This window comes from Anoxybacteroides tepidamans (assembly GCF_014201465.1).
Lineage (GTDB): Bacteria > Bacillota > Bacilli > Bacillales > Anoxybacillaceae > Anoxybacteroides > Anoxybacteroides tepidamans.
In genome coordinates, this window is the sequence record NZ_JACHEP010000006.1 from 57,672 (window position 1) to 115,342 (window position 57,671).

58 protein-coding genes, 1 pseudogene and 1 other annotated feature (2 of these 60 cut by a window edge) are annotated in these 57,671 nt (G+C 43.4%); of the genes and pseudogenes, 51 read left to right on the forward strand and 8 right to left on the reverse strand.

The window, feature by feature from the left end:
- The 5 genes from ezrA to mbcS all read left to right on the forward strand — a co-directional run.
- Positions 1 to 954 carry the 3' portion of a septation ring formation regulator EzrA gene (gene ezrA / locus HNQ34_RS07675; protein WP_183253241.1) on the forward strand. The gene continues 750 nt to the left of window position 1, outside the view, so only the last 954 of its 1,704 coding nucleotides appear in the window; the start codon falls outside the window, past its left edge; the stop codon is at positions 952 to 954.
- A 145-nt stretch (positions 955 to 1,099) separates the two neighbouring features.
- Entirely contained in the window at positions 1,100 to 2,242 is a 1,143-nt protein-coding gene (locus HNQ34_RS07680) for a cysteine desulfurase family protein (protein WP_183253243.1), read from the forward strand.
- Between the two features lie 5 nt (positions 2,243 to 2,247).
- Entirely contained in the window at positions 2,248 to 3,453 is a 1,206-nt protein-coding gene (thiI, locus tag HNQ34_RS07685) for a tRNA uracil 4-sulfurtransferase ThiI (RefSeq protein WP_183253246.1), read from the forward strand.
- Positions 3,454 to 3,533: 80 nt separating this feature from the next.
- Positions 3,534 to 3,746 (forward strand): alpha/beta-type small acid-soluble spore protein, encoded by a 213-nt coding sequence (locus HNQ34_RS07690; protein WP_183253248.1) that lies wholly within the window; start codon positions 3,534 to 3,536, stop codon positions 3,744 to 3,746.
- Between the two features lie 123 nt (positions 3,747 to 3,869).
- Positions 3,870 to 5,465 carry an acyl-CoA synthetase MbcS gene (gene mbcS / locus HNQ34_RS07695; RefSeq protein ID WP_183253250.1) on the forward strand — a complete coding sequence of 532 codons (1,596 nt, stop codon included), beginning with the start codon at positions 3,870 to 3,872 and terminating at the stop codon, positions 5,463 to 5,465.
- A 42-nt stretch (positions 5,466 to 5,507) separates the two neighbouring features.
- Here mbcS and HNQ34_RS07700 read toward each other — a convergent pair whose 3' ends face one another.
- Positions 5,508 to 6,311: an NAD kinase gene (locus HNQ34_RS07700; RefSeq protein ID WP_183253252.1), complete on the reverse strand. Its 804-nt coding sequence runs from the start codon at positions 6,309 to 6,311 to the stop codon at positions 5,508 to 5,510.
- Positions 6,312 to 6,433: 122 nt separating this feature from the next.
- Between HNQ34_RS07700 and sppA the strand changes: the two genes are divergently transcribed.
- The 8 genes from sppA (at position 6,434) to HNQ34_RS07740 (ending at position 13,130) form a co-directional block, all read left to right on the forward strand.
- Positions 6,434 to 7,444, forward strand: a complete 1,011-nt coding sequence (sppA, locus tag HNQ34_RS07705) for a signal peptide peptidase SppA (RefSeq protein WP_183253253.1) — start codon at positions 6,434 to 6,436, stop codon at positions 7,442 to 7,444.
- 12 nt (positions 7,445 to 7,456) lie between these two features.
- Positions 7,457 to 7,927, forward strand: a complete 471-nt coding sequence (locus HNQ34_RS07710; protein ID WP_183253255.1) for an RDD family protein — start codon at positions 7,457 to 7,459, stop codon at positions 7,925 to 7,927.
- Between the two features lie 74 nt (positions 7,928 to 8,001).
- The gene (locus HNQ34_RS07715) at positions 8,002 to 8,667 is read left to right on the forward strand and encodes a DUF2953 domain-containing protein (RefSeq protein WP_312856108.1); all 666 of its coding nucleotides are present in this window, start codon (positions 8,002 to 8,004) and stop codon (positions 8,665 to 8,667) included.
- 12 nt (positions 8,668 to 8,679) lie between these two features.
- Positions 8,680 to 9,147 (forward strand): GerW family sporulation protein, encoded by a 468-nt coding sequence (gene ytfJ, locus HNQ34_RS07720; protein WP_183253257.1) that lies wholly within the window; start codon positions 8,680 to 8,682, stop codon positions 9,145 to 9,147.
- Between the two features lie 74 nt (positions 9,148 to 9,221).
- Positions 9,222 to 9,722 (forward strand): thiol peroxidase, encoded by a 501-nt coding sequence (gene tpx / locus HNQ34_RS07725; RefSeq protein ID WP_183253260.1) that lies wholly within the window; start codon positions 9,222 to 9,224, stop codon positions 9,720 to 9,722.
- Between the two features lie 193 nt (positions 9,723 to 9,915).
- Positions 9,916 to 10,905, forward strand: a complete 990-nt coding sequence (locus HNQ34_RS07730; protein WP_183253262.1) for a class I SAM-dependent methyltransferase — start codon at positions 9,916 to 9,918, stop codon at positions 10,903 to 10,905.
- 201 nt (positions 10,906 to 11,106) lie between these two features.
- Entirely contained in the window at positions 11,107 to 12,300 is a 1,194-nt protein-coding gene (locus HNQ34_RS07735; RefSeq protein WP_183253264.1) for an acetate kinase, read from the forward strand.
- 317 nt (positions 12,301 to 12,617) lie between these two features.
- Positions 12,618 to 13,130 carry a MogA/MoaB family molybdenum cofactor biosynthesis protein gene (locus HNQ34_RS07740; protein WP_183253266.1) on the forward strand — a complete coding sequence of 171 codons (513 nt, stop codon included), beginning with the start codon at positions 12,618 to 12,620 and terminating at the stop codon, positions 13,128 to 13,130.
- A 26-nt stretch (positions 13,131 to 13,156) separates the two neighbouring features.
- On the opposite strand, the gene HNQ34_RS07745 is transcribed toward HNQ34_RS07740, so the two are convergent.
- A complete protein-coding gene (locus HNQ34_RS07745) occupies positions 13,157 to 13,471 on the reverse strand; it encodes a hypothetical protein (RefSeq protein ID WP_183253268.1) in 315 nt (104 codons plus the stop codon).
- Between the two features lie 194 nt (positions 13,472 to 13,665).
- Here HNQ34_RS07745 and HNQ34_RS07750 point away from each other — a divergent pair, with 194 nt between their 5' ends.
- Together HNQ34_RS07750 and argH are read left to right on the forward strand one after the other, a co-directional pair.
- A complete protein-coding gene (locus HNQ34_RS07750; protein ID WP_183253270.1) occupies positions 13,666 to 14,874 on the forward strand; it encodes an argininosuccinate synthase in 1,209 nt (402 codons plus the stop codon).
- The gene (argH, locus tag HNQ34_RS07755) at positions 14,871 to 16,250 is read left to right on the forward strand and encodes an argininosuccinate lyase (RefSeq protein WP_183253273.1); all 1,380 of its coding nucleotides are present in this window, start codon (positions 14,871 to 14,873) and stop codon (positions 16,248 to 16,250) included. The genes HNQ34_RS07750 and argH overlap by 4 nt, the downstream gene beginning before the upstream one ends.
- A 65-nt stretch (positions 16,251 to 16,315) precedes the next feature.
- Here argH and HNQ34_RS07760 read toward each other — a convergent pair whose 3' ends face one another.
- Entirely contained in the window at positions 16,316 to 16,771 is a 456-nt protein-coding gene (locus HNQ34_RS07760; RefSeq protein WP_183253275.1) for a universal stress protein, read from the reverse strand.
- Positions 16,772 to 16,885: 114 nt separating this feature from the next.
- On the opposite strand from HNQ34_RS07760, the gene HNQ34_RS07765 reads away from it, so the two are divergent.
- Positions 16,886 to 17,035, forward strand: coding sequence for a hypothetical protein (locus HNQ34_RS07765; protein WP_183253277.1), 150 nt, complete (start codon positions 16,886 to 16,888; stop codon positions 17,033 to 17,035).
- Between the two features lie 124 nt (positions 17,036 to 17,159).
- Positions 17,160 to 17,918, forward strand: coding sequence for an SDR family oxidoreductase (locus HNQ34_RS07770; protein WP_183253279.1), 759 nt, complete (start codon positions 17,160 to 17,162; stop codon positions 17,916 to 17,918).
- A gap of 34 nt (positions 17,919 to 17,952) precedes the next feature.
- Here HNQ34_RS07770 and HNQ34_RS07775 read toward each other — a convergent pair.
- Positions 17,953 to 19,047 (reverse strand): annotated as a pseudogene (locus HNQ34_RS07775) (M24 family metallopeptidase).
- Between the two features lie 148 nt (positions 19,048 to 19,195).
- Here HNQ34_RS07775 and HNQ34_RS07780 point away from each other — a divergent pair.
- Positions 19,196 to 19,876: a metal-dependent hydrolase gene (locus HNQ34_RS07780; protein ID WP_183253280.1), complete on the forward strand. Its 681-nt coding sequence runs from the start codon at positions 19,196 to 19,198 to the stop codon at positions 19,874 to 19,876.
- 490 nt (positions 19,877 to 20,366) lie between these two features.
- Positions 20,367 to 21,683 (forward strand): CBS domain-containing protein, encoded by a 1,317-nt coding sequence (locus HNQ34_RS07785; protein ID WP_183253283.1) that lies wholly within the window; start codon positions 20,367 to 20,369, stop codon positions 21,681 to 21,683.
- Positions 21,684 to 21,697: 14 nt separating this feature from the next.
- Here HNQ34_RS07785 and HNQ34_RS07790 read toward each other — a convergent pair whose 3' ends face one another.
- Positions 21,698 to 22,009 (reverse strand): YtpI family protein, encoded by a 312-nt coding sequence (locus HNQ34_RS07790; protein ID WP_183253285.1) that lies wholly within the window; start codon positions 22,007 to 22,009, stop codon positions 21,698 to 21,700.
- A 90-nt stretch (positions 22,010 to 22,099) separates the two neighbouring features.
- On the opposite strand from HNQ34_RS07790, the gene HNQ34_RS07795 reads away from it, so the two are divergent.
- Positions 22,100 to 23,047 (forward strand): DHH family phosphoesterase, encoded by a 948-nt coding sequence (locus HNQ34_RS07795; RefSeq protein WP_183253287.1) that lies wholly within the window; start codon positions 22,100 to 22,102, stop codon positions 23,045 to 23,047.
- A gap of 109 nt (positions 23,048 to 23,156) precedes the next feature.
- On the opposite strand, the gene ytrI is transcribed toward HNQ34_RS07795, so the two are convergent.
- Both ytrI and HNQ34_RS07805 read right to left on the reverse strand, forming a co-directional pair.
- Positions 23,157 to 23,663 carry a sporulation membrane protein YtrI gene (ytrI, locus tag HNQ34_RS07800; RefSeq protein ID WP_183253289.1) on the reverse strand — a complete coding sequence of 169 codons (507 nt, stop codon included), beginning with the start codon at positions 23,661 to 23,663 and terminating at the stop codon, positions 23,157 to 23,159.
- On the reverse strand, positions 23,660 to 24,001 hold the full coding sequence (locus tag HNQ34_RS07805) for a YtrH family sporulation protein (protein ID WP_312856109.1): 342 nt from the start codon (positions 23,999 to 24,001) through the stop codon (positions 23,660 to 23,662). Before HNQ34_RS07805 ends, ytrI begins: the two co-directional genes overlap by 4 nt.
- Before the next feature lie 112 nt (positions 24,002 to 24,113).
- Here HNQ34_RS07805 and HNQ34_RS07810 point away from each other — a divergent pair, with 112 nt between their 5' ends.
- From HNQ34_RS07810 to HNQ34_RS07840, 7 genes are all read left to right on the forward strand, one after another.
- Positions 24,114 to 27,449 carry a DNA polymerase III subunit alpha gene (locus tag HNQ34_RS07810; protein ID WP_183253293.1) on the forward strand — a complete coding sequence of 1,112 codons (3,336 nt, stop codon included), beginning with the start codon at positions 24,114 to 24,116 and terminating at the stop codon, positions 27,447 to 27,449.
- A 200-nt stretch (positions 27,450 to 27,649) separates the two neighbouring features.
- Positions 27,650 to 28,252, forward strand: coding sequence for a FadR/GntR family transcriptional regulator (locus tag HNQ34_RS07815; protein WP_246363943.1), 603 nt, complete (start codon positions 27,650 to 27,652; stop codon positions 28,250 to 28,252).
- Between the two features lie 30 nt (positions 28,253 to 28,282).
- Entirely contained in the window at positions 28,283 to 29,155 is an 873-nt protein-coding gene (accD, locus tag HNQ34_RS07820; RefSeq protein WP_183253296.1) for an acetyl-CoA carboxylase, carboxyltransferase subunit beta, read from the forward strand.
- The gene (gene accA / locus HNQ34_RS07825) at positions 29,140 to 30,117 is read left to right on the forward strand and encodes an acetyl-CoA carboxylase carboxyl transferase subunit alpha (protein ID WP_183253298.1); all 978 of its coding nucleotides are present in this window, start codon (positions 29,140 to 29,142) and stop codon (positions 30,115 to 30,117) included. Before accD ends, accA begins: the two co-directional genes overlap by 16 nt.
- Before the next feature lie 183 nt (positions 30,118 to 30,300).
- A complete protein-coding gene (pfkA, locus tag HNQ34_RS07830; protein WP_183253300.1) occupies positions 30,301 to 31,260 on the forward strand; it encodes a 6-phosphofructokinase in 960 nt (319 codons plus the stop codon).
- 50 nt (positions 31,261 to 31,310) lie between these two features.
- Positions 31,311 to 33,071, forward strand: coding sequence for a pyruvate kinase (gene pyk / locus HNQ34_RS07835; protein WP_183253302.1), 1,761 nt, complete (start codon positions 31,311 to 31,313; stop codon positions 33,069 to 33,071).
- 61 nt (positions 33,072 to 33,132) lie between these two features.
- Positions 33,133 to 33,519: an FxsA family protein gene (locus HNQ34_RS07840; protein WP_183253304.1), complete on the forward strand. Its 387-nt coding sequence runs from the start codon at positions 33,133 to 33,135 to the stop codon at positions 33,517 to 33,519.
- Between the two features lie 229 nt (positions 33,520 to 33,748).
- On the opposite strand, the gene ytvI is transcribed toward HNQ34_RS07840, so the two are convergent.
- Positions 33,749 to 34,864 carry a sporulation integral membrane protein YtvI gene (ytvI, locus tag HNQ34_RS07845; RefSeq protein WP_183253306.1) on the reverse strand — a complete coding sequence of 372 codons (1,116 nt, stop codon included), beginning with the start codon at positions 34,862 to 34,864 and terminating at the stop codon, positions 33,749 to 33,751.
- A 100-nt stretch (positions 34,865 to 34,964) separates the two neighbouring features.
- Between ytvI and HNQ34_RS07850 the strand changes: the two genes are divergently transcribed.
- From HNQ34_RS07850 to HNQ34_RS07965, 24 genes are all read left to right on the forward strand, one after another.
- Complete coding sequence (locus HNQ34_RS07850) at positions 34,965 to 35,420, forward strand: DUF441 domain-containing protein (protein WP_183253308.1); 456 nt, start codon at positions 34,965 to 34,967, stop codon at positions 35,418 to 35,420.
- Positions 35,421 to 35,706: 286 nt separating this feature from the next.
- A complete protein-coding gene (citZ, locus tag HNQ34_RS07855; protein WP_183253309.1) occupies positions 35,707 to 36,825 on the forward strand; it encodes a citrate synthase in 1,119 nt (372 codons plus the stop codon).
- Between the two features lie 123 nt (positions 36,826 to 36,948).
- Positions 36,949 to 38,223, forward strand: coding sequence for an NADP-dependent isocitrate dehydrogenase (icd, locus tag HNQ34_RS07860; protein ID WP_183253311.1), 1,275 nt, complete (start codon positions 36,949 to 36,951; stop codon positions 38,221 to 38,223).
- A gap of 22 nt (positions 38,224 to 38,245) precedes the next feature.
- A complete protein-coding gene (mdh, locus tag HNQ34_RS07865; RefSeq protein ID WP_183253313.1) occupies positions 38,246 to 39,184 on the forward strand; it encodes a malate dehydrogenase in 939 nt (312 codons plus the stop codon).
- Between the two features lie 83 nt (positions 39,185 to 39,267).
- Positions 39,268 to 39,738 (forward strand): MaoC family dehydratase, encoded by a 471-nt coding sequence (locus HNQ34_RS07870; protein ID WP_183253315.1) that lies wholly within the window; start codon positions 39,268 to 39,270, stop codon positions 39,736 to 39,738.
- 86 nt (positions 39,739 to 39,824) lie between these two features.
- A complete protein-coding gene (locus tag HNQ34_RS07875) occupies positions 39,825 to 40,538 on the forward strand; it encodes a response regulator transcription factor (protein WP_183253317.1) in 714 nt (237 codons plus the stop codon).
- Entirely contained in the window at positions 40,531 to 42,279 is a 1,749-nt protein-coding gene (gene pnpS, locus HNQ34_RS07880) for a two-component system histidine kinase PnpS (RefSeq protein WP_183253319.1), read from the forward strand. Before HNQ34_RS07875 ends, pnpS begins: the two co-directional genes overlap by 8 nt.
- A 190-nt stretch (positions 42,280 to 42,469) precedes the next feature.
- Entirely contained in the window at positions 42,470 to 45,103 is a 2,634-nt protein-coding gene (gene polA / locus HNQ34_RS07885) for a DNA polymerase I (RefSeq protein WP_183253321.1), read from the forward strand.
- 15 nt (positions 45,104 to 45,118) lie between these two features.
- Positions 45,119 to 45,943, forward strand: a complete 825-nt coding sequence (gene mutM, locus HNQ34_RS07890) for a DNA-formamidopyrimidine glycosylase (RefSeq protein WP_183253322.1) — start codon at positions 45,119 to 45,121, stop codon at positions 45,941 to 45,943.
- Positions 45,944 to 45,962: 19 nt separating this feature from the next.
- Positions 45,963 to 46,562, forward strand: a complete 600-nt coding sequence (gene coaE / locus HNQ34_RS07895) for a dephospho-CoA kinase (RefSeq protein WP_183253324.1) — start codon at positions 45,963 to 45,965, stop codon at positions 46,560 to 46,562.
- A 121-nt stretch (positions 46,563 to 46,683) separates the two neighbouring features.
- On the forward strand, positions 46,684 to 47,712 hold the full coding sequence (locus HNQ34_RS07900; RefSeq protein ID WP_183253326.1) for a glyceraldehyde-3-phosphate dehydrogenase: 1,029 nt from the start codon (positions 46,684 to 46,686) through the stop codon (positions 47,710 to 47,712).
- A 247-nt stretch (positions 47,713 to 47,959) separates the two neighbouring features.
- Complete coding sequence (gene speD, locus HNQ34_RS07905; RefSeq protein WP_183253328.1) at positions 47,960 to 48,334, forward strand: adenosylmethionine decarboxylase; 375 nt, start codon at positions 47,960 to 47,962, stop codon at positions 48,332 to 48,334.
- A 111-nt stretch (positions 48,335 to 48,445) separates the two neighbouring features.
- A complete protein-coding gene (locus HNQ34_RS07910) occupies positions 48,446 to 48,844 on the forward strand; it encodes a cytosolic protein (protein ID WP_183253330.1) in 399 nt (132 codons plus the stop codon).
- Between the two features lie 32 nt (positions 48,845 to 48,876).
- Positions 48,877 to 49,338 carry a transcriptional regulator NrdR gene (gene nrdR / locus HNQ34_RS07915; RefSeq protein WP_183253332.1) on the forward strand — a complete coding sequence of 154 codons (462 nt, stop codon included), beginning with the start codon at positions 48,877 to 48,879 and terminating at the stop codon, positions 49,336 to 49,338.
- A 60-nt stretch (positions 49,339 to 49,398) separates the two neighbouring features.
- Positions 49,399 to 50,787 carry a replication initiation and membrane attachment family protein gene (locus tag HNQ34_RS07920; RefSeq protein WP_183253334.1) on the forward strand — a complete coding sequence of 463 codons (1,389 nt, stop codon included), beginning with the start codon at positions 49,399 to 49,401 and terminating at the stop codon, positions 50,785 to 50,787.
- 19 nt (positions 50,788 to 50,806) lie between these two features.
- Positions 50,807 to 51,745 carry a primosomal protein DnaI gene (dnaI, locus tag HNQ34_RS07925; RefSeq protein ID WP_183253336.1) on the forward strand — a complete coding sequence of 313 codons (939 nt, stop codon included), beginning with the start codon at positions 50,807 to 50,809 and terminating at the stop codon, positions 51,743 to 51,745.
- A gap of 120 nt (positions 51,746 to 51,865) precedes the next feature.
- Positions 51,866 to 52,732 (forward strand): putative sporulation protein YtxC, encoded by an 867-nt coding sequence (gene ytxC / locus HNQ34_RS07930; protein WP_183253338.1) that lies wholly within the window; start codon positions 51,866 to 51,868, stop codon positions 52,730 to 52,732.
- A 350-nt stretch (positions 52,733 to 53,082) separates the two neighbouring features.
- Positions 53,083 to 55,014: a threonine--tRNA ligase gene (gene thrS / locus HNQ34_RS07935; protein ID WP_183253340.1), complete on the forward strand. Its 1,932-nt coding sequence runs from the start codon at positions 53,083 to 53,085 to the stop codon at positions 55,012 to 55,014.
- Positions 55,015 to 55,180: 166 nt separating this feature from the next.
- Positions 55,181 to 55,322 (forward strand) — a sequence feature (ribosomal protein L20 leader region).
- 28 nt (positions 55,323 to 55,350) lie between these two features.
- The gene (gene infC / locus HNQ34_RS07940; RefSeq protein WP_183253375.1) at positions 55,351 to 55,896 is read left to right on the forward strand and encodes a translation initiation factor IF-3; all 546 of its coding nucleotides are present in this window, start codon (positions 55,351 to 55,353) and stop codon (positions 55,894 to 55,896) included.
- Positions 55,897 to 55,918: 22 nt separating this feature from the next.
- Entirely contained in the window at positions 55,919 to 56,119 is a 201-nt protein-coding gene (rpmI, locus tag HNQ34_RS07945; RefSeq protein WP_066327566.1) for a 50S ribosomal protein L35, read from the forward strand.
- A 25-nt stretch (positions 56,120 to 56,144) separates the two neighbouring features.
- Positions 56,145 to 56,504, forward strand: coding sequence for a 50S ribosomal protein L20 (gene rplT / locus HNQ34_RS07950; protein WP_183253342.1), 360 nt, complete (start codon positions 56,145 to 56,147; stop codon positions 56,502 to 56,504).
- 56 nt (positions 56,505 to 56,560) lie between these two features.
- Positions 56,561 to 56,824, forward strand: a complete 264-nt coding sequence (locus tag HNQ34_RS07955) for a DUF1294 domain-containing protein (protein WP_183253344.1) — start codon at positions 56,561 to 56,563, stop codon at positions 56,822 to 56,824.
- Positions 56,821 to 57,309: a dUTP diphosphatase gene (locus HNQ34_RS07960; RefSeq protein WP_183253346.1), complete on the forward strand. Its 489-nt coding sequence runs from the start codon at positions 56,821 to 56,823 to the stop codon at positions 57,307 to 57,309. The genes HNQ34_RS07955 and HNQ34_RS07960 overlap by 4 nt, the downstream gene beginning before the upstream one ends.
- Before the next feature lie 69 nt (positions 57,310 to 57,378).
- Positions 57,379 to 57,671, forward strand: partial view of a M42 family metallopeptidase gene (locus HNQ34_RS07965; protein WP_183253347.1) — the start only. Its footprint extends 790 nt past the window's final position; 293 of the gene's 1,083 nt are visible here — the first part of the coding sequence; its start codon is at positions 57,379 to 57,381; the stop codon falls past the right edge of the window.

Genomic DNA, 57,671 nt, shown 5'->3' on the forward strand with positions numbered 1-57,671 from the left:
CAAATAGAACGAGAGATGGCGGAAAAACAAGAAAAACTGCGACAATCCGTTGAGATGATTCGCCACCTTCGTGTCGAAGAAGCGAAACAAGCGATCGAAGAGATAAAAGAAGAGGTTGACGCGCTCTATGATTTGTTGGAAAAAGAAGTGATGGCCCATCGATACGTGAAGACGGAAATCGATCAAATCGAAGAGCAGCTATATCGTTTAAGCGAAGAAGCGAAGCAAACGAGTGTAGAAACGTCATTTGTGCAACAAAGCTATCGTTTGTCTGCTCAGGATCTTGAAAAATACCGCAGCATTGAAAAACAAATTCAGCACCTAGTAAAGCGTTTTTCACTCGTTCAAGCTCGCGTAATGGAAGAACAAACGGCTCATTCGATTATTAAAGAAGAGTTAGAGCAACTCCTTGTACAAATGCAAATGATGAAAGAAGAGCATGAGCAATTTCGCGAGATGCTGCAAACGTTGCGAAAAGATGAGCTGGCCGCTCGCGAAAAACTTCATGACATGCGGAGAAAGCTGTCTGAAGCAATTCGTTCAGTGAAAAAAAGCCGGTTGCCAGGCCTGCCGGAAGCGTATAAGCTACAATTAGACGAAGCGAAAGAGCTTCTGACAAAGGTTGCATTGCGCCTTGATGATAAGCCGCTCAATATGGAGGCGGTCAATCAAACGCTAGCGGAAGCGGCGATGTTAGTCGAACGCGTCTGTGAACGGACGATCAATATGATCGAACAAGCCGATCTTGTCGAAAAAGTGATCCAATACGGAAACCGCTATCGCCGCCGCTATCCGTCTGTAAAAGAAGGATTGGAAGAAGCAGAAATGTTGTTTCGCCATTACGATTACGAACAAGCGCTTGAACAAGCGGTGGCCACTGTTGAAAAAGTCGAACCGGGTGCGTTTGAGCGCATTCAGCAACTTTTAGAAAAAGAAGAAGTAAAGCAAACTTAACGAAACTAAACCGATAAATACCTACATGAGTAGATATTTATCGGTTTTTTCGTGAATAATGTAAGTAATGTGTTTTCTGTTGCGGTCGAACGAATTTATTTTTATTATTTTGTTTGTGTGAGTATTTACTCGGAGGATGAATGTTATGATTTATTTAGATAATAGCGCCACGACCAAGCCGTTTCCTGAAGTCATCGATTCGTTTGTGACGGTCGCAACGAAATATTTTGGCAATCCTTCTTCGCTACATGAGTTGGGGAGGAAGGCGGAACGATTGTTGATTCAGTCGAGGGAGCAAGTAGCGGCGCTTCTCGATGTAAAGCCGAATGAAATTATTTTTACATCCGGGGGAACGGAAGCGAACAACTTTGCCATCAAAGGAGTAGCTTTTCAGTACCGGCAGCGGGGCAATCATATTATTACAACCGCAATCGAGCACCCGTCGGTTGCAGAGCCGTGTAGACAGCTTGAAGAGCTAGGATTTGAGGTTACATACTTGCCTGTAAATGAAAATGGGGTAATCGATGTAGAAGAACTTGCCCGAGCGCTTCGGAATGATACGATTCTCGTTTCGGTCATGCATGTCAATAACGAAGTTGGCTCGATTCAACCGATTGAACAAATCGGTCGGCTATTGCAGCAGTATCCAAAAACCTTCTTTCATGTCGATCATGTGCAAGGGATCGGGAAAGTTCCGCTTGATTTAAAAAAAGCGCATGTCGATTTATGCACGATGTCGGCTCATAAATTTCACGGTTTGCGGGGAGCAGGCATTTTATATGTCCGGAACGGAATTCGGCTATCGCCGCTGTTAGCGGGAGGAGGCCAAGAACTGCAGCTTCGTTCAGGAACTGAAAATGTAGCAGCGATTGTAGCGATGACGAAGGCGCTCCGCATGTCGCTTGAAGCATATGAACGTCAATCATCACGCTTATTGGCGATAAAAGAACAATGGTTGAACGAGCTGAAAAACATCGCGGACATTCACATTAATACGCCGCTTGACCATTCAGCGCCTCATATTATTAATTTTTCGTTAAACGGCTTAAAATCGGAAGTATTTGTTCATGAACTAGCGAAACAGCAAATTTTTGTTTCCACCACATCGGCTTGCTCATCGAAAAAACGGGCTCCGAGCAAAACGCTGGTGGCGATGGGAGTGGAGCAAAAACAGGCGGAAAGCTCTATTCGCATTAGCTTATCGTATGAAAATACGCTTGAAGAAATCCCTGTTGCGATTCGGGCCATCAAAGCAGCGATAAAAAAATTACAAGAAGTGACGAGGTAGAGAACATGCAATATGATCGTATTTTAATTCGCTACGGAGAAATGTCGACAAAAGGAAAAAACCGCAACCGATTTGTCGTGCGGTTGAAGCGGAACATTCAAAAAAAATTAAAGGCATTTCCAAACATAAAAATTGAATATATGCGCGATCGAATGTACATTTTATTGAATGGTGAGCCGCACGAAGAGATCATGGAACAGTTAAAAACGGTGTTTGGGATTCAGTCGTTTAGCTTAGCGATGAAATGTGAAAATGATATCGAAAAAATTAAAGCAACGGCGTTAGCAGCGGTTCAGCAATTTTCTTACGAGGGTAAAACGTTTAAAGTAAGCGCCAAACGAATTGATAAACAATTCCCGATCGGAAGCAATGATCTTAATTATGAAATCGGCAGCCACATTTTGCGAAACACAAAAAATTTAACGGTCAACGTTCATGAACCCGATATTCATGTGCGGGTGGAAGTTCGCAAAGACGGGACATACGTGACGTGCCACGACATTCCGGGCGCAGGAGGGCTTCCGGTTGGGACGAGCGGAAAAGCAATGCTCATGCTATCAGGCGGAATTGACAGCCCAGTTGCCGGATATTTAGCGATGAAGCGAGGATTGGAAATTGAGGCGGTTCACTTTTTCAGCCCGCCATTTACAAGCGAACGGGCGAAGCAAAAAGTGATTGATTTAGTGAAAAAGCTGACAAAATTCGGCGGAAAAATCAAACTTCATATCGTTCCGTTTACAAATATTCAACAGACGATTCATCGGCAAGTACCTGATGGATATTCGCTCATTTCATCAAGACGAATGATGCTGAAAATTACGGATTTATTGCGGAAAAAATATAACGGTTTGGCGATTGTGACGGGTGAAAGTCTTGGACAAGTTGCCAGCCAAACGCTTGAAAGCATGTTCGTCATCAATGATGTGACAACAACGCCGATTCTTCGTCCGCTCGTTTCGATGGATAAAACAGAAATTATTGAGATGGCTAGAAAAATTGATACGCACGATATTTCGATTCTTCCATATGAAGACTGTTGTACCATTTTTACTCCAAGCGCGCCAAAAACGAGGCCAAAGCGGGAAAAAGTGGTTCATTATGAAAGTTTTATTGATTTAGAACCGCTGATTGAAGAAGCAGTTGCAAACACGGAAACGATCGTTATTGATGAGGAGTTTGCGGCAGAAGATGAGTTTGAACAGTTGTTTTAAATCTCAAAATTTACCAAAATCATAAATGAATGATCCCATGCGTTTTCACACACTCTATAGGTACAAGGAGGTGAAAACACATGGCACGCAATAACAACTCTAATCAATTGTTAGTTGCTGGAGCACAACAAGCTCTTGAGCAAATGAAATACGAAATCGCGCAAGAATTTGGCGTCACATTAGGTGCTGATACGACTGCACGCGCAAACGGTTCTGTCGGTGGAGAAATTACGAAACGTCTTGTTGCTATGGCGCAACAACAATTAGGTGGTTCATTTCCTAACCAATTCTAATTGAATATTTATGGCTACAAGGGCGGGAATGGTCCCGCCTTTATTATTTTAAAAAATTATTCAAAAAATTCTTATTATTTTGTATAATTTATAACAACAAAGAAAAAACGGGGGATGAAGATCATGAAACGGGAAGATTTAATTGCACCTGCCCAGTACAATTTAACCTCTGAAATTGAAAAATACGCACAACAAACTCCAGAAAGAATAGCTTTAAAATGGGAGAGTGAAGACGGTCGTACGAAAGAAATTACATACGGAGAGCTGATGAAAAAAGCGAATCAAATTGGAAGCGCTTTACGTTCTCATGGGCTGCAAAAAGGCGATAAAGTGCTCATTATGGTGCCGCGCTTAATTGAAGCGTATGAAGTATATTTAGCTTCTTTAAAAGCAGGTTTTGTAGTTATTCCGAGTTCAGAGATGTTGCGGACAAAAGATTTGCAGTACCGCATTTCTCACGGGGAAGTAAGGGCAGTTATTGTGTATGAGCCATATGTTGAACAGTTTGTTCCGATCGAAAACATGGAGGCTGTTTTAAAGTTTGTCATTGGTGACCGTGAAGTCGAAGGGTGGATGAATCTATTAAAAGCGAGCGAATCAGAAAGTGAGGAGTTGGCGGCAGCTGATACTTCACGCGACGATATGGCGTTTTTATCGTATACGTCAGGAACGACCGGCAACCCAAAAGGGGTTGTGCATACGCACGGATGGGCATATGCTCATTTGCGCACAGCAGCGAAAAACTGGCTCTGCATCGAAGAAGGGGATATCGTGTGGGCAACCGCAGGGCCTGGCTGGCAAAAATGGATTTGGAGTCCGTTCTTATCAACGTTAGGCTCAGGAGCGACAGGATTCGTTTATTATGGGCGATTTGAGCCGGAAAAATATTTGCAGCTTTTAAGCAAATACGAAATCAATGTTCTTTGCTGCACGCCGACAGAATATCGATTGATGGCAAAAGTGCCGACGATCGGTCAATATCAGTTGCCGCATCTGCATAGTGCCGTATCAGCAGGAGAACCGTTAAACCGAGAAGTGATTGATACGTTTGAAAAATATTTTAACGTACAAGTTCGCGACGGATATGGGCAAACGGAAAATACATTGCTTGTCGGTGTCATGAAAGGAATGAAAATCAAGCCTGGTTCGATGGGAAAACCGACGCCTGGAAATCGCGTCGAGATCATCAATGAAAACGGGGAACCTTGTGCTGTCGGAGAGGTCGGTGATATTGCGGTCCATATTGAAACCCCGGCGTTGTTTAAACATTATTACAAAGATCCTGAACGGACAGCGATGCAATTCCGCGGCGATTACTACATTACGGGCGACAAAGCGAAAAAAGATGAGGACGGCTATTTCTGGTTTGAAGGGCGTGGGGACGATATCATCATCAGTTCCGGTTATACGATCGGGCCGTTTGAAGTCGAAGACGCGCTTGTGAAGCATCCAGCTGTGAAAGAATGCGCGGTTGTTGCAAGCCCGGATGAAGTGCGCGGCCACGTCGTGAAAGCGTTTATCGTGCTTCGCGAAGGAGTTGATCCGAACGATCCGTCGCTCATTCCGACATTGCAGGAGCACGTGAAACAGCTAACGGCCCCGTATAAATATCCGCGCAAAATTGAATTTGTCGAAGAACTGCCGAAAACGACATCCGGAAAAATTCGCCGCGTCGAATTGCGCGAGCGGGAAATGCGCCTTGCACAGCAAAAACAATGAAAATCAAACAGGCTGCTCCTTTGATGGAACAGCCTCTTTTCTTTATAAAAACGTCCGTTTCACTTTTTCCCAGAATGAGTTGTCTTTCAAACGCACCGTTTTAATGACGCGCTCGCTTAAGGAGATGTCGATTTTTTCGATATGTCGAATGCTCAATGCTTCATTGTCCATTCCGATGAGCGGGTAATGGTTGCCTTCCGGCGAAATTTTTAATGTCAGTTTTCGTTTTCCGCTTAAAATAAATGAAGAACCTAACGTCCGATAGCGATTGTTGTTTAACGAAGCAAGTTCGCTCACTTGAATGCAAGGTAGAAGCGGATCGACAACCGCCCCGTTGACCGATTTATTGTAAGCCGTGCTTCCTGTCGGTGTGGCGACAATCATTCCATCGCCGCGGAACGTTTCAAAATGAAGATCGTCAATAAATACATCCATCACAAATGTTTTAATAATCCCTGAGCGAATGGAACATTCATTTAAGCAAAAAAACGAAGCCGTATCATCAATTGTTACTTGAATAATCGGATATCGTCGCACTTCAATTTGTTCATTCGTCGCCGCTTGCACCATACGATCGGGGTCATCGATTTGGAAATCGCAATAAAAACCGCGCGATGGCAACGTAGAAATGCCAGCATATAGGCAATCATCTCGAAACCCTGTTTGCCGTACGGCTTGAAGGAACGAGCCGTCATCTCCAATGCTTACAATAACGTTTGCGTTTCGATAATCGTCGACGACGACAAAAGCATTTTGTTGGGCGAGTTCGATCAGCGGTTGAACTTGCGGGGTGAGCTGTTCATCGTGCTTGTAAAAGAAATAGATGCGATTTCGACGCTCTGTCATGATGAAACCTCCATTTTGTTATATTTTAGTGAGCAGCATATTTATGGTAAAATAAATAAATCATACATATAGTTTACCACTTATTGTTATGAAACTGAAATCATTGACGAGGGGGAGTGGACATGAATCGCAAACGTTGGGTTGCGCTAGCTGTTGCTGCTGTGTTGTTTATTATTTCAGCGTTGGTTAGTGTCATCACGTCTTTCATGACGCAGGATATGGGGAAATGGTCGGAAGAGTGGCTGTCGTTAGTGAACAAAAAATTCAATGAAGAGGTGATCGAAGACGGAAATGAATTGAAAAAAATTGTGGTTCTTGAAGTGAATGGTGTCATTCAAGAAGTAGATGACACAAGTTCCTTATTTTCTGGGGGCGGCTATAATCATCGCCTGTTTTTACAAATGATTGAGCAAGCGAAAAATGACGACGCTGTCAAAGCGATTGTATTGCGCGTCAATTCACCAGGCGGAGGCGTCGTGGAAAGCGCGGAAATTCACGATCAATTGTTGAAGCTCAAAAAAGAAACGAAAAAGCCGATTTATGTATCGATGGGATCTATGGCGGCCTCCGGCGGATATTACATCTCTACGGCGGCGGACAAAATTTTTGCAAGCCCTGAAACGATTACCGGTTCTCTAGGAGTGATTATGCAAAGCATCAATTATGAAGGACTGGCGAAAAAATATGGGGTCGAACTGGTGACGATCAAAAGCGGCCCTTATAAGGACATTATGAATCCGGCACGAAAGATGACCGAAGAAGAGCGGAAAATTTTAGAGTCGCTCATTAAAAATTCGTATGACGGATTTGTCAAAGTCATTTCAGAAGGAAGACACCTTCCAGAAAGCGAAGTCCGCAAAATCGCCGACGGGCGCATTTATGACGGACGGCAGGCGAAACAATTAAAGCTAATCGATGAATTTGGCTATTTAGACGATACGATTGCTGCAATGAAAAAGGACCATCGTTTGCAAGGAGCACAAGTGGTGAAATATACGAGCGACTTCGGCTTCGGCTCCTTCTTTCGAATGAAGGCCCCAACTTTTACAACTAACCAAACCAATGAACTAGAGATAGTGAAATTATTTTCAAAACCGTCATCACCGCGTCTGATGTATTTATATGCTGAATGAGGGGGAAAAGCGATGATAGAGGGAAACGCCTATACTTACGAAGATCGAACGATCGTTGAAACGGTGCAGCCGGTTCGTTATGCAGGGTTTTGGATGCGGTTTTGGGCGTATTTATTAGATTTGCTTGTCGTTGGCAGCATTAACCGTCTTATTATTCATCCCATTTTTCGTCTGTTTGACCTTTCAATGGATGAAACGAATATGTTTTCCCCGATTGCCGTTGTTACGGCAGTGACGTTTTATTTATATTTTGTGCTCATGACAAAATGTTTTCAACAAACGTTAGGAAAGATGGTATTCGGCTTAAAAGTAATCGATATGAACGGTCGACCGCTGACTTGGCTAACCGTATTATTCCGCGAAGTGATCGGAAAGTTTATTTCGAAATTCATTTTGTTGATCGGTTTTCTTTTTGTCGCGTTCTCTGAAAAAAAGCAAGGGCTGCATGATCAAATTGCCGATACGACTGTTATCCATGAATAAACCTGCTTTAGGCAGGTTTATTTTTTTGGAATATGGCGACAATGATATGTTGAAAGGAAGTGCTGACATTGAAAGTGATCGTTGCCATGATTCCAGTTTTGTTTATTTTTTTTATGTGTATGAAACTGTCGATCACAATTTTCTTTCAACATGCGCAAGATGATGATGAATGCCGCATTACGACCAAAGCGCTATTCGGTCTCGTTCGTTACACTGTTCGAATTCCTTTAATTAAAATTGATAAACAATCGCCAGGGATCGTCGTGGCTCATAAAGAAACAGTCAAAAATGTTTCGGAAAGTTCACTAAAAAGAACAAAATATAACCCGCGGGAAATCATTCATAGTTTCAAAGAAGCGAAAGAATTTGCGCAGCATGTCGTTCATTTGCACGTCATTGTCCGGAAATTTTTGTCTCATGTGTCGGTGACAAAGCTCGAATGGCAGTCAAAGATCGGCACCGGTGATGCCGCTGAAACTGGGATGATTGTCGGAATCGGATGGTCATTGAAGTACGGATTGGCGGCTCTTATAAGCAAATATATGAGCTTAAAAACGGTTCCGTTTCTTTCGATTACTCCTTCTTTTCAACAGGCTGTTTCGGAGACGAAATTTATATGTATGATTCATTTTCGAATCGGGCATGCTATGATAGCAGGAATGCGAATTGTGAAATATTGGCGCGGGAACCGATTAAAAATGAAATCATTCGTCAATCGTCAAACAAATGAAAGTTACTAGGAGGCGTTTATTATGAGCAATCACCCGATCGAAGGATTAATGACAGCAGCGATGGAAAACTTAAAACAAATGATTGATGTCAACACGATTATCGGCGATCCTGTGGAAACGCCAGATGGAAGCGTGATTTTAACGGTTTCAAAGGTAGGGTTTGGCTTTGCTGCAGGCGGAAGCGAATTTATGTTAGAAGGAAAGCAAAATGGTTCGACTACCCAATCGTCAAATGGACACCAAAATGGTGAACACCCGTTTGGAGGCGGAAGCGGCGGCGGAGTGTCGATTACTCCGATTGCCTTTTTAGTTGTGAATGCTTCAGGTGTAAAGCTTCTTCACCTCGATGAGAGCACGCATTTGTACGAAAAAATTTTGGATTTTGCACCACAAGTGATCGAAAAGATTCAAAATATGTTAAAGAAAAACAAAAATGAGGCAGACCAACAGCAAGGGGAGCGGAAAGATAATTTAGGCAACTTAATCTAAGGAAAAATAATTGAAAATTTTTTTCATTCCCGGTATCATTGTACTATACATAAACTTTATGGGAGGAATTTTTGATGGCCAATGTAACATTTAAAGGGAATCCAGTAACGTTAATCGGGAATGAAGTAAAAGTAGGCGACAAAGCTCCAGACTTTAAAGTGTTAGCCAACGATTTATCGGAAGTGACGCTTGCCGATACGAAAGGTTTTGTCCGTTTGATTAGCGTGGTCCCGTCCATTGATACAGGGGTATGCGATGCGCAAACGCGCCGCTTTAATGAAGAAGCGGCGAAGCTTGACAACGTGAAAGTATTAACGATTAGCGTCGATTTGCCGTTTGCGCAAAAGCGTTGGTGCGGGGCAGCCGGCATTGAAAACGTGCAAGTGCTTTCCGACCATCGCGATGTTTCATTCGGTCAGGCGTACGGAGTATTAATAAAAGAATTGCGTTTGCTTGCTCGTGCTGTTTTTGTCATCGACAGCAATGACACAGTTACTTATGTTGAATACGTTCCGGAAGTAACCAACCATCCGAATTATGAAGCAGCGGTTGAAGCAGCAAAAGCAGCGAAATAAGTAAAAGGCCTCGAGTTGTTCGAGGTCTTTTTCAATTGATGAAGAACTTGCTCTCTAGGATCGAACTGTTCTTGTCGATCAGCGGCGGAAGCGTTTTGAATTGACGGGCACTTTGCATTTTCTTCATTGCAAATACAAACGATAACCCATACAATAAAACATTGGACACCCATAAGAAAGGGGAAGAAAGACGATGACGCCCATTGAACGATTGTTTACGTTGTTTGATCAAACAGCTCTGATTTTACAGGAAGAATTACAATGTACATATTTGGAAGCCGTCGCAGAGACTGGCGAGAACGTTTTTCACGGTGACGTGTTGCAAGAAGAAGTGAGCGAACTGAATAAGAAACGATTGAAAAACGAGTATAAACAAATTCAGTTGGACCGTTTTACAAATGAAGAAGTTCGCAAAGCGTTTCAGCTAGCAGTGTTGAAAGGAATGAAAGAACATACGCAGCCGCACCATCAAATGACACCGGATGCCGTCAGCTTGTTTATGAGCTATTTAGTCGGCCAATTTACAGCGAATCACTTTGCTTTAACGATTCTCGATCCGGCTGTCGGCACCGCGAACTTATTGACCGCCGTGCTGAACCATTTACCTAGGAAACAAGTGAAAAGCTATGGGATCGATGTCGACGATTTGTTAATGAAAGTAGCATATGTCAATGCGAATTTGCAAAAACATCCGGTTCATTTTTTTAACCAAGATAGTTTGCAGCCGCTGTTTGTTGATCATGCTGACGTCGTGATTTGCGATTTGCCGGTCGGCTATTATCCGAACGACGACAATGCGTCACGCTTTATATTGAAGGGAGAGAGCGGACATTCGTATGCGCACCATTTGTTCATCGAACAAAGCGTACACTATACAAAAGAAGGCGGCTACTTATTTTTTTTAATTCCGAATTCGTTATTTACAAGCGACCAAGCACCGCAGCTGCATGCATTTTTAAAAGAGCATACGGTCATTCAAGGATTGCTACAGCTTCCGCTTTCGATGTTTAAAAATGAGCAGGCGGCTAAAAGTATTTTTATTTTGCAGAAAAAAGGCATTCATGTCAAAGCGCCGAAAAAGGCGTTGCTCATTGAGCTTCCTAAGTTTTCAAACAAACAAGCAATGAAAGCAATGATGCATAAAATTGACGAATGGTTGGCAACGGAAAAGAAAGGGCTCTGAGAAAGGGCTCTTTTTGCTATTTGTTAGCTCCGAATTTTGTGAATATAAAAACATATTATGTGCAATCGGTTACAAATTGGTGAAGTGCTTGAAAACACGATAAAATCATGCGTAAAATGAAAAAGGATTACGGAAATTTGGCTAATAATATAGTAATGATTGAAAATTGTGAGAAGTGTCTTAAAGGAGTTGTTTTTAAATATGTCAAAAATTATGGCGATTAACGCAGGCAGTTCGTCGCTGAAGTTTCAGCTGTTTGACATGCCTAGCGAAACGGTATTAACTAAAGGATTAGTAGAGCGAATTGGCTTTGAAGATGCGATTTTTACCATCACGGTTAATAATGAGAAAGTTCAAGAAGTAACAGCGATTCCGGACCATGCGGTTGCGGTGAAAATGCTCTTAGATAAATTAATTCGTTTCGGCATTATTCAATCGTTTGCAGAAATTGACGGAATCGGCCACCGCGTTGTTCATGGCGGCGAGAAATTTAGCGATTCCATTCTGATTACGGATGAAGTGTTAAAAGAGATTGAGGAGTTATCGGAACTTGCTCCTTTGCACAATCCAGCTAATATTGTCGGTGTTAAAGCGTTTAAAGAAGTTTTGCCGAATGTGCCGGCGGTCGCTGTATTCGATACGGCGTTCCATCAAACGATGCCGGAACAATCGTTTTTATACAGCCTTCCATATGAATATTATACAAAATTCGGAATTCGTAAATACGGATTCCACGGCACATCACATAAATACGTGACTCAACGCGCAGCTGAATTGCTCGGTCGTCCGATTGAGCAATTGCGCCTCATTTCTTGCCATCTTGGCAACGGGGCGAGCATTGCAGCGGTAGAAGGTGGAAAATCGATCGATACGTCAATGGGCTTTACACCGCTGGCGGGGGTTGCGATGGGAACTCGTTCAGGCAACATTGACCCTGCGTTAATTCCATACATTATGGAAAAAACAGGGAAGACAGCAGAAGAAGTTGTTGAAGTCCTCAACAAAAAAAGCGGAATGCTTGGCATTTCCGGTTTTTCAAGCGATTTGCGCGATATTGAAAAAGCAGCTTCTGAAGGAAATGAGCGGGCGGAACTGGCGCTTGAAGTGTTCGCGAATCGCATTCATAAATATATCGGTTCGTATGCGGCGCGCATGTGCGGTGTCGATGCGATTATTTTCACGGCTGGAATTGGCGAAAACAGTGATGTCGTGCGGTCGAAAGTATTGCGCGGCCTCGAGTTTATGGGCGTCTACTGGGACCCTGCATTAAACAAAGTGCGCGGCAAAGAAGCGTTCATCAGTTACCCGCATTCGCCGGTCAAAGTATTAGTCATTCCGACGAATGAAGAAGTCATGATCGCCCGTGATACGGTACGATTAGCGGGGTTAGCCTAAAGAAAAAAGCTAGGCATGGATCCATGTCTAGCTTTTTGTATACTATATAAATACAACTGGAACGTTTAACTTATGACTGACGAAAAAGCAGACTCCCTATTTTTTCGACTGACGGAGGCAAGTCTGTGACTTGCCTTCGCGTGACAGAGGACCGAACAACCAACCGCTTCACAGACAAATACATTTGTCTGGAAGCGGTGTTGTTCCGTCACTCGACAGTCGAAAAATACCGATTACTCTATACAAAGATGAAAACGTTAAAGTTCCCAATTGCATCTATAATAATATTAAGGAAAAAATATGAAAGGTGGATACAGATGAGCGTGAACGAGCATAAAAAGGAAGCGCCGCGCGTAATTCGCTGCAAAGTGATTACAGTAAGCGATACAAGAACGAAAGAAACAGATAAAAGCGGCAAATTGATGATGCAGCTGTTGCAAGAAGCAGGGCATGAAATCGTGGATTATGAAATTGTGAAAGATGAAAAAGACGACATTCGTGCGGCGATCGTCCGCGGCTGCGATCATCCGGAAATTGATGTTGTGCTGACAAATGGAGGAACCGGAATCGCGAAGCGGGATGTGACGATTGAAACGGTTCAAGCAATGATCGAAAAAGAAATCGTCGGGTTTGGCGAGCTATTTCGCATGTTAAGCTATACGGAAGACATCGGATCAGCGGCGATGCTATCGCGGGCGATTGCGGGAGTGGCGAACGACACGGCCATTTTTTCGACTCCAGGTTCTACCGGAGCCGTTCGTCTAGCGATGACGAAATTAATTTTGCCGGAATTGCGCCATGTTGTTCGTGAAATCCGCAAAGATTTATAAGGGGCGGCTATGTTGTCCAAGCCGCCTTATTGATGCATTTTTACCGAAGCGGTTTGATTGAGTCGGTACCAAATCCATAAATCATTAATGATCGAAGCAAGTTCAGCTATTTCCAAATTTAATCGGCATGAGCGGGCAAAATCGCTTTCGTCGCTCAGTTCAGCCTGTTTTCGATTAATCGTTTGCTCGAGCTCGGCAATCCGGTCCGGAATCGCCCCGCGAATTTTCTCCCATTCTAACAAAATATCATATTGCTCTTTCTCGCTATACTCTTCCCAGTCTTTGTCAAGTGCTGGCAACCGAATCCCGAGCCGTTCATCATACGTAAAATGGTTTTTCATGTTTCCCCCTCGCTTTCCTGATGTTTATTTTACAAAAAATATGGCAAAGAACCAACAGATAAGAATAGTATTTTTATACTTTTTCGTGAATAAGTATTGAAAAATGCAATAAAAGCTGGTAAAGTGATACTGTAATGAATGAATAATTATTTAGTTTAAAGTATATTTATGTGAAAAAAGGAAGGGGAATAAACATGGCCAATCCAAAAATTGTGCTAGCCTATTCAGGCGGTTTAGATACATCTGTTGCGATTAAGTGGTTGCAAGAACGAGGATATGATGTGGTGGCGTGTTGCTTGGATGTTGGAGAAGGAAAAGATCTTGATTTTGTGAAAGAAAAAGCGTTAAAAGTCGGTGCGATTAAATCGTATGTGATCGATGCGAAAGAAGAATTTGCGAATGAATACGCGCTTGTTGCATTGCAGGCGCATACGCTTTATGAAGGGAAATATCCGCTCGTATCGGCGCTTTCTCGTCCGCTCATTGCGAAAAAACTAGTGGAAATTGCCGAATTGGAAGGAGCTGTGGCTGTCGCGCACGGCTGCACCGGAAAAGGAAACGACCAAGTTCGTTTTGAAGTATCGATTAACGCGTTAAATCCGAATCTGGAAGTAGTAGCGCCAGTGCGGGAGTGGAGCTGGTCACGTGAAGAAGAAATCGAATATGCGAAAAAGCACAATATCCCGATTCCAATTGACTTGGACAGCCCGTTCTCGATTGACCAAAACTTATGGGGAAGAAGCAACGAGTGCGGCATTTTAGAAGATCCATGGGCAGCTCCTCCGGAAGAGGCGTACGAATTAACAGCGGCGCTTGAACATACGCCGGATGTGCCGGACATCATTGAAATCGGCTTTGAGCAAGGCGTGCCAAAAACGTTAAACGGCAAAGAATATTCGTTGGCGTCGCTCATTCTTGAGCTTAATGCGCTTGCCGGCAAACACGGGGTTGGCCGCATCGACCACGTCGAAAACCGCCTCGTTGGCATTAAATCGCGCGAAGTGTACGAATGCCCGGGCGCGATTACGCTCATTAAAGCGCATAAAGAACTGGAAGATTTAACGCTTGTGAAAGAAGTCGCTCACTTCAAGCCGCTCATCGAGCAAAAATTGGCGGAAGTCATTTATAACGGCTTATGGTTCTCGCCGTTAAAAGATGCGCTTCTCGCTTTCTTAAAAGAAACGCAAAAAAATGTCACGGGTGTGGTGCGCGTGAAATTATTCAAAGGCCATGCGATCATTGAAGGACGGAAATCCGAATTTTCATTATATGACGAAAAACTTGCCACATACACAACAGAAGACGAGTTCGATCATCAAGCAGCCGTCGGCTTTATTTCTTTATTCGGCTTGCCGACAAAAGTATACAGCATCGTGAACAATCAAAAGAAGGTGACGGTGTGAAAAAGCTTTGGGGCGGACGGTTTACAAAAACAGCGGAAGAATGGGTCGATGAGTTTGGCGCATCGATCCCATTCGACCAAGAATTGGTAGAAGAAGACATCGAAGGAAGTATCGCCCATGTGACGATGCTCGGAAAATGCGGCATTTTGCCAAGCGAAGATGCCGAAAAAATTAGAGCTGGTTTGCTCGCGCTTTTGGAAAAAGCAAAGCAAGGGAAACTCGAATTTTCTGTTGCTTATGAAGATATTCATTTGAACATTGAAAAAACGTTGATCGACGAAATTGGCCCCGTTGGAGGAAAACTGCATACCGGACGAAGCCGCAACGATCAAGTGGCGACCGATATGCACTTATATTTGCGCAAGCGCGTTCATGAAATTATTGAATTGATTCGGGAATTGCAACAAGTGTTGGTGGAAAAAGCAGAAGCGCACGTCGAAACGCTCATTCCGGGATATACACATTTGCAACGGGCGCAGCCCGTGTCATTTGCCCATCATTTGCTCGCTTATTTTTGGATGCTTGAGCGCGACCGTGAACGCTTTACTGAATCGCTTAAGCGCATTAACAAATCGCCGCTCGGCGCTGGGGCGCTCGCTGGTACGACGTTTCCGATCGACCGCCAATATACCGCTGACTTGCTTGGTTTTGACAGCATCTACGAAAATAGCATCGATGCGGTTAGCGATCGTGATTTTATTCTCGAATTTTTAAGTAACAGCTCACTTTTAATGATGCATTTGTCGCGTTTTTGCGAAGAGCTAATTCTTTGGTCAAGTCAAGAATTTCAATTCATTGAAATCGACGATGCGTTTGCGACAGGTAGCAGCATTATGCCGCAAAAGAAAAATCCGGACATGGCCGAGCTTATTCGCGGAAAAACCGGGCGGGTGTACGGAAACTTAGTTGGCTTGTTAACGGTTATGAAAGGGACTCCGCTTGCCTACAATAAAGATATGCAGGAAGATAAAGAAGGCATGTTTGATACAGTGAAAACGGTGACCGGTTCGTTAAAAATTTTTGCGGGCATGATCGCGACAATGGGAGTTCGTACCGAAGTGATGAAAAAGGCGGTCAAACAAGACTTTTCGAACGCGACGGAATTAGCGGACTATTTAGCGAAAAAAGGTGTTCCGTTCCGCGAAGCGCATGAAATCGTCGGTAAACTTGTGTTAACATGCATTGAAAAAGGCATCTTTTTAGCGGATTTGCCGCTTTCTGAATACAAGCGAGCTTCCGCCTTATTTGAGGAAGACATTTACGAAGTGCTCGACCCGTATACTGCAGTGAACCGCCGCAATAGCGCTGGTGGAACCGGCTTTGCCGAAGTGCGGAAGGCGATCAAAAAGGCGAAGAAAACAATGAACACTCCGTAAACGTGTTACGGAGTGTTTTATTATTTTATTTGGCTTTGAGAGCTAATCAGTTGCCTCCGCTTTTCTTAAATTTCTAATTCTTTTTCTGTTCGAACGACTAAAACATCGCATTTTGCATAGCGGGTAATATGTTCGGAAACGCTTCCAATTAAAAGCCGTTCTACTGCATTTAATCCGGTAGCGCCGCAAACGATTAAATCGGCATGATGTTTTGGAGCGATATCTTTGGCAATTTTGACTTTTGGCGAACCGAACTCGATCTCCACATTAACTTCTTTTACTCCTGCTTCTACTGCTTGTTTTTGATAGTTTTCTAGCAATTCTTTTGCATACTGCTCCGAGCGTTCGATGACGGCTCGATCGTGCATTTCTACAGCTGCGAGTGCGCGTACATCAATGATATGGGCTAAAATGAGAGCAGCGTCATTTCGTTTCGCGATTTCAATCGCTTTTTTAAACGCCCACTCTGCTTCTTTTGAGCCATCGACGGCTACTACAATCGTTTTGTACGTCATTGCCATCTTTCCCACTCCCCTTTTGGATAGAAATGCTAACTTTAACATAAGTATATCATACGAAAGACAAGGAAGACTATCGATATCCTAACATTTTTATGAAAAAGGAGTGACTATTTGATGAAGAAAGAGCGCGATGTTAGAGAGGCGTTATATTACGATGAAGAAGCTACGCAAGCAATCAGTGAGCAAATCACTAATGCATATCAAAGCGGTGTGATCGAGCAGGAAGCGGGTTACTATCAGCCGAGAAGAGAAGCAGGGGAATAACAAAAGACCATCATGGCGCATCGACGTCATGGTGGTTTTTACTGGATCAAACACTCTGTACGTGCCTTTTCCCTCTCATTTGTAGTAAAGTAAAAATAGAGATTGTGTATGGGGAGGAGTTTTTGTGCGGCATGCCCTCATAACAGCAGGAGCGAAAGGATTAGGCCGAAAAGTGACAGAAATGTTGCTTGAAAAAGGATATTCAATAACTGTAAACTACCGGAGCGATGAGACGGCTGTCCGGTCGCTGCAAGAAAAATATGCCCATCTTTCCACAAGGCTGCAATTTGTTAAAGGAGATGTCACGAAAAAGGAAGATTTGCATCATCTTGTCGATCAAGCGTTGGAACGGTTCGGCCGCATTGATTTTTTAATTAATAATGCAGGACCGTACATTTTCGAACGAAAAAAATTAGCCGACTACGATGAAGTGGAATGGTATGAAATGATTGAAGGAAATTTAAGTGCGGTGTTTCATCTGTTTAAAAAAACGATTCCAATCATGAGAAAACAGCGATTCGGCCGCATTATTACATATGGATTTCAAGGGGCGGCAAGCGCGCCGGGCTGGCTGCATCGCGCAGCATTCAGCGCCGCAAAAGTCGGGCTTGTGTCATTAACGAAGACGATCGCTGTAGAAGAAGCGGAATATGGGATTACGGCCAATATGATTTGCCCTGGCAATATTTTAGGGGAGATGAAAGAAGCGACGATTGCGGAATCAAGAAAAAAGAAAGACGATATGACGCCGATCGGCCGCTCCGGAACGGGAGAAGATATCGCGAGGGTCATCGCGTTTTTATGCGAAGAAAATTCGGATATGATCACAGGCTCCGTCATTGAAATCACCGGCGGGCTAGACGTCATTCACCGGTATCGGTAAGGAAAAGCAAGCAGCATTCCGCCGCTTGCTTTTCCTACAACGTCATCAGTTCTTTTGGATAGCTTGTTAAAATCTCGACGCCATTATCGGTAATTAGCACATCGTCTTCAATGCGCACGCCGCCGACAGAAGGCACATAAATGCCAGGTTCGATCGTAAACACCATTCCTCGCTCAAGCGTCATCGTATTAGCCGCATTCATCGATGGGTATTCGTGAATTTCAATGCCTAGTCCGTGCCCGACACGGTGGGTAAAATACGGTCCGTATCCCGCTTGTTCAATGACTTGTCTTGCTGCTTGGTCTACCGAACCGATTTTGGCGTTCGGTTTTGAGGCGTCAATTGCTGCAAGCTGAGCTTTTAAAACCGTTTCATAAATTTATTTTTGCTCGTCTGTTGGTTTCCCAACGACGACTGTTCTCGTAATGTCCGAACAATAGCCGTCGAGGACGACGCCTAAGTCGAATAAGACGAAATCTCCTTGTTGAATCGTGGCTAAACCCGGCACGCCGTGAGGGTCGGCTGTTTTTTGGCCCGTTAATACCATCGTCGCAAACGACATTTCGCGAACGCCTTTTTTCTTCAATTCATGTTCGATCGTCGCGATGATGTCTAATTCCGTTTTTCCTTCGGCAATTGTTTGCACGCCGACTTCTACACCAAAATCAGCGAGCGCGGCCGCTTGGCGCAAAATGGCGATTTCTTTTTCATCTTTGACCATGCGGAGCTGGCGCAACTTTTCTTCCGCATTCAAAACAGCGCGGGTTGGAAAATATGTATAGAGTTGTTCATATCGTTCGAGCGAAAGATGGCTTTTTTCGACGGCTATTGTTTCTACAGGTATTTGTCGCTTTGCAATATGTTCGTAAATAAATTCCCATGGATTGTCGATATCGCTATAACCGATGATCGAATATCCCCACCCAGAGCGCTTTGCTTGCGGTACTTCCATTTGCGGGCAAACTAATATCGGCTCTTCGTTCGGAAAGACAAGCAACGCTAGCAACCGTTCGTGGGGGTCGCTATAAAATCCGCTTAAATAAAAGACATTCGGTGTTGACGTAATAAGAGCAAATGAAATATGTTGTTGTTGAAGCCATTGTGAAAAAGCTTGCAGTCGTTGATGCATAGAATCCCCTTCTTTTTGATTAAATTCTATTTTGAGGGTACCAATAATTCAACGAGCTGTAAACGCTTAGTTGAAGAAAAAAGGAAATCGAAAATGAATTGCGAAATACATACTGAGAAATACGTTCAAAGGAAAGGAGAAGATTGCAGTGAAACTCACATACCACGGACATTCCGTTGTCAAAATTGAAACGAATGGAAAAACGATTTTTATTGACCCGTTTATTACAGGGAACGGAGCGACTGACTTAAAAGCAGATGAAGTTCAAGTCGACGTCATTTTACTAACGCACGGGCACGGCGATCATGTCGGGGACACGGTTCCGCTTGCATTGCGCAACAATGCCCTCGTGGTTGCGCCGTTTGAACTGGCGACGTATTTAAGTTGGCAAGGAGTCAACGTACATCCGATGCACATTGGCGGGGCGCATCAGTTTGAATTCGGGAAGGTGAAATTAACTCAGGCGTTCCACGGTTCAAGCTATATCGATGAAAACAAACAAATCATTTATACAGGCATGCCGTGTGGAATTTTATTCTCCGCAGAAGGAAAAACGATTTACCATGCAGGAGATACAGCGCTATTTTCCGATATGAAGCTGATCGGGGAGCGAAATGTGATCGATGTCGCCTTTTTACCAATTGGTGACAACTTTACGATGGGACCGGAAGATGCGGCTCTAGCGGCAGAATGGCTGCGGGCGAAAACAGTCGTTCCGATTCACTATAATACGTTCCCAGTCATTGAACAAGATCCGGGACAGTTCATTTCGATGTTGAAAGCTGGCGTCGGAAAAGTATTGCGTCCGGGCGAAAGCATCGAACTGTAGCAAAAGGGAGCCTCGATGGGGCTCTCTTTTTCGATTTTGGAAACGAATAAGGCTCATTGAATCGCGAACGCTTCCCTCGTATAATAGAAAATAGACATTTGGCAAAGGGTCAACAACCCAACGACTCGAGTCGTGGGCTTGAATGCCCCATGTTGACCAGACCGAGGTTTGAAACAGAACGCGCGTTTAGATGTCATGACACATCAGGGTGCTTCTCCAGCCCTGTTCCCTGTCGCACAAGATGAAACAAGCGTGGTGGGTCGCGCTAGTGTCTTGCATCTAACAAGCATCGATCACATGATCGAGGAGAACATCACTTGCTTTGTGCAGACGATGGTCTTTATATTAGACATAAATTACAAATATATTCGTCTCATTCAACGATTGGATGGGTACACGTATCGAAAGGAGGGAATGAAACTTGCGTAAGACGCAATTCCTCCCCGTGCCTAAAGGCAGGGGTTTCCTTGCGCAAGTTTCGTGAAGAAATTTGGCGACAAAACATGAACAAATTTTGCAATATATTGACAGTCTGCCTGTCGGTGAAAAAATTTCCGTTCGGCAAATTGCGAAAGAAATGGGTGTAAGCGAAGGAACGGCGTATCGGGCGATTAAAGATGCAGAAAATAAAGGATATGTCAGCACGATTGAGCGCGTCGGAACGATTCGCATTGAACGGAAAAAGAAAGAAAATATTGAAAAGCTGACATATGCAGAAGTTGTTAATATCGTTGATGGACAAGTGTTAGGAGGACGTGAAGGACTGTATAAAACACTCAACCGCTTTGTCATTGGAGCGATGCAACTGGAGGCGATGATGCGTTATACAGGAGCAGGGGATTTACTGATTGTCGGCAACCGGACGAAAGCGCATCAGCTTGCTTTAGAAGCGGGGGCAGCCGTATTGATTACCGGCGGTTTTGATACGGCGGATCATGTAAAAAAACTAGCGGATGAATTACAATTACCGATTATTTCAACGAGCTACGATACGTTTACTGTCGCCACGATGATTAATCGCGCCATTTACGACCAGCTCATTAAAAAAGAAATCGTTCTCGTCGAGGACATTTTAATTCCGTTAGAAAAGACAGTGTATTTACAAACGACAGATGTAGTGGAAAAGTGGTATCAGTTGAATCGCGAAACGAAACATAGCCGCTTCCCAGTGGTCGATCACCAATTCAAAGTGCAAGGAATAGTTACATCGAAAGACGTACTAGACTGCGACCGAATGCTACCGATTGAAAAAGTGATGACAAAGCATCCGATCATGGTGAATGGCAAAACATCGGTTGCTTCTGCATCGCATATGATGGTATGGGAAGGAATTGAGCTGTTGCCGGTCGTCGATGAACATAATCGGTTGCAAGGGATTATTAGCCGTCAAGACGTATTAAAGGCGCTGCAAATGATTCAGCGGCAGCCGCAAGTAGGAGAAACGATTGACGATATTATCACAAGCCAATTTCGCGAAGTCGATCCTCATTCTAAAACTGAAAACGTGTTTCGCTGCACGGTCACACCGCAAATGACGAATTATTTAGGAACGCTATCGTATGGCGTGTTCACGACAATTGTGACCGAAGCGGCGACGCGAGCACTGCGGCTATATAAACGCGGTGATCTAGTCATTGAAAATATAACGATTTATTTTATTAAACCGGTACAAATTGACAGCACGATCGATGTGAAAGCGAAGTTGCTTGAAATTGGAAGGAAGTTCGGGAAAGTTGATGTTGAAGTATATCATGAAGGCGTTGTCGTCGGTAAAGCATTGATGATGTGTCAATTAATGGACCGGTAAAAGAAAACGGGGGGTTATCCCCCGTTTTTTGCCATTTGTTCTGCTTCTTCGATCGCAAGCGGCAAATAATGTTTATAGGCACGGTAACCGGCCCATATGCTTCCGCCGCCGACCAATAAAAAAATCGTTCCGACGAGATACGTAACTGTTGACGAATAGAGGAAAAACTGATTCATGCCAAAGAAAAAGACGAACGAGCCAAGCGCCATGCTTGATTTTGCGGAAATCCAGCGCCGTTCGACAGGACGATGGCTTCGGAAATATTTGATTTTATAATATGCATAAAAAGAAAGCGAAAAAATAATAAGAATAACCAATACCGGCACAATAACACCCCCATCTTTTCTCTCTCTACCATTGTACATATTTTTCCTTTATAATGAAAGAAAACTATCGTAAAAAGAGGAGAAGTTGTGATGAAAGAAAAAGCGTTTGCCATTTTAAAGATGATCCGACAATTTGATACGATCATTATTCATCGCCATGTGCGTCCCGATCCGGACGCATACGGTTCGCAAGGGGGATTAGCAGAAATTTTAAAAGCATCTTTCCCGGAAAAAAAGATTTATACGGTAGGAAAAGAAGAAGAATCATTAAATTTTTTAAGACGATTGGATCAAATCGATGATGCCGTTTATGAACAGGCGCTTGTCATCGTGTGCGATACAGCCAACCAAGAACGGATTTGCGATGAGCGTTATCGGCTTGGCAAAAAATTGATTAAAATCGATCATCATCCAAACGAAGATCCATATGGTGATTTATTATGGGTCGATACGAATGCAAGCTCCACGAGTGAAATGATTTACGAGTTTTATTTAACTGTAAAAGAAGAAGGGCTCGTGATGACAAAAGAAGCGGCGCGCCTTATTTATGCAGGCATTGTCGGCGATACCGGACGCTTTCTTTTCTCGAGAACGAGCGCCAAAACGTTTCAATACGCAAGCGAACTCATTCAATACGGATTCTCGATTACGGAACTATATGATAACTTATATCGGACCCCCGTTAATGTCGCCCATTTAAGCGGATATGTGCTACAAAACTTCGAATTTTCTGCATCAGGGGTGGCGTTTGTGAAAATGCCAAAAGCGTTGCTCGCTGAGTATGATGTGACGCCTTCAGAAGCGTCGCAACTTGTCAGTCTTTTAGGCAACATTGAAGGCATTCGGGCGTGGGCGTTTTTTATTGAAGAAGAAAAAGAAATTCGCGTTCGCCTTCGCTCAAAAGGTGTGATTGTCAATGAAGTGGCAAAAAAATACCGCGGCGGTGGCCATCCATTTGCCGCTGGCGCTACGATCCATTCATGGGAGGAAGCGGAACTTGTAATCACTGATTTAGAGGCGGCGTGTTGCGTGAAATAATGAAAAAGTGACGCGCTCAAAAGGTCTGGAGTACAGATTTTTCGTTGTTATTTCGCGCATATATTATGGTGATAGAAAATGGTGTCCCGTCACTTTTGGGACACCTTCTCTATTTATTGACCGGCTTTAATTTCAGTTCGACCGATAAAGTCGTAAATAAAAAAAGCTCCGTAATTTCAAGTTTGTACGTCTGTTCATTAATCGTATACGTTTTATTTTCGATCGCTTTTTTTAACAACTCTTTGCTTTTATAGACAGTTTCAATATCTTTGGCGATCAAATGAGACACATCTGCTTTAACGCTTTCTTCGATATGAAACGTCATGTACGAATCAAGCTTATATTGATCCGCATTGGCAAGGTGAATGCGAATTTCTTGCACCGTGAGCTTTTTTTTGTTCGCCTTATTCAATTTGACGTAATCTTCTTGCCAAATGCGAATATCATTTTCTAAATCTACAATTTTGTCTTGTAACTCGGCGATGTGACGGACTTGTTTTTCTTGCAATGTGCCAAATAAATACAAAAACACAAACCAGCTCATAACCGCACCGATCGCAGCACCGGCAAAAAAACGCTGCCATGTTTTATCACGGTAATAAGGCGGAATTCTCATGAAGAAATATGCTCCTGCGTTAGCCAAGTGATGATCGTCACACCTGTCTGCGCGCCGCCGATCGCCGAAAGAATGAGAAAAAATTGTTTAACAATATCGCGCGTTTCTCCTAAAAATAAGCCGCGCTCTACCGTATAAAACGTATCAAATGTCCCGCCGATGGCCGAAACGACCGCCCAAATTTTTAAATCGAGCGCAAATCGGTACATCGATGTGAGTGGAGGCTGTCCTATTAAAAATGCTCCGATTCCCCCGATGATTGCTCCCCCCAATAGCACGCCTAGGGCGATAAAATAACTTTGAACGAATGCAAGTAAAAATGCCAGTTTCATGCTTATATTATTCACCTCATTTCCTACTCTTTTCATATATATGAACCCACGAAGACAAGTATGTTTTGCGTTACAAAACTTTTGTCGACTATAATAAGGAAAAAGGAGGGAAAGGGTATTGGCGTTTGTTCACCTTCATGTACGGAGCGGCTATAGTTTGTTAAACAGTACGGCGAAAATAAGCGATTTGGTGAGAAAAGCAAGCGAGTTAGGTTTCCATTCGCTCGCTTTAACGGACGAAAACGTGTTATACGGGGCGGTTCCGTTTTATCAAGAATGTAAAAAATATGGAATCAAGCCGATTATCGGCATGATCGCCCTCGTCCGGCTGGAAGGAGAAGAAGCATATCCGCTCGTGTTGCTGGCAAAAAACAATACGGGATACCGCCATTTAATCAAAATAAGTAGCGCAATTCAGACAAAAGCCCCGGACGGGATCCCGGAAAAATGGCTAAGGCATTATTGTGATGGATTGATTGCGCTGACGCTAGGACGAAACGGTCATATTGAAACATTGATTCAGCAGCAACAATTAACGAAAGCGCTTGAAACGATCGCCACATATAAGCAGTTATTTGGCGATGATGCTTTTTATATCGCTATTCAAAGACATGGAATTGAAGGAGAGTGGCAGCGTGAACTTGTACGCTTAAGCGAAGAAACGAAGACGCCGCTTGTCGCTACAAATGATGTGCATTATATCGAAAAAGAAGATGCGTTTGTGCACGATTGCCTTCTTGCGATTCAACAAGGTATGAAACTTCATGACGAAGGAAGGATAAAGTTACCGAATGACGAATACTATTTAAAATCAACAAATGAAATGTCAGCCTTGTTTGCCGATTTGCCGGAGGCGATCGCAAACACAGAAAAAATCGCTGCTCAATGTCATGTCGATATCGAATTAGGAAACATGAAACTACCTAAATATCCCGTACCATCAAATGAAAATGCCCATGATTATTTGCGGCACCTTTGCGTGAAAGGGTTGTACGAACGGATTTCATCTCCGTCATCTATGTATTTTGAACGCCTTCATTATGAATTAAAAATGATTCAGGAGATGAATTTTAGCGATTATTTTTTAATCGTCTGGGATTTTATGAATTTTGCGCGAAATCAAGGAATTGTGACAGGCCCAGGGCGCGGTTCGGCGGCAGGTTCTCTTGTGGCGTATGTTCTTTATATTACAAACGTAGACCCGATCAAGTATGAGTTGTTGTTTGAGAGGTTTTTAAATCCTGAACGCATTTCGATGCCGGATATTGATATTGATTTTCCTGATGAGCGCCGCGATGAAGTGATTCAGTACGTCGTTCATAAGTATGGGCTACAGCACGTTGCGCAAATTATTACATTCGGTACGTTTGGAGCACGAGCGGCACTTCGTGATGTTGGAAGGGCTATGGGGCTTGCGGCAGGAGAAATCGAACAAATTACGAAACATATTCCTAACAAACTGGGAATTACGCTTCAAGAAGCGTACGAGCAGTCGCTGTCTTTTCAAGAAGCGGTTCATGCATCAGAGCGATTACGAAAAATATTTGACACCGCCTTGCGGTTAGAAGGACTTCCACGCCATACATCGACACATGCGGCAGGAGTGGTCATAAGCGAACAGCCGCTTTCAGATATCGTTCCACTGCAGCAAGGCCATGGAACTACTTATTTAACCCAATATCCGATGGATGTGTTAGAACAACTTGGATTATTAAAAATGGATTTTCTCGGGCTGCGCACGTTGACATTCATCGGGAACATATGCAAACTTATTCAGCAAAAAACAGGAAAAGTTTTAGATTTACAAAAAATACCATTTGATGATGTACAGACATACGCGTTGTTAAGCAAGGGAGATACAAACGGTATTTTTCAGCTAGAGTCGGAAGGAATGAAAAACGTATTAAAACAGCTACAGCCGTCACAATTTGAAGATATAGTGGCGGTGAACGCTTTATACAGGCCGGGCCCGATGGATTTTATTCCGATATACATTAAGCGGAAGCACGGAGAGGAAGCGGTAACGTATCTTCATCAAGATCTTGAACCGATTTTAAAACCGACTTACGGCGTGCTCATTTATCAAGAGCAAATTATGCAAATCGCCGCAAAAATGGCAGGATTTTCATTAGGGCAGGCCGATTTATTGCGGCGGGCCGTCGGGAAAAAGAAAAAAGACGTTCTCGACCAAGAACGCATTCACTTTGTAAAAGGATGTATTGAAAAAGGATACGATGAAATGCTCGCTCACGAGCTATACGATTTAATTGTTCGGTTTGCCAATTACGGATTCAACCGGAGCCATGCAGTCGCTTACAGCATGATCGCTTATCAATTGGCGTATTTAAAAGCGCATTATCCATTCTATTTTTATGCCGCATTGTTAACGAGCGTCATTGGAGATGAAGAAAAATTGTCCGATTACATTCAAGAGATGCGGCAAAAACACATACGGCTTCTTCCTCCTTCTATTAATCAAAGCTATTATTCGTTTTCGATTGAAAACGGCCATATTCGCTACAGTCTTGCAGCGATCAAACATGTCGGCGCCGCGGCGGTCAAAGCAATCGTTCAAGAAAGAAAGAAGCGTCCATTTTCCGATTTGTTTGATTTTTGCACTCGTTTATCGAAAAAAGCAGTAAACCGAAAAACGATCGAATCATTGATTTTAGCAGGATGTTTCGATGAATTTGGCATCGAGCGGTCCACTTTATTGGCCAGTGTGGATATAGCACTTGAACATGCGGAACTGATGGGTCCATATATCGGAGAAGACGGCGATCTATTTGCGAGCGAACTATCTTTTAAACCGAAATATGCAGAGGCTCCCCCATTTTCGCTTGAAGAAACGCTGGCATACGAAAAAGAACTGCTCGGCATTTATCTCTCGCCGCACCCTGTTTCTTCAGAGGCGAATCGCTTTCAGGCGGCTGGAGCGATTGATATTGCTTGTGTAACGAAAGAAAAAAGCGAGCGGAACGTTCGGATTGGTGCTTATATTTTTCGTGAGCGAAAAACAAGAACGAAAAAAGGGGAAGAAATGGCGTTTTTCACCGTGAGCGATGAAAGCGGTGAAATCGAAGTGGTTGCCTTTCCAGCTGTGTATCGCCGTTATCAATCTTTTTTAAAAAAGGGGGAAGTTGTGCTGCTAGAAGGAAAAATAGAAGCCCGCAACAAGAACGTGCAGTTTACGATTAAAAAAGTACTGGCTTCTGACGAACTTCATGAACAAGTGCTTTATGTGAAAATTGTCCCTGATCACATGCGAACCGGAAAACTAGCAACTCTTAAACAAACATTGCAAAACTATCATGGACATATTCCGGTCGTTCTTTACTACGAACAAGAACGAAAAACAGTCAAACTTTCAGAAGAATATCACGTGAATGCCTCGAATGAATGCCTATCGGAATTAAAGGAATTATTAGGGGATTCATATGTTGTGTTGAAATAATATTCGCTTTACTATTCATCCATTTTATTATATTGTATAAACGTTAGGTGGTCAGACCAGTTTGGTTTGACAGTACTTAAAGGAGTGGATTTCTTTGTCTTTGCGTGAAGAAGTGGCCCGCATTCACGCAGATCCAGAAGAAATTGCAAAGAAGAGCGACAATTAGCCGCTATTATGTAAAGCAGGTGGAAACGAACGCGATGACGTCAAAAATGTATGTTGAAATTTTACAGAAAATTTATCGTATTATTGAAGAAGATGGGCTTAGTGCTGGAGATAAAATCCCTTCTGAGCGGGAATTATCCGAGCGGTTGAAAGCGGGACGCTCCTCTGTAAGAGAGGCGCTCCGTTCCCTTGAATTTCTCGGAATTATTGAAACGAGGAGAGGAGAGGGAACATATTTAAAGGAGTTTGGCGAACATCAACTGATTGACTTGCTTGGCATGTTTATTTTGCAGGACAAGAAAGCGAAAGCGGATTTAGTCGAAACGAAATGGCTCATTGAGCAACTTTGCCTTTTGCTTGCTTGCGAGCGCCGAACAGAAGCGCAGCTCGATGAATTAAAAGGTTTCATTCAGCAAAAAACGATCGATTATGAAACGTTTTTTAAATGGGTGCTGAAAGCTGGGCATAATTATTTATTAGAGCGCATTTGGCGAGTGTTAAACGATTTTTTTCGGCTGCAACATGAAGACGTATCATTGCCGCTTACTTTTTATGAATATACGTGGACGGCATTGAAAGAGCGACACATTGCGAATGTTCTTGCATTGTTTACGGAATATGTAACGAAACGATCATGACATATAAATTGGCGAAGGAGGGGAAACCTCTTGCTCAAAGAGCTGTTTACCAAAAAGAAAAAGTATGCTTCCATTCCTTCCGAACAAGTAAAACAAGATGTTCCAGAAGGAATTATGACGAAGTGCCCAAAATGCAAAAAAATTATGTACACAAAAGAACTCGTGAAAAATTTGCGTGTTTGCATGAGCTGCCATTACCACCATCCGATGCCGTCACGCGAACGAATCGTAAGCTTGTTGGATGAAGGCAGTTTTCGAGAATATGATGCCGATATGATTTCTGAAAATCCGTTGCAGTTTCCTGATTATCTTGAAAAGCTCGAAGCAGACCGCCGCAAATCTAAGTTGAACGAAGCGGTTATTACAGGTGAGGGAACGATGAATGGGTATCCGCTTGTCATCGCTGTGATGGATTCTGCCTTTCGCATGGGCAGCATGGGATCGGTCGTCGGCGAAAAAATTACACGCGCTGTTGAAAAAGCAAAAGAGCTTCGTATCCCGTTCCTCATTTTTACCGCTTCCGGAGGGGCGCGTATGCAAGAAGGAGTACTAAGTCTTATGCAAATGGCAAAAACGAGCGCTGCGTTGAAATTGTTCAGCGATGAAGGAGGGCTCATCATTTCTGTTATGACGCATCCAACGACTGGAGGAGTATCGGCGAGTTTCGCTTCTCTTGGTGACTATAATTTTGCGGAACCGGGTGCGTTAATTGGTTTTGCTGGCCGTCGTGTCATTGAGCAAACAGTGCGTGAAGAGCTTCCTGAAGATTTTCAAACAGCTGAATTTTTATTGAAGCATGGACAGCTAGATGCGGTCATTCACCGGCATGAGCTGAAGGAAGCGTTAACAAATGTACTCGATATCCATCAGACAGGGGGCGACGGCAAATGGTGGGGGAATTAGAATTTGAAAAACCGCTTATAGAACTGCGAAAAAAAATTAGTGAACTAAAAGAATTTACAAAAACAGCAGAAGTCGATTTATCTCCTGAAATTGAAAAGCTAGAAGCGAGATTAGAAAAATTAGAGAACGAAACATATGCGAACTTGACGCCATGGGATCGCGTGCAGATTGCGAGACATCCGAACCGACCGACAACGCTTGATTACATTCAGCGACTATTTACGAATTTTTTAGAATGCCACGGTGATCGCTTATTTGGAGATGACGAAGCAATCGTAGGAGGTATTGCAAAATATCACGGACTTCCTGTGACGGTCATCGGGCATCAGCGCGGAAAAGATACGAAAGAAAACATTCGCCGCAATTTCGGAATGCCGCATCCTGAAGGGTATCGAAAAGCGTTGCGCCTTATGAAGCAAGCGGAAAAATTTAACCGTCCGATTATTTGTTTTATTGATACGAAAGGAGCGTATCCTGGGAAGGCGGCGGAAGAACGAGGCCAAAGTGAAGCGATTGCGCGGAACTTGTTCGAAATGGCAGGACTCACCGTACCGATCGTCTGCATTGTTATCGGTGAAGGGGGAAGCGGTGGTGCGTTAGCGCTTGGCGTTGGCAACCATATTCACATGCTTGAAAATTCAACGTATTCTGTCATTTCTCCGGAAGGAGCGGCAGCGATTTTATGGAAAGATGCTTCGCTTGCACGGCGAGCAGCCGAAACGATGAAAATTACTGCCCCTGATTTAAAAGCGTTTGGCGTCATCGATGAAATTATTCCAGAAGTTCGCGGCGGAGCACATCGCAATGTCGATGAACAGGCAAAAGCGATTGACAACGTGCTGAAACAGTCGTTAAAACAACTGCTTCAACTAGACGGCTCGGCTCTTGTCGAACAGCGGTATCAAAAATTCAAGCAAATCGGTCGATTTACGTTTTCTCGAAACGATCTCGGAGTAAAATAATAAAAAGCTGTCTCGTGAAATGAGACAGCTTTTTACCTACTGAAATTTGAAAGAAAAATAAACATTTTGAAAAACAGCTGTTTCTCTATTGTGTTCGATATATTCTTCATGGTATTTTATACAATGTATGAGGTCGGACTTCTTAGGGGTATGAAAAAGACTGATGAACACGAGGTGAGCGAAATGAAGAGAATAGGTGTGTTGACAAGCGGTGGCGATTCGCCAGGAATGAATGCGGCAATTCGGGCGGTTGTACGCAAAGCGATTTACCACGGAGTAGAAGTGTTCGGAATTTATCACGGCTATGCGGGGCTTATTGAAGGCCAAATTAAAAAATTAGAGATTGGCGATGTCGGTGACATTATTCATCGCGGGGGAACGATGCTATATACGGCTCGCTGTCCAGAATTTAAAACGCTGGAAGGACAATTAAAGGGAATTGAGCAATTGAAAAAACATGGAATCGAAGGATTAGTCGTCATCGGCGGAGACGGTTCGTATCAAGGCGCGAAAAAACTGACAGAACATGGCTATCCTTGTGTTGGCGTGCCGGGAACGATTGATAATGACATCCCTGGAACAGATTTTACGATTGGCTTTGATACAGCTTTAAATACAGTTATTGATGCGATTGACAAAATTCGGGATACAGCGACTTCCCATGAACGAACATACGTCATTGAAGTAATGGGTCGGCATGCTGGCGATATCGCTCTTTGGGCAGGACTTGCCGGCGGAGCGGAATCAATTTTAATTCCAGAGGCAGACTACGATATGGATGATATTATCGCTCGCTTAAAACGGGGGCATGAGCGCGGGAAAAAGCACAGCATTATCATTGTCGCAGAAGGAGTCGGAAGCGGGGTAGAATTCGGGAAGAAAATTCAAGAAGCAACAGGATTCGAAACGCGTGTCACGGTATTAGGACACGTGCAGCGCGGTGGTTCTCCAACAGCGTTTGATCGCGTCTTAGCAAGCCGCTTAGGGGCACGTGCAGTTGAATTATTGCTTGAAGGGAAAGGCGGACGTTGCGTCGGCATTCAAAACAATCAACTTGTTGACCACGACATTATCGAGGCATTATCGCAACAACACACAGTCGATCCGAAAATGTACCAACTATCAAAAGAACTTTCAATTTAAAAAAATGGTATCGTTACCATAGTAATGAGCGGAAAGGAAGAAGGGAGAATATGCGAAAAACGAAAATTGTTTGTACGATTGGTCCCGCAAGCGAAAGCGTCGAAAAGCTCGTGGAGCTAATCGAAGCGGGCATGAATGTAGCGCGCTTAAACTTCTCGCACGGCGATTATGCTGAGCACGGTCAACGCATAAAAAACATTCGTGAGGCAGCGAAGCGGACAAGGAAAACGGTTGCGATCCTTCTTGATACGAAAGGACCGGAAATTCGTACACATAATATGGAAAATGGAGCGATTGAATTAAAAGAAGGATCGCAAGTAGTGATCTCCATGGATGAAATGCTCGGTACGCCAGAAAAATTTTCGGTTACGTACGAAGGTTTGATTGACGATGTTACACCAGGTGCGAAAATTCTTCTCGACGACGGCTTAATTGGACTAGAAGTATTATCTGTGAATAAACAAACGAGAGAAATTGTGACGAAAGTTTTAAACAGCGGTGTGTTAAAAAATAAAAAAGGAGTAAACGTGCCAGGTGTGCGTGTTAACTTGCCGGGCATTACTGAGAAAGACCGTCAAGATATTTTATTTGGTATTGAACAAGGAGTAGATTTTATCGCTGCTTCTTTTGTTCGCCGTGCATCCGATGTGCTCGAAATTCGCGAGTTGCTAGAAGCGAATGATGCGCTCGATATTAAAATTATTCCGAAAATTGAAAACCAAGAAGGTGTCGACAATATCAATGAAATTTTGGAAGTAGCGGACGGATTGATGGTGGCACGCGGCGATTTAGGTGTTGAAATTCCGGCGGAAGAAGTGCCTCTCGTACAAAAAGAGCTCATTAAAAAGTGCAATGCGCTCGGGAAACCGGTCATTACAGCGACGCAAATGTTAGATTCAATGCAGCGTAACCCGCGTCCGACGAGAGCGGAAGCAAGCGATGTAGCGAACGCAATTTTCGACGGAACCGATGCGATTATGCTGTCAGGGGAAACGGCAGCAGGTCTTTATCCGGTCGAAGCAGTAAAAACGATGCATCGCATTGCGTTGCGCACAGAACAAGCGCTACAATATCGCGATTTGCTAGCACAACGTACAAAGCAAAGTAGAACAACGATTACGGATGCGATCGGTCAATCGGTTGCTCATACAGCTTTAAATCTCGATGTCGCGGCGATTGTCACACCGACTGTAAGCGGACAAACGGCGCGCATGATTTCAAAATATCGGCCAAAAGCACCAATTGTCGCTGTAACATCGAGCGACGCTGTATCGCGGAAGTTAGTGCTCGTATGGGGGGTATATCCGCAAGTTGCTCTGCAAGTAAACTCAACAGACGAAATGCTTGACATTGCAGTAGAAGCAGCCGTGAAATCAGGCATTGTCAAACATGGTGACTTAGTGGTCATCACAGCGGGTGTTCCAGTTGGTGAAACAGGATCGACAAACTTAATGAAGGTTCATGTCGTTGGTGATATTATTGCCAAAGGACAAGGAATCGGTCGCAAATCAGCTTTTGGTAAAGTAGTCATTGCGAAAACGGTAGAAGAAGCGCTTAACAAAATGACAGAAGGCGGCATTCTCGTCACATATAGCACAGATGCGGATATGATGAAAGCGCTAGAAAAAGCGGCAGCGATCATTACGGAAGAAGGCGGATTGACGAGCCATGCCGCTGTTGTCGGTTTAAGCCTTGGCATTCCGGTTATTGTTGGAGTGCCAAATGCGACATCCGTTTTAAAAGACGGACAAGAAATTACGGTTGATGCGGGATTTGGCGCGATTTATCAAGGACATGCAAGCGTGTTATAAGATATAATAAAACAGGGAAGATCCTTCTCTGTTTTATTTTTTTGAGGAAGGGTGAAGCAATATGCGAATCATTGTAGCACTTTTTATCATTATTCCAGTGATTGAAATCGTTTTATTTGTTCTGTCCGGTCAATTGATCGGTGTTTGGCCGACGGTTGCTCTCATCGTTGCAACGGGAGTTTTAGGAGCGTGGCTTTCAAAGCGGCAAGGGCTAGCCGTCATACAAGAAGCAAAGCGTGAGTTCATGTATGGTCGACTTCCGAGCGGTGCGATATTGGATGGGATTTGTGTGTTAGTCGGCGGCGTTCTTTTATTAACGCCGGGGTTTCTCACTGATATTATGGGGCTTTTTTTACTTCTTCCAACGACAAGGACTCTTATCAAACCAATTCTTGCCCGATGGTTGAAATCTTTGTTTGAAACAAAAACATTTTTCTATAAAAGATAGAACCCTTCTTAATGATGAAAGAAGGGCTTGTTTATTAATGATTCAGTAAATTTTGAATCGCCATCCAGCCTATCTAGCTTATAGGCGGCATCGGCACGAATCGCTCCACCCTGCATTGCGGATGGGACTTGTACGATCTTCGCGGAGCTAGGATGGCGACATTTTGCCGCTTTCCGCAGGACGTGGGCTGCCTGTAGGTGAAATTGGGGAGTTGAGCTTTTCGCTTTTCTTACGTCGACGGTTTTCCGGTAATAAAATTCCAGAGATCATGAAAGACGTTGGCGCTATGCAATGCCCGAATGATGACGAGAAGCACCGGACCGGCAATTAAACCGAGAAAACCGAGGAGTTTGAACCCGACAAATAGAGAGATTAATGTAGCGAGCGGATCAAGACCGATCGAGGACGAAAGAACTTTAGGTTCCATAATTTGCCTCTGAACGAGCACCACGATGTATAAAATCCCTAATCCAATCGCAAACGGTACGTCTCCGCTAACAGCGGCGTATATAATCCAAGGAACAAAGACAATTCCTGTTCCTAAATACGGCAAAATATCAACGATGCCAATAATGAGCGCGATCGTAATCGCATAGTCGACGCGCAAAATCAACAGTCCAATCAACACAATGACGGTCGTAATGGAAATGAGCGTTGCTTGCGCTTTTATAAAACCGAACAGCGCTCGTTTTAAATTGATAAATACGGTGCGTCCGCTTTTTTGCACTTTGTTTGGCAAAAAATGTTGAATCGCACTACTTAATCGGTACCAGTCTTTGCTGATGAAAAAAGTAGCTAGCAGTGAAAAGATGATGACAGTTGCTGCGTTTGGTAGCCAACTAAGCAACTTCGGGATGTTTTGCAGCAACCCTTGAATAAATTGCCCGACCGTTGTAGCTATTTTCGTTCCGACTGCTTGAATGTTGCTCATAATCGTATCTTGTTGGCTCACATCTAAATTTTTAAATAAAGCAGCCCAATCGTTGTAAAGCGGAATGATTTGGCTAGCAAAAAAGTCTTCGATATAAACAATGAGATTTTGAAAATGGCTCGGTACCACTTCCGCTAAATATTGCGTGCCTGAAACAATTTCAGCGATCAGCAACGTGACCAAGCCTGCCAAAATTGCAAATAATAAAACTAACACAATGATAACGGCTAATGGTCTTGGTATTTTTTTCTTTTCTAAGTAGTTCACAAAAGGATTGATAAAAAAAGCAGTAAAAAGCGCGATAATAAACGGATATGTAACCGTTGCGGTATAATAAATGGCGATAGCGCCGAGCGTGACGGCTGCGATAACGAAAAGAAAACGAAGCGTGCTATGTAAATATTGATGGGACAAAATTTCACCTCCAAATTTTATCCATAGTATAATACTACATTATTATATACGTTTATGAAAAGAAGAAGGTTTCAATTTTTATTGGAAAGGAAGACAAAACTTGAATGAACCCATTTTATTTTTGCTTATTTTGCTGGTGACGGGTATAATCGCGAAAAACCAATCGCTAATTATTGCTGTTTCGATTTTGTTATCCATTAAAATAATCGGTTTAGAAGAAAAGTGGCTTCCAGCGATTCAAGCTAAAGGAATTCATTGGGGGGTCACGATTATCACGATCGCTGTACTGACGCCAATTGCTACAGGTGAGATCGGCTTTAAGCAGCTCGTGGCATCACTGCAGTCGTTTTCGGCTTGGGTCGCGCTTCTATCAGGGGTGCTCGTCGCTTTGGTAGCAAGAGGGGGAATAACGTTATTATCGGCGGATCCCCATATAACGGCTGCTCTTGTGCTTGGAACAATTATTGCCGTTTCATTGTTCCATGGCGTTGCGGTCGGTCCGCTCATTGGGGCGGGAATTGCGTATATGGTTATAAAAATGATAGAATATTTATGAAAATCATTTTTTTATGATAATATTGACAAAGAATGAGCGGTTTTGATTCACAAAAGTCAGATAATTGTTTATAATATAGACAAGCGCCCTTTTCTTTGTCTACGCCATATTTGGATGATATTCGTATTGTCGCGCATCAATGAACGGGTGACAATACGAATACAATATAAAATGTAAGCATTTTCTTTTTTGGTTTTTATTCTATCATTTCGAGCAAGCGCTCGCTCTCACATCATGAAGCACATAATGGGAGAAGGGGAATTTTTAGAGAAAAGGAGAGATGTCTATGACAGTAACACGCGGTCTTGAAGGGGTTGTTGCAACGACTTCCAGCATTAGTTCCATCATCGATGACACATTAACGTACGTTGGCTATGATATTGACGATTTAGCCGAAAATGCTACATTTGAAGAGGTTGTTTACCTGCTTTGGCATCGCGCGCTTCCAACGAAAGAGCAGCTGGAAGAATTGAAAAAGCAGCTAGCCGAAAATGCAGCGATTCCAAACGAAATTATTGAACATTTCAAATTGTATCCGATCGACAAAGTGCATCCGATGGCGGCATTGCGCACGGCGATTTCTTTGTTAGGATTGTACGATGAAGAAGCCGACGTCATGGATTCGGAAGCAAACTATCGCAAGGCGATTCGCTTGCAGGCAAAAATTCCGACGATCGTCACAGCGTTCTCACGCATTCGAAAAGGATTGGAGCCGATTACACCGCGCCAAGATTTGAGCTTTGCCGCTAACTTCTTGTATATGCTAACAGGAAACGAACCGAATGAAATTGCTGTTGAAGCGTTTGATAAAGCACTCGTATTGCATGCAGATCATGAGCTGAACGCATCGACATTTACAGCGCGTGTCTGTGTGGCGACATTGTCTGATATTTATTCCGGCATTACAGCGGCAATCGGTGCCCTAAAAGGTCCGCTTCATGGCGGTGCAAACGAAGCAGTTATGAAAATGCTTACAGAAATCGGCACTGTTGAGAACGCCGAGCCGTATGTTCGCAAAAAGCTTGAAAACAAAGAGAAAATTATGGGATTTGGCCACCGTGTTTACCGCAAAGGCGATCCGCGTGCAAAACATTTGAAAAAAATGTCAGAAAAATTAACGAAACTTGTTGGTGAGCCGCATTGGTATGAAATGTCAACGAAAATTGAAGACATCGTCACTTCGACGAAAGCATTGCCGCCAAACGTTGATTTTTATTCTGCGTCTGTGTATCATTGTTTAGGAATTGACCATGATTTGTTTACGCCGATTTTTGCTGTGAGCCGCATGTCAGGATGGCTTGCGCACATTTTAGAACAATATGAGAACAACCGTCTCATCCGCCCGCGCGCTGAGTACACAGGACCAGCGAAACGGGCTTATGTGCCGATTGAACAAAGAGGATAGAAAAAGGGAGAATCGTTGGTCCTAGGGGTCGGGGACCGAAGCTACGCAGCGATGGGAACAAAGGGCGGGAGGATGCTCGCATTTTCTCGCCCTTCACATTAAATACATTGGAGGTTGTTACAAGTGGTTCAAGGTGAAAAAATTACAGTCACAAACGGCGTGCTAAACGTGCCAAACAATCCGATTATTCCTTTCATTGAAGGGGATGGGACAGGCCCTGATATTTGGGCGGCAGCATCCCGTGTGCTAGAAGCAGCGGTTGAAAAAGCGTACAAAGGCGAAAAGAAAATTGTGTGGAAAGAAGTTCTTGCCGGCGAAAAAGCATACAAGCTGACAGGAGAATGGTTGCCACAAGAAACGCTTGATGTCATTCGTGAATACATAATTGCGATTAAAGGCCCGCTTACAACGCCGGTAGGTGGTGGAATTCGCTCGTTAAACGTAGCGCTTCGCCAAGAATTAGATTTATTCGTTTGTTTGCGTCCCGTTCGTTATTTTAAAGGCGTACCTTCTCCAGTAAAGCGTCCTGAAGATACAGATATGGTCATTTTCCGCGAAAACACGGAAGACATTTATGCCGGCATCGAATATGCAAAGGGGACACCAGAAGTCAAAAAAGTGATTGATTTCTTGCAAAACGAAATGGGCGTCCGCAAAATCCGCTTCCCAGAAACGTCGGGAATCGGCATTAAACCTATTTCGGAGGAGGGGACGAAACGCCTCGTGCGGGCAGCGATTAATTATGCGATCGAGCATGGCCGCAAATCGGTAACGCTCGTACATAAAGGAAATATTATGAAGTTTACGGAAGGCGCGTTCAAAAACTGGGGCTATGAGTTAGCAGAACAAGAGTTTGGCGATAAAGTGTTCACTTGGGCGGAATATGACCGCATTGTTGAAGCGGAAGGAAAAGAAGCGGCAAACAAAGCGCAAGCGGAAGCGGAAGCTGCAGGAAAAATCATCATTAAAGATGCGATTGCCGATATTTTCTTGCAGCAAATTTTGACGCGTCCGCGCGAGTTTGATGTTGTCGCAACGATGAACTTGAACGGTGACTACATCTCGGATGCTTTAGCAGCACAAGTAGGCGGCATTGGCATCGCTCCTGGTGCGAACATTAACTACGAAACAGGGCATGCGATTTTTGAAGCGACTCACGGTACGGCGCCGAAGTATGCGGGACTGGATAAAGTGAACCCGTCATCGGTCATTTTATCGGGCGTGATGATGTTTGAACATCTTGGTTGGAACGAAGCAGCGAAATTGATCATCGATTCAATGGAAAAAACGATTGCGTCGAAAGTGGTTACGTATGACTTTGCTCGTCTCATGGAAGGCGCAACAGAAGTGAAATGTTCGGAGTTTGCTGATGCGTTAATTCGCAATATGGGGGAATGAAACAAAAAAGGGGATGGGAAAAATGACGATGAAACGAAAAAAAATATCAGTGATTGGTGCTGGCTTTACCGGTGCGACAACAGCGTTCATTTTAGCACAAAAAGAGCTCGGAGATGTCGTGCTCGTTGATATTCCGCAATTAGAGAACCCGACAAAAGGAAAAGCGTTGGATATGCTTGAATCAAGCCCTGTATTGGGATTTGATGCAAACATTATCGGCACATCCGACTATGCGGATACGGCTGATTCCGACATCGTTGTCATCACGGCAGGGATTGCGCGCAAACCGGGAATGAGCCGCGATGACCTTGTGACAACGAACCAAAAGATTATGAAGGCCGTCACAAAAGAAATCGTTAAATATTCGCCGAATTGCTATATTATCGTGTTGACAAACCCGGTCGATGCGATGACGTATACCGTTTATAAAGAGTCAGGATTCCCGAAAAACCGCGTCATTGGTCAATCGGGCGTGCTTGATACGGCACGTTTCCGTACATTTGTTGCTCAGGAATTAAATCTTTCGGTGAAAGACATTACCGGCTTCGTGTTAGGCGGACACGGCGATGATATGGTGCCGCTCGTACGCTACTCTTATGCAGGCGGCATTCCGCTTGAAACGTTAATTCCGAAAGAGCGTTTAGATGCGATTGTGGAACGTACGCGCAAAGGTGGCGGCGAAATCGTGAACTTGCTTGGCAACGGCAGTGCTTACTATGCGCCAGCAGCTTCGCTTGTCGAAATGGTTGAAGCGATCATTAAAGATCAACGCCGCGTGCTGCCGGCGATCGCTTACCTTGAAGGTGAATACGGATATGAAGGCATTTACTTAGGCGTACCGACAATTTTAGGCGGCAACGGTATCGAAAAAGTAATCGAGCTTGAACTTACGGAAGAAGAAAAAGCGGCGCTTGCGAAATCCGTCGAATCCGTAAAAAATGTCATGAAAGTATTAGAATAAAGTGTGGACAAACATTCGGGGCATTCCCGAATGTTTGTTTCTATACATAATGAAAACGCTTTCGAAACAAAGGGGTGTAAGCGATGTTAAAAAAGCGAAAGCTCGGGAGAAATATATCAGAAATCACGGTCGGGGAAAAATTAGTCATTAACGCGAAAATTGAAGATAAAGACTTATTGCTGTATCTCGGATTAACCGATGATGCGAATCCGCTATACATCCAGCACGACTACGCTTCACAAACACCGTTGAAAAAGCCGATTGTTCCTGCGATTATGTTGACAGGAATGATCACGTCCGCCATTTCGAAATATTTGCCGGGTCCGGGAAGCCATATTAAAAGGCATGATATTCATTTTCTTAAGCCTGTCTATCATTATGAACAGCTGCAATTTTGGTTTGAAGTCAAAGGGGTAGATATAGAAGATCATTCGATTACGATTGCGGTCGAAGCGTTGCGCGACGAGAAAGAAAAAGTGCTCGAAGGAACGTTGATGGTCTGCCCTCCACACGCGATATCAACGCTCGATAGCCGGTTTTTAGAAAATTTTTAATGGTATGGGCTGTCTCCTTAAGAGGCAGTCTTTTTTTGTGGTATGGTATAATGAAAAAAGAGATTTTATGAAATATGGAGGAGAATATGAGCAAAAAAGTGTTAGTAGTAGATGATGAACCGTCCATTGTGACGCTGTTACAGTACAATTTGGAACAAGCAGGGTTTGAAGTCATTACGGCGAATGATGGAGAAGAAGGGATGAAAAAAGCGATTCGCGAGCAGCCGGACTTGATGATTCTCGATTTAATGTTGCCGAAAATGGACGGCATCGAAGTATGCAAGCAATTACGGCTGCAAAAAATGATGACACCGATTTTAATGTTAACGGCAAAAGATGACGAATTTGACAAAGTACTCGGCTTGGAACTTGGCGCTGATGATTATATGACAAAGCCATTTAGCCCGCGGGAAGTGTTAGCGCGCATCAAAGCCATTTTGCGGCGCATTCAGTCACAACCTGTACAAGAGGAAAAAGAAGAACATAGCAAGATTGTTATCGGTGATTTAGAAATTTTCCCCGATCATTATGAAGCGTATTTTAATGGAGAACGGCTTGAATTAACGCCGAAAGAATTTGAACTTCTTGTCTACTTAGCCAAACATAAGGGACGTGTACTGACGCGCGATCAATTGTTAAGCGCTGTATGGAACTACGACTTTGCCGGTGACACGCGCATTGTCGATGTGCACATCAGTCATTTGCGTGAGAAAATTGAACAAAATACAAAAAAACCATTATATATTAAAACCATTCGCGGATTAGGCTATAAGCTTGAGGAGCCAAAAAACGATGACTAGTTTCCGTTCACGGCTTTTGTTTGCGCTTGTTTCTTTAATCGTGACTGTGCTCATTTGCCTCGGGATATTGTTAGGGCAATTATTTAAAGATTTTTATTTAGAAACGATGAATAAGCGCATTGAAAAAGAGGCGAAAATGATCGCTCTTTTACTTGAGAGGGAGACGGTTGATGCGGTTCGCCCGCAAATCACCGACATGAGCGAAACGCTGTCATCACGCATCACCGTGCTTGATCACCAAGAGCGGACATTGTTAGATACGGGGCGTATCGCGAATATTAGCGATGATGCGCATGAACAAATCGTGCGCGATATTTTGCATAGCAAAAAAACGAATAATCTTTCAATTATCGAAGAAAAGAAGGATGTGTATTATTATATTGTTCCGTTTTCACAGCACGGAAAAGATGTAGGATACGTGATTTTAAGCACCCCTGTCAATTCGTTAAAGAAGATTAACCAGCAAATTTGGGGTGTGCTTGTTAGCAGTTTAGGAACAGCGTTAGTTGTCATTATTTTGTTGGGGCTCAAAATTGCGGATCAATATATGAAACCGATTGAAGCGGCGACAAAGGTAGCTTTTGAACTGGCGAGAGGAAATTATAAAGCGCGGGTATATGAAACACCTAGTGATGAAACAGGAATGCTTAGCCATTCGATTAACATTTTGGCCCGCAATTTGCAGGAAATGAGCAAAATACAAGAAATGCAAACGGATCGCTTGCATACGCTTATTGAAAATGTCGGCAGCGGCTTAATTTTGATCGACAGCCGCGGCTATATTAACTTGGTGAATCGGGCATACAAGGAAATTTTTCATATCCGTCCTGCTGATTATTTGCACCGGCTGTATACAGAGGCGTTTGTTCATAAAGAGATCGTCAAGCTTGTCGACGAAATTTTTATGAAAGAAACAAAAGTCCGAAAGCAGCTCGTCTTGACGGTGGATATTGAACGGAAACATTTTGAAGTATACGGTGCCCCCATTATCGGTACAAACGATGAATGGAAAGGAATTGTTCTCGTTTTCCATGACATTACCGAACTGAAAAAACTTGAGCAAATGCGAAAAGATTTTGTGGCGAATGTATCGCACGAATTGAAAACGCCGATCACGTCGATTAAAGGATTCGCCGAAACGTTATTAGATGGAGCAATGAAAGATGAGCGGGCATTGGAACATTTTTTATCAATCATTTTGAAAGAAAGCGAGCGGCTGCAAAGTTTAATTCAAGATTTGCTAGATTTATCGAAAATGGAGCAGCAAGGATTCCAATTGCACATTGAAAATGTCAATATGACACAACTTCTTGAAGAGCTGATCGTCATGTTTAATGGAAAGGCTGAAGAAAAAAATATTGAATTGCAATTGAATGCTTCGAAGCCAGTATATGTTGCAGGAGATAGCAACCGGCTCAAGCAAATATTTATTAATTTAATTACAAACGCTCTTACGTATACGCCAAAAGATGGAAGTGTAGAAGTTCACGTCGAAGAACAAAGCGATGAAGTGCTCGTTCATGTCAAAGATACAGGAATCGGCATTGAAGCAAAGGAAATTCCGCGCATTTTTGAGCGGTTTTATCGTGTCGATAAGGCGAGAAGCCGCAATTCTGGCGGAACGGGATTGGGTCTTGCCATCGTCAAACATTTAGTTGAAGCCCATCACGGCTACATTACTGTCAAAAGCCGAGTTGGAAAAGGGACGACATTTACCGTTCATTTTCCGAAAGAAGGGTAGATTTACAAAATGTTAACATCCCCTTTACGCTTCATTCATAAACGTTTGTTACGATAAGTAGTGAAAAACCCCTTCATCCAAGGAGCCAACCCTTGAAAAGACGAGAACGAAAAAATGTTCTCGTCTTTTTTTCATTAATGTTACTAGCCGTGATACAATAAAGGTAAGATGATTGAAGGAGGGACAATATTTGAAGAAAAAATTGGTGCTGGTCGACGGCAACAGCATTGCTTACCGGGCGTTTTTCGCCTTGCCGCTTTTACATAACGACAAAGGGGTTCATACGAACGCAATTTACGGATTTACGATGATGTTAATGAAAATTTTAGCCGAAGAGCAGCCGACGCATATGTTGGTGGCATTTGATGCTGGGAAAACGACGTTTCGGCATGAGACGTTCGAAGAATATAAAGGAGGAAGACAAAAAACCCCGCCGGAATTGTCGGAACAATTTCCGTTATTGCGCAAGCTGCTAGAGGCGTATCAAATTCGTTCATATGAACTGGATAACTATGAAGCGGATGATATTATCGGTACGCTATGCGCCGAAGCGGAAAAAGAAGGGTTTGAAGTGAAAGTCATCTCAGGAGACCGCGATTTAACGCAACTTGCTTCGGAATATGTGACGGTCGATATTACGAAAAAAGGAATTACCGATGTCGAGTCATATACGCCTCAGACGATACTAGAAAAATATGGGCTAACGCCAAAACAAATCATCGATTTAAAAGGATTGATGGGAGATGCATCCGACAACATTCCGGGAGTGCCGGGGGTTGGTGAAAAAACGGCGTTAAAGCTATTAAAAGAATTTGGAACGGTCGAGCAGATCCTTGAATCACTTGAAAAAGTAAACGGAAAAAAAGTAAAAGAAAACCTCGAACAACATCGCGATCTAGCTCTTATCAGTAAGCAGTTAGCGACGATTTTGCGTGACGCACCGCTTGACATTACATTGGAAGATACGAAATATGAAGGATACGATCTCGACAAGGTGACCGCTCTGTTTAAAGAGCTTGGGTTTAACTCGCTGCTAGGAAAAATTGCTGCAAAAGAACAGGAAGAAGAAACGGCCGATTTAGCGACGATTCAATATGCTATTGTCCGGGAAATCACCGATTCGATGCTGACAGACGAAGCGTCCCTTGTGGTTGAAGTGCTTGAAGCGAACTATCATAAAGCTCCGATCGTTGGATTTGCGCTCGCGAATAAAAAAGGGAACTTTTTTATTCCGACGGATGTCGCGTTATCCTCTTCACTTTTTAAACAATGGCTTGAAGATGAGCGGAAGAAAAAAAGCGTATTCGATGCCAAACGAGCGATCGTTGCTTTAAAATGGCGAGGGGTCGAGATGAAAGGAATCGATTTTGATTTGCTCATCGCCTCATACCTTTTAAATCCATCGCAATCGACGGAAGATATTGCTTCCGTTGCAAAAACGAAGCAATATACGAACGTGCAACCTGACGAAGCGGTTTACGGCAAAGGAGCAAAACAAAAAGTGCCGGATGAACAGACGCTGGCAGAACATCTTGTCCGGAAAGCGATAGCGATTCGCGCTTTAAAGCAAGAATTCATTGCGGATTTAAAAGAAAATGAGCAATATTCATTGTTTACCGAATTAGAATTGCCGCTGACCGTCATTTTAGCAGAAATGGAATTTATTGGGGTAAAAGTAGATGTTCAACGGCTCAATGACATGGGAAAAGAGCTTCATGAACAGTTAAAAGCGCTCGAACAAGAAATTTACCAATTAGCAGGACAGGAATTTAATATTAATTCTCCGAAACAATTAGGCGTCATTTTATTTGAAAAGCTGCAATTGCCGGCTATGAAAAAAACGAAAACGGGCTATTCGACATCGGCGGATGTGTTAGAGAAACTTGCGCCGCATCACGAAATTGTCGAGAAAATTTTACATTATCGCCAACTTGGCAAACTGCAATCGACATATGTGGAAGGGTTGCTGAAAGTCACGCATCCCGATACGAACAAAGTTCATACAATTTTCAATCAAGCGTTAACGCAAACAGGGAGATTAAGCTCGACAGAACCGAATTTGCAAAATATTCCGATTCGCTTGGAAGAAGGCCGGAAAATTCGTCAAGCGTTCGTTCCATCCGAGCCGGATTGGGTCATTTTTGCGGCCGATTACTCGCAAATTGAATTGCGCGTTCTGGCGCATATTGCCAATGACGAAAACTTAATCGAAGCGTTCCGCAACGATTTAGACATTCATACGAAAACGGCGATGGATATTTTTCACGTCAGCGCGGAAGAAGTGACGCCGCAAATGCGCCGCCAAGCAAAAGCGGTGAACTTTGGCATTGTGTACGGCATTAGCGATTACGGCTTATCGCAAAACTTGAACATTTCCCGCAAAGAAGCGGCACAATTTATTGGGCGGTACTTTGCCAGCTTTCCAGGTGTCAAACAATATATGGAAGATATCGTGCAACAAGCGAAACAAAAAGGATATGTGACGACGCTTTTACATCGCCGCCGTTACCTTCCGGATATTACAAGCCGCAATTTCAATTTGCGCAGCTTTGCGGAACGAACGGCGATGAATACGCCGATTCAAGGAAGCGCCGCCGATATTATCAAAAAGGCGATGATCGATTTAGCAGATCGGTTGAAAAAGGAACAGCTGCAAGCGCGCATTTTATTGCAAGTGCACGATGAGTTGATTTTAGAAACGCCAAAAGCGGAAGTTGAGCGGCTCACAAAGATCGTTCCAGAAGTGATGGAAAACGCCATCGAGCTACGCGTGCCGCTTAAGGTGGATTATCATTTCGGATCGACATGGTATGACGCAAAGTAAAGGAAGGGATTGACAATGCCAGAATTGCCAGAGGTCGAAACCGTCAGACGGATGCTCATTCCATTAACCGTCGGCAAAACGATTCAAGATATAAAAGTATTTTGGCCGAATATTATCAAACGACCGGACGATGTAGCCATGTTTGCAGAGATGTTAAAAGGACAGAGCATCCGTACGGTCGAACGTCGTGGGAAATTTTTGAAATTTGTTTTAACAGAACATGTTCTCATTTCCCATTTGCGCATGGAGGGGCGCTATCTTTTGCAAACAACTGGTATGCCAGTTGAACCGCATACACATGTTATTTTTCAATTTACGGATGGAACAGAATTGCGGTATCGTGATGTGCGGAAATTTGGCACGATGCACGTGTTTCGAATAGGTGAGGAAGACGAGCATCTTCCCTTATCACAATTAGGTCCAGAGCCGTTTTCACCATCGTTCACACCTGAATTGTTGATGACCAAACTTCAAAAAACGAATCGAAAAATAAAAAATGTGCTTCTTGATCAAACCGTTGTCGCCGGAATTGGCAACATTTACGCCGATGAAGTATTGTTTCGTGCGAAAGTCCATCCGGAACGCATTGCTTCCTCGATAAAAACGGAAGAAGTTGAGCGTCTTCATCAGGAAATAATTGTTACATTACAAGAAGCGGTCGAAAAAGGGGGCAGCACCGTCCGAACGTATGTGAATACGCAAGGAGAAGCAGGAACATTTCAACTGCAATTGTTTGTCTATGGCCGCAAAGGAGAGCCGTGCAAACGATGCGGCCATCCTGTGCAAAAAATCACGGTCGCTGGCCGCGGCACTCATTATTGCGAACAGTGCCAACAGTAAAGGCAAGGAGGGAGAGGAAATGGCGCTGACGATCGGCTTAACGGGCGGGATTGCGAGCGGAAAAAGCACAGTGGCGCACATGCTAAGGGAACTTCGTATTCCTGTTATTGATGCAGATGTCATAGCTCGGGAAGTCGTAGAGATTGGGGAAGAAGCGTACGGGCAAATTATCGAAACGTTTGGAAACGGCATTCTTCAAGAAAACGGCGCAATCGACCGCGCGAGGCTAGGAGCGATCGTTTTTCATGATGAAGAAAAACGGAAGCAACTGAACGCTATCGTTCATCCAGCTGTTCGAAAAAAAATGATGGCACAAAAAGAAGCATATATCAAAAGCGGTGAAGAGACGGTCGTTCTTGATATTCCGCTTTTACTTGAAAGCAAGCTCACCCATCTTGTCGACAAAATTATGGTCGTATATGTGGACGAATCCGTTCAGTTAGAGCGACTGATGAAGCGGAATGGATTTTCTCGGGAAGAGGCAATTGCTCGAATTCGCTCACAAATGCCGTTATCAGAAAAAATCGCTTATGCCGATGCTGTCATTGATAATAATGGAACGATCGAAAAAACGCGAGAGCAACTACTGCATATTTTAACAACATGGAGCGTCCTATAAAATAGGACGTCTTTTTTTATTTTTCGTATGATTTTCTCTACACAAATCACTAAAATATGTTATACTAATTATACGGAAATGAGATTATTAGTATAACATATATTTGAGAGGAGAAAATTTAATGAAAGCGAAAGTAGCGATTAATGGGTTTGGACGAATTGGGCGAATGGTGTTCCGAAATGCCATTGATGCACAAAACTTAGAGATCGTTGCAGTGAATGCGAGCTATCCGGCGGAAACGTTGGCTCATTTAATAAAATATGATTCCAATCATGGAAAATTCGATGGAGAAGTCGTAGCGCTTGAAGACGGGCTGCTTGTGAACGGAAAAAAAGTAAAACTATTGAATTCACGCGATCCGAAAGAACTTCCATGGAAGGAGTTGGGCATTGACATTGTCATTGAAGCGACCGGAAAATTTAATTCGAAAGAAAAAGCGAGCCTTCATTTAGAGGGGGGAGCAAAACGGGTGATTTTAACGGCGCCGGGCAAAAATGAAGATGTGACGATCGTGATGGGGGTCAATGAAGACATGCTCGACGTTGACCAACATTTCATCATTTCGAACGCTTCCTGCACAACGAACTGTTTAGCGCCGGTCGTCAAAGTGTTAGATGAAGCGTTTGGCATTGAAAACGGACTCATGACAACTGTTCATGCGTATACAAATGACCAAAAAAATATCGACAATCCGCACAAAGACTTGCGCCGTGCCCGTTCTTGCGCGCAATCGATTATCCCGACGACAACGGGAGCAGCGAAAGCATTATCGTTAGTGTTGCCGCACTTAAAAGGGAAATTGCACGGAATGGCGCTTCGCGTTCCGACGCCAAATGTATCACTAGTTGATTTAGTCGTTGACCTTAAGAGAAACGTAACGGTCGAAGAAGTAAATGAAGCGTTTATTCGTGCGGCGAATGGTCCGTTAAAAGGCATTCTCGATTTTACAACCGAACCGCTCGTTTCGATTGATTTTAATACAAATCCGCATTCGGCGATTATTGACGGTCTCTCAACGATGGTGATGGAAGGACGAAAAGTGAAAGTGCTCGCTTGGTACGATAACGAATGGGGCTATTCTTGCCGCGTCGTCGATTTAGCGAACTTAGTTGCTAACAAAATGATAGAAAAAATGAAAGTAAATGCATAATTTCTAAAAAGCGCTGATCAAAGGTCAGCGTTTTTCTCATTTTAGAAAAAAATCAAAAAGTGTATTGCAAAAAAAAAATAAACAAAGTATACTATGTTTCGTGAACTTCTTACACGCACGGTAATGTGACTACTTAAAGGGTTAGGACCTCTTTGGACTAACTTTCCCCCGTGGTAGTTATACATGCCATTATGCAAAAGAAATTCATGTTTATTTTTTGGAAAATTTGTTAAAGGGGGATTTTTTGATGGACACAATGGGTCGTCACGTTATCTCAGAATTATGGGGATGCGATTTTGATAAGCTGAATGACATGGAATTTATTGAAAAAACATTTGTTGATGCAGCCTTGAAATCTGGCGCGGAAATTCGGGAAGTGGCATTCCATAAGTTTGCGCCGCAAGGAGTAAGTGGAGTCGTCATTATTTCTGAATCGCATTTAACGATTCACAGCTTTCCAGAACATGGATATGCTAGCATTGACGTTTATACTTGTGGAAATTTAGATCCAACGATTGCAGCGGATTACATCGCTGAAGCGTTAGGGGCGCAAACGCGCGAAACGATTGAACTTCCGCGCGGAATGGGTCCGATTGAATTGAAAAATGTAAAAGCTCTGTAAATCATGAAAACAAAAAGAGGTGTCGAGCACACCTCTTTTTTTGTATTGTACATATGTAGGCAACAGATGGTATCATAATAATTAAAGAAATGGAGTAAGGAGCGGCAGAAAATGAGCGTTTGGAGCAAATTAAAATACGCATTGATGAATCATTGTGAAACAAGAGAAAACCATGAAGACGAGCAATTGCGGAGCCGCTATTATAAAACAACGAATGCCAATGCTGTAAAGGTCGTGAAAGAACTGATTGAATCTTCCCCTGATTACGAATTGTTATCCGTTTCCGAAGAACGGGGAGAGTTTAGCGTCACGACACGACGTGGAAAAAAGGCGTTCATTGTCATTACGGTCATTTCCGTTCGTCCATTTGAAACCGCGATTGACTTTTCCGTCACGACCGATACAAACGTATTACCGTTCGATTTTGGCTGGAGCCGCTGCGTCATTTTGGATTTGTACGAAAAACTGGACAAGCGCTTGCCGTATATCGGTTCTGGAATCAATGGATAAACCGACGACTATGAAAAAACGGAGTGGTTTTTATGAAATGTCCATCTTGCCATCATAACGGTACGAGGGTGCTTGATTCGCGCCCTGTCGATGAAGGGCGTTCGATTCGCCGCAGAAGAGAATGCGAACAATGCCATTATCGGTTCACTACGTTTGAAAAAGTGGAAGAAATGCCGTTGATTGTTGTGAAAAAAGAAGGGACGCGGGAAGAGTTTAGTCAGGAAAAAATATTACGCGGGCTGATTAAAGCATGTGAAAAACGGCCGGTCGCGCTCGAACAGCTTGAACAAATCACGCAAGAAATTGAAAGGGAATTGCGCAATCGTGGAGTCGCCGAAGTCAAAAGCGAAACGATCGGCGAAATGGTCATGGAGCGGCTCTCAAAAGTCGACGAAGTGGCGTACGTCCGCTTTGCGTCAGTTTATCGGCAATTTAAAGATTTAAATGTGTTTATCGAAGAATTGAAAGAACTGATTAAAAAGGAACAGCGTTAAAGGGCTTACTCGGTTATACGGACAAGCCCTTTTTTTAGTCTATTGAGGAAGGTCGATAGCATGGAACATCATTGGAAAGAACTGATTCCTGTTGATCGTTATATCGTGCGGGGCAACGGGATTTTACACGATTTTGATCGAAAAGTCGTCACGCTGTTATACCAGCCGTTAATCGGTTCCCGTGCATTCAGCTTATATATGACGCTATGGGGGGAACTCGACCAACAGTTTTTAGGCGATGAAACAACGCATCATAGTTTAATGGCCATTATGCAATGCAGCTTAAAAGACATTTATGATGAGCGTCTGAAGCTAGAAGGGATTGGGTTGTTGAAAACGTACGTCAACAATGCACAAGATCCAAAATTGTTTGTTTACGAATTGCAGCCGCCGCTCACGCCGGAACAATTTTTCAACGATGGCGTGCTGAACGTGTTTCTTTATAATCAGGTCGGCCGGACGAAATTTCATAAATTAAAACAATTTTTCTCGGTTCCATCAATCGATACGAGCCGATTTTCCTCGATTACGCGGTCATTTAACGATGTTTTTCACTCCGTTCATCCGGAACAGATGGTCGCGGTTATGAACGATGAAACGAAAAATGATTTACGCGTCACAGAAGACAGCGAATATATCGGACGAAGCAAGGAAACGTATGTGCTTGATGATGAAGTGTTTGATTTTGAGTTGTTTTTTGCAGGGCTATCTAAGCAGATGGTGCCGAAGCGGGCGGTTACGGCGAAAGTGCGGGAAGCGATTAAAAAGCTAGCATTTTTATATGGCATTAGCCCGTTAGATATGCAAAAAATTGTGATGAGCGTCATTGACCCTGCCGAGAATATTGATATCGAATCATTAAGAAAAGCAGCCCGCGACTGGTATCAGTTTGAGCGCGGCGAGGAACTTCCAAGCTTGAGTACGCGCGTTCAGCCGCTTTCTTACCGGACGATGACGAATGCGGAGCCGAAAACGAAAGAAGAGCAGCTGATCAAACAGCTCGAAACGATTTCCCCACGCCAGCTGTTAATCGAGATTTCCGGCGGTGCGGAACCTTCGATGAGCGATTTGCAATTAATTGAAGAAGTAATGTTTCAGCAAAAACTGCTGCCGGGTGTCGTCAATGTGTTGATTTATTACGTCATGCTGCGGACCGATATGAAGCTGTCGAAAGCCTATGTCGAGAAAATCGCCAGCCATTGGGCGCGAAAAAAAATCCGCACTGTCAAAGAGGCAATGGAGTTAGCGAAAAAAGAAGTGAAAAAATATCAAAGCTGGGCAAATGAAAAAGAAAAAAAACCGGCGAAGAAAGTTATTCGCAAAGAAATGTTGCCTGATTGGCTCAATATGGATTATAGTCAAAAAGAAACGGATACAAATGAAGAAGTCGACGTTGAAAAGAAACGCCGCGAACTGGAAGAGCGGCTAAAAAAATACAAAAATGAGTAAATAGTAGGATGTGGGAACGATGGAACATATGAACCAACTGCTCAGCCGTCTGCTCCACCGAAAAGACTTTCAACAGCGCTATGAACAATTAAAAAACGAAATTCTCTCGCATCGAGAAGTACAGGCATTTTTGCGCAAGCATGAAGAAAAAATCACGAATGCGGTGTTAGATCGCAGCTTGGTGAAGCTATACGAATTCATTCAGCAAACGAAAAACTGTGAGCGTTGTCCAAGTTTAGATGAATGTCAAAATTTATTGAAAGGGTACCATCCGCGCCTTATATTGCAAGGGAATGCGATTGACGTTCAATATGATCGATGCCCAACTAAAATGAAGCACGACGAACGAAAACGGCAAGAAGCGTTGATTCAAAGCTTATTTGTACCTAGGGAAATTTTGCAAGCCTCTTTATCCGATGTGGATCTCATTGATGAAGGGCGAATGAAGGCGATTGAGCTCGCGGAGCAGTTTGTCTCGAGCTATGAACCGGGAAAAAAAATGAAAGGACTTTATTTATACGGTTCGTTTGGCGTTGGAAAAACGTACATTATTGGTGCGATTGCCAATGCGCTTGCGAAAAAAAATATTTCTTCTCTCATTGTGTACGTGCCGGAGTTTTTCCGTGAGTTAAAAAGCTCGTTGCATGATCAAACGATCAACGAAAAGCTGGAATATGTGAAAAAGGTGCCGGTTTTAATGCTGGATGATATCGGTGCGGAGTCGATGTCAAGCTGGGTGCGCGATGATTTATTAGGTCCGATTTTGCAATACCGAATGCTTGAGAATTTACCGACTTTTTTTACATCGAATTTCGACTTGCAGCAACTTGCCCACCATCTCACTTATTCGCAGCGCGGTGAAGAAGAACAAATGAAGGCGGCACGCATTATGGAGCGCATCCGTTATTTGGCTCAGCCGGTGGAGATAAAAGGAAGAAACCGCCGTCTTGATGCGTAATCGAAGAAACGAAGCGGGACAGTCTTTTTTGCCAGCTGTCCCCTCTCTTTTTCTGCTTCTAAATAAACTTGTCCTCCCATATATATAGAACAAGCATTCACTGATAAAGGGGGGACAACATTGATCGAAATTTATTTTGAACAGATCAACGATGCAGAAAAATTTGCCCATCTCTTGAACGAGATCGCCGATCCGTTCTTTTGCTGCGAGCATAACGGCGATTGTCTCGTCACCATTTACATACACGAACAGGCCGATTATGTCATTTCAGCGTGCATAGCACCAGCCATTAAAAAATTTATTCTTCGCTTTGTCGAAGATCGATTACTACTATCGATCATTTCTGGCACGTTTTATTTTAAAGACAAAGAAGAACAACAACAAATTTTACAGCTTGCCCATTCGTTTCTTGAAGGAGAACGGTATGATTATCGAAAAGGAAAGCAGCCAGTGGGTTCGCGCGAAACCCTCATTATGAATGCAGTTGTGTCATTTTTAAAAGACGGTCTTTCCTTTTCGATTGGATCGTTTGTGACGTTTCGGTTAAAAGCGTATATCGAACGGCTTCATCATTATGTCGAACTTGCCATCGATGAATATAAATTGGAACAGGAATATCAAAATTTTGTGCAAATGTTGCGTGACTATGTGGCAGAGCGTGAGGCGAACTGGCCGGTTGTTCATCTCGTTCATCGTTCGCCGGATTTTCTTTTTTTTGATGAACAATTTCGCCAAGTTACGAATCAGGAACTGAAACAATGGATTGATCGAAATTTGAGCGTAAGCCAGCCGATGTACATCGATTCCTCTGTGTTGGCACCGCTTGTATCGATCGCTCCTCACACGATTTATTTATATACGGAACATGCGGATGACGGAATGGTTCAAACGATTCAAAATGTATTTCAAGAACGGCTTCGTTTTTGTCAATTGAGTGATTTTGCAAAATATGAAACGATTGCGTCAATGGGGGAACCATCGACTTGATTTTTCTTATTTCTCATTTTATAATTACGTACATAATCGAGATATAGGAAAAAGTGATGAAGAGGACATGGGTGTATTTTTACGGTTTCCAGAGAGGGAAGGCATCGGCTGGAACCTTCCTAACACGAAAAATGCACTTACCGCCTCGGAACTTCAGCTGTAAAAAATGGAGCCATCTCCGTTGAGTAATGGCTGACGGAAAGAGCGCCGTTATGCTATTCGAGCCATCGCTATTCAGCTATTGGTCGCTTTTTTATATGGCGGTGGGAAGAAGGGTGGAACCACGAAATCAACTCGTCCCTTGTTTTTAGGGGCGAGTTTTTTATTTTAACAAAAAAAGGAGTGAAAAAATGGAAGAAGTAGTCAAAATCTCATTTCCTGATGGAGCCGTCAAGGAGTTTTCAAAAGGGGTTACAACTGAAGAAATTGCTACCTCAATAAGCCCTGGTTTGAAGAAAAAGGCGATTGCTGGAAAACTAAACGATAAATTGCTTGATTTGCGTACCCCGATTTATGTGGACGGTGCGATTTCAATTATTACGCCGGACATGCCGGAAGCGTTGGAAATTTTGCGCCATAGTACGGCTCATTTGATGGCGCAGGCGATTAAACGTCTATATAAAAATGTCAAGCTTGGCGTCGGTCCGGTTATTGAAAACGGCTTTTACTATGACATTGACATGGAAGAGTCGTTAACGCCGGAAGATCTTCCGAAAATCGAAAAGGAAATGCGAAAAATTGTAAAAGAAAACTTAGAAATTGTCCGGAAAGAAGTAAGCCGTGAAGAAGCGATTCGCCGTTATGAAGAAATCGGCGACAACCTAAAAATTGAATTAATTCACGATATTCCGGAAGGAGAAGTCGTTTCCATTTATGAGCAAGGTGAATTTTTTGACCTTTGCCGCGGCGTCCACGTTCCGTCAACAGGAAAAATTAAAGAGTTTAAGCTGTTGAATATTGCGGGGGCGTATTGGCGCGGGGACAGCAAAAATAAAATGTTGCAGCGCATTTACGGCACAGCGTTTTTTACAAAAGAAGAGCTTGACGAATACCTCCGTCTATTGCAAGAAGCGAAAGAACGCGACCATCGCAAGCTAGGAAAAGAGCTTGACTTGTTTACAACTTCGCAAAAAGTGGGACAAGGATTGCCGCTTTGGCTGCCAAAAGGGGCGACGATTCGCCGCACAATTGAACGATACATCGTCGACAAAGAACTTGAGCTTGGTTATCAACATGTATATACGCCGGTGCTTGGAAGCGTCGAGCTATATAAAACGTCCGGCCACTGGGATCATTATAAAGACGGCATGTTCCCACCGATGGAAATGGATAACGAGCAACTTGTGCTTCGTCCGATGAACTGCCCGCACCATATGATGATTTACAAAAACAAAATTCATAGCTACCGTGAGCTACCGATTCGTATTGCCGAGCTTGGAACGATGCACCGCTATGAAATGTCAGGCGCGTTGACAGGGTTGCAGCGTGTGCGCGGAATGACATTGAACGACGCTCATATTTTCGTCCGTCCAGACCAAATTAAAGAAGAGTTTAAGCGCGTCGTCAACTTAATTCTTGAAGTGTATAAAGATTTCGGCTTAGACGAATATTCGTTCCGTCTTTCTTATCGCGACCCGCACGATAAAGAAAAGTATTATGACGATGACGCGATGTGGGAAAAAGCGCAAACAATGTTGCGCGAAGCAATGGATGAGCTAGGGCTTGACTATTATGAAGCGGAAGGCGAAGCGGCATTTTACGGACCGAAGTTAGACGTGCAAGTGCGCACAGCGCTCGGAAAAGACGAAACGTTGTCAACGGTTCAGCTCGATTTCTTATTGCCAGAACGCTTTGACTTAACATATATCGGCGAAGATGGAAAGCCGCATCGTCCGGTTGTCATTCACCGCGGCGTTGTATCGACGATGGAGCGGTTTGTGGCGTTCCTCATCGAAGAATATAAAGGAGCGTTCCCGACGTGGCTTGCTCCAGTACAAGTGGAAGTGATCCCTGTTTCACCGGCCGTTCACGCCGATTATGCATATAAAGTGAAAGAGGCGCTTCAGTCGCAAGGATTCCGCGTCGAAGTCGATGAACGCGACGAGAAAATCGGTTATAAAATTCGAGAGGCGCAAATGCAAAAAATTCCTTATATGTTGGTCGTCGGCGACAATGAAATAAAAGATCAGACAGTCAATGTCCGTAAATATGGGGAACAAAAAAGTGAAACGATGGCGCTTGAGGCGTTTATCACTGCATTAAAAGCGGAAGTGCGCCGTTAAAAACGCTGCGGAGGAAAACTCCGCAGCGTTTTTTAAAAAAAAATATTGCTAAACATAAAAACATTAGATATAATGAGAAACGTTGCACCGAAGTTAGCAATAAACAAATATTGACATGCTGCTTCCAATATGGTATACTACATAAGTCGAATAGAATACTTGTTTGTGACATAAGCAGAAGCACCCGCTTCTCACCTAGCTGACGCACGATTGGCTGTTGGCAGGTTGTTACGGTTCGTCTTTTTCGTCTTTATAGATTCGGGCGTAATCAACGTGGGTGTCGTATGCATCCACGTTTTTTTATTCAAAAGGGTGCGAAAAAAAAACAAACAAGTCATTCGGAAAAAACCTTGGAGGTGGCTAGTTATTAGCAAAGATTTTATCATTAACGAAGGCATTCGTGCACGCGAAGTTCGTTTAATCGATCCAAACGGCGAACAATTAGGCATTAAGTCGAAACAAGAGGCGCTCGAAATCGCCGCAAGACTCAATCTTGACTTAGTCATGGTGGCGCCAAACGCAAAACCGCCGGTATGCCGCATTATGGATTACGGCAAATTCCGTTTCGAGCAGCAAAAGAAAGAAAAAGAAGCGCGCAAAAAACAAAAAGTCATCAACGTCAAAGAAGTGCGGTTAAGCCCAACGATCGAGGAGCACGACTTCAATACGAAGCTCCGCAACGCACGCAAGTTCCTTGAAAAAGGAGATAAAGTGAAAGCGACGATTCGCTTCAAAGGAAGGGCGATTACGCATAAAGAAATCGGCCAACGCGTATTAGACCGTTTTTCTGAAGCTTGCGCCGATATTAGCATCATTGAATCGGCACCAAAAATGGACGGTCGCAGCATGTTTTTAGTGTTAGCGCCGAAAAACGATAAATAATCGAACGAGGAGGATACACCTTATGCCAAAAATGAAAACACATAAAGGCTCTGCAAAGCGTTTTAAAAAGACGGGCACTGGTAAGTTAAAACGTTCTCATGCATTTACTAGCCATTTATTCGCAAACAAAACGCAAAAACAAAAACGAAAACTTCGTAAAGCAACGCTTGTATCTTCTGGAGACTTCAAACGCATTCGTCAATTGCTTGACAACGTAAAATAATGATTATTCGTAGGAGGGAATATACATGCCACGTGTAAAAGGCGGAACAGTAACGCGCAGACGTCGTAAAAAAATTCTTAAACTTGCAAAAGGCTATTTCGGTTCTAAACATCGTTTATATAGAGTCGCGAACCAACAAGTAATGAAATCGTTAATGTACGCATATCGCGACCGTCGTCAACGGAAACGCGATTTCCGCAAACTTTGGATTACGCGTATTAATGCAGCAGCGCGCATGAACGGTCTTTCTTACAGCCGTTTAATGCACGGCTTAAAGCTTGCGGGTGTGGAAGTAAACCGTAAAATGCTTGCGGATTTAGCGGTAAACGATGCAGCCGCATTCGCGCAGCTTGCGGACATTGCAAAAGCAAACTTAAATAAATAAGCCAAACGGCCATTCTCGTTTATGAGAATGGTCCTTTTTTTAAGGAGAACATTGCCATGATCTATATCGTACTCGTCAACGTCATCGGCTTTTTAGCCATGGCGGTCGACAAATACAAAGCAAAACATCGAAAATGGCGTATCGCTGAACGTACGCTTTGGCTTCTTTCGCTTGCGGGCGGCGCGATTGGTACAACGGCCGGCATGTTTTTGTTTCGACATAAAACGAGGCATCGCGCATTCCGTTATGGCTTGCCGCTTGTTGCCATTTTAGATGTTCTTATCTATGTCATTTTTTATCAATGGGGGAGAAGAATATGAATGTTCAAACGCTTTATTCTTTACAACGGCAATTAGATGAACGGATTGAAACACAGCACGGGCTGCAGGGGGAAAATCTCGTCGATCGCAAAATATTAGCGCTGCTTGTCGAGGTTGGGGAACTGGCAAATGAAACGCGCTGTTTCAAATTTTGGAGCTCGAAACCGTCTGCTCCGCAAGAAATCGTTCTTGAAGAATATGTAGACGGTCTGCATTTTATTTTATCGCTTGGGTTAGATCTTCAGTTGGCGGAGCGAGTGGAGTGGCCGGACGTTCAAGCAAGCAAACCGCTTGTTGCACAGTTTTTAGACGTTTTCCAAGCGATTCACTTATTTGAACAGGCACTAAGCATAGAAACGTACGAAGCATTGTTGCGTTCGTATGTGGAGCTTGGGCATGCTCTTCAATTTACGTCGGAACAAATTGAGCGAGCGTATATGGCGAAAAACGCAGTGAACCACGAACGGCAAGATCAGAATTATTAACCAATTTTTGTACATTGGCATATGTTTTCGATATAATAATGAAGGAGCAGATGTGAAAGGGGTTTGAACATGATAAAGGATCCAACGTTGACGATGTTAAAAGAATTAACGGATGCAAAAGGTGTGCCAGGCAATGAACGGGAAGCGCGGGAAGTGATGAAAAAATACATAGCTCCTTACGCAGATGAAATCACGACAGACGGCCTTGGCAGCTTGGTTGCGAAAAAAGTCGGGAAAGAAAACGGTCCGAAAATTATGGTCGCAGGCCATTTAGACGAAGTCGGTTTTATGGTGACACAAATTGATGAAAAAGGGTTTATTCGCTTTCAACCGCTTGGCGGCTGGTGGGGGCAAGTGATGCT

Coding starts and splice junctions, on each gene's coding strand:
- HNQ34_RS07680 (WP_183253243.1), top strand. CDS start 1,100: ATGATTTATTTAGATAATAGCGCCACGACCAAGCCGTTTCCTGAAGTC.
- thiI (WP_183253246.1), top strand. CDS start 2,248: ATGCAATATGATCGTATTTTAATTCGCTACGGAGAAATGTCGACAAAA.
- HNQ34_RS07690 (WP_183253248.1), top strand. CDS start 3,534: ATGGCACGCAATAACAACTCTAATCAATTGTTAGTTGCTGGAGCACAA.
- mbcS (WP_183253250.1), top strand. CDS start 3,870: ATGAAACGGGAAGATTTAATTGCACCTGCCCAGTACAATTTAACCTCT.
- HNQ34_RS07700 (WP_183253252.1), bottom strand. CDS start 6,311: ATGACAGAGCGTCGAAATCGCATCTATTTCTTTTACAAGCACGATGAA.
- sppA (WP_183253253.1), top strand. CDS start 6,434: ATGAATCGCAAACGTTGGGTTGCGCTAGCTGTTGCTGCTGTGTTGTTT.
- HNQ34_RS07710 (WP_183253255.1), top strand. CDS start 7,457: ATGATAGAGGGAAACGCCTATACTTACGAAGATCGAACGATCGTTGAA.
- ytfJ (WP_183253257.1), top strand. CDS start 8,680: ATGAGCAATCACCCGATCGAAGGATTAATGACAGCAGCGATGGAAAAC.
- tpx (WP_183253260.1), top strand. CDS start 9,222: ATGGCCAATGTAACATTTAAAGGGAATCCAGTAACGTTAATCGGGAAT.
- HNQ34_RS07730 (WP_183253262.1), top strand. CDS start 9,916: ATGACGCCCATTGAACGATTGTTTACGTTGTTTGATCAAACAGCTCTG.
- HNQ34_RS07735 (WP_183253264.1), top strand. CDS start 11,107: ATGTCAAAAATTATGGCGATTAACGCAGGCAGTTCGTCGCTGAAGTTT.
- HNQ34_RS07740 (WP_183253266.1), top strand. CDS start 12,618: ATGAGCGTGAACGAGCATAAAAAGGAAGCGCCGCGCGTAATTCGCTGC.
- HNQ34_RS07745 (WP_183253268.1), bottom strand. CDS start 13,471: ATGAAAAACCATTTTACGTATGATGAACGGCTCGGGATTCGGTTGCCA.
- HNQ34_RS07750 (WP_183253270.1), top strand. CDS start 13,666: ATGGCCAATCCAAAAATTGTGCTAGCCTATTCAGGCGGTTTAGATACA.
- HNQ34_RS07760 (WP_183253275.1), bottom strand. CDS start 16,771: ATGGCAATGACGTACAAAACGATTGTAGTAGCCGTCGATGGCTCAAAA.
- HNQ34_RS07765 (WP_183253277.1), top strand. CDS start 16,886: ATGAAGAAAGAGCGCGATGTTAGAGAGGCGTTATATTACGATGAAGAA.
- HNQ34_RS07795 (WP_183253287.1), top strand. CDS start 22,100: ATGAAAGAAAAAGCGTTTGCCATTTTAAAGATGATCCGACAATTTGAT.
- ytrI (WP_183253289.1), bottom strand. CDS start 23,663: ATGAGAATTCCGCCTTATTACCGTGATAAAACATGGCAGCGTTTTTTT.
- HNQ34_RS07815 (WP_246363943.1), top strand. CDS start 27,650: ATGACGTCAAAAATGTATGTTGAAATTTTACAGAAAATTTATCGTATT.
- accA (WP_183253298.1), top strand. CDS start 29,140: ATGGTGGGGGAATTAGAATTTGAAAAACCGCTTATAGAACTGCGAAAA.
- pfkA (WP_183253300.1), top strand. CDS start 30,301: ATGAAGAGAATAGGTGTGTTGACAAGCGGTGGCGATTCGCCAGGAATG.
- pyk (WP_183253302.1), top strand. CDS start 31,311: ATGCGAAAAACGAAAATTGTTTGTACGATTGGTCCCGCAAGCGAAAGC.
- HNQ34_RS07840 (WP_183253304.1), top strand. CDS start 33,133: ATGCGAATCATTGTAGCACTTTTTATCATTATTCCAGTGATTGAAATC.
- citZ (WP_183253309.1), top strand. CDS start 35,707: ATGACAGTAACACGCGGTCTTGAAGGGGTTGTTGCAACGACTTCCAGC.
- mdh (WP_183253313.1), top strand. CDS start 38,246: ATGACGATGAAACGAAAAAAAATATCAGTGATTGGTGCTGGCTTTACC.
- HNQ34_RS07870 (WP_183253315.1), top strand. CDS start 39,268: ATGTTAAAAAAGCGAAAGCTCGGGAGAAATATATCAGAAATCACGGTC.
- HNQ34_RS07875 (WP_183253317.1), top strand. CDS start 39,825: ATGAGCAAAAAAGTGTTAGTAGTAGATGATGAACCGTCCATTGTGACG.
- pnpS (WP_183253319.1), top strand. CDS start 40,531: ATGACTAGTTTCCGTTCACGGCTTTTGTTTGCGCTTGTTTCTTTAATC.
- mutM (WP_183253322.1), top strand. CDS start 45,119: ATGCCAGAATTGCCAGAGGTCGAAACCGTCAGACGGATGCTCATTCCA.
- coaE (WP_183253324.1), top strand. CDS start 45,963: ATGGCGCTGACGATCGGCTTAACGGGCGGGATTGCGAGCGGAAAAAGC.
- HNQ34_RS07900 (WP_183253326.1), top strand. CDS start 46,684: ATGAAAGCGAAAGTAGCGATTAATGGGTTTGGACGAATTGGGCGAATG.
- speD (WP_183253328.1), top strand. CDS start 47,960: ATGGACACAATGGGTCGTCACGTTATCTCAGAATTATGGGGATGCGAT.
- HNQ34_RS07910 (WP_183253330.1), top strand. CDS start 48,446: ATGAGCGTTTGGAGCAAATTAAAATACGCATTGATGAATCATTGTGAA.
- nrdR (WP_183253332.1), top strand. CDS start 48,877: ATGAAATGTCCATCTTGCCATCATAACGGTACGAGGGTGCTTGATTCG.
- HNQ34_RS07920 (WP_183253334.1), top strand. CDS start 49,399: ATGGAACATCATTGGAAAGAACTGATTCCTGTTGATCGTTATATCGTG.
- dnaI (WP_183253336.1), top strand. CDS start 50,807: ATGGAACATATGAACCAACTGCTCAGCCGTCTGCTCCACCGAAAAGAC.
- thrS (WP_183253340.1), top strand. CDS start 53,083: ATGGAAGAAGTAGTCAAAATCTCATTTCCTGATGGAGCCGTCAAGGAG.
- rpmI (WP_066327566.1), top strand. CDS start 55,919: ATGCCAAAAATGAAAACACATAAAGGCTCTGCAAAGCGTTTTAAAAAG.
- rplT (WP_183253342.1), top strand. CDS start 56,145: ATGCCACGTGTAAAAGGCGGAACAGTAACGCGCAGACGTCGTAAAAAA.
- HNQ34_RS07955 (WP_183253344.1), top strand. CDS start 56,561: ATGATCTATATCGTACTCGTCAACGTCATCGGCTTTTTAGCCATGGCG.
- HNQ34_RS07960 (WP_183253346.1), top strand. CDS start 56,821: ATGAATGTTCAAACGCTTTATTCTTTACAACGGCAATTAGATGAACGG.